This is a genomic window from Niallia sp. MER 6, assembly GCF_023714395.1.
GTDB lineage: Bacteria > Bacillota > Bacilli > Bacillales > Cytobacillaceae > Niallia.
The window spans coordinates 1-57,671 of the sequence record NZ_JAMAUK010000024.1 but is presented as its reverse complement, the minus strand read 5'-3'; the positions used below and the strand labels follow the sequence as shown (position 1 = coordinate 57,671).

At 35.4% G+C, this 57,671-nt stretch carries 63 protein-coding genes and 1 riboswitch (1 of these 64 running past the window's edge); of the genes, 48 read left to right on the top strand and 15 right to left on the bottom strand.

Translation table 11 applies throughout. The annotated features are described in order from the left end of the window. A riboswitch (guanidine-I (ykkC/yxkD leader) is annotated at nucleotides 1–6 on the bottom strand (it extends 98 nt beyond the left edge of the window). 141 nt (nucleotides 7–147) lie between these two features. Then, on the top strand, nucleotides 148–726 hold the full coding sequence (locus M3600_RS21715; protein WP_251647568.1) for a hypothetical protein: 579 nt from the start codon (nucleotides 148–150) through the stop codon (nucleotides 724–726). A gap of 341 nt (nucleotides 727–1,067) precedes the next feature. On the opposite strand, the gene M3600_RS21710 is transcribed toward M3600_RS21715, so the two are convergent. The 3 genes from M3600_RS21710 to M3600_RS21700 form a co-directional block, all read right to left on the bottom strand. Then, nucleotides 1,068–1,814 carry an amino acid ABC transporter ATP-binding protein gene (locus tag M3600_RS21710; protein ID WP_285854831.1) on the bottom strand — a complete coding sequence of 249 codons (747 nt, stop codon included), beginning with the start codon at nucleotides 1,812–1,814 and terminating at the stop codon, nucleotides 1,068–1,070. A 16-nt stretch (nucleotides 1,815–1,830) separates the two neighbouring features. Further along, nucleotides 1,831–2,490: an amino acid ABC transporter permease gene (locus M3600_RS21705; RefSeq protein ID WP_233315054.1), complete on the bottom strand. Its 660-nt coding sequence runs from the start codon at nucleotides 2,488–2,490 to the stop codon at nucleotides 1,831–1,833. A gap of 66 nt (nucleotides 2,491–2,556) precedes the next feature. Continuing rightward, complete coding sequence (locus M3600_RS21700; RefSeq protein ID WP_251647567.1) at nucleotides 2,557–3,330, bottom strand: amino acid ABC transporter substrate-binding protein; 774 nt, start codon at nucleotides 3,328–3,330, stop codon at nucleotides 2,557–2,559. A 557-nt stretch (nucleotides 3,331–3,887) separates the two neighbouring features. On the opposite strand from M3600_RS21700, the gene M3600_RS21695 reads away from it, so the two are divergent. Together M3600_RS21695 and M3600_RS21690 are read left to right on the top strand one after the other, a co-directional pair. Further along, nucleotides 3,888–4,112, top strand: coding sequence for a hypothetical protein (locus tag M3600_RS21695; RefSeq protein WP_233315056.1), 225 nt, complete (start codon nucleotides 3,888–3,890; stop codon nucleotides 4,110–4,112). A gap of 8 nt (nucleotides 4,113–4,120) precedes the next feature. Beyond that, nucleotides 4,121–4,438 (top strand): hypothetical protein, encoded by a 318-nt coding sequence (locus M3600_RS21690; protein WP_237942933.1) that lies wholly within the window; start codon nucleotides 4,121–4,123, stop codon nucleotides 4,436–4,438. 102 nt (nucleotides 4,439–4,540) lie between these two features. Here the strand turns inward: M3600_RS21690 and M3600_RS21685 are convergent, their stop codons facing one another. Both M3600_RS21685 and M3600_RS21680 read right to left on the bottom strand, forming a co-directional pair. Then, the gene (locus M3600_RS21685) at nucleotides 4,541–5,014 is read right to left on the bottom strand and encodes a hypothetical protein (protein WP_251647565.1); all 474 of its coding nucleotides are present in this window, start codon (nucleotides 5,012–5,014) and stop codon (nucleotides 4,541–4,543) included. A 4-nt stretch (nucleotides 5,015–5,018) separates the two neighbouring features. Continuing rightward, nucleotides 5,019–5,210, bottom strand: coding sequence for a helix-turn-helix transcriptional regulator (locus tag M3600_RS21680; protein ID WP_233315059.1), 192 nt, complete (start codon nucleotides 5,208–5,210; stop codon nucleotides 5,019–5,021). Between the two features lie 397 nt (nucleotides 5,211–5,607). Between M3600_RS21680 and M3600_RS21675 the strand changes: the two genes are divergently transcribed. The 19 genes from M3600_RS21675 to M3600_RS21585 all read left to right on the top strand — a co-directional run bounded on the left by M3600_RS21675 (nucleotide 5,608) and on the right by M3600_RS21585 (nucleotide 19,980). After that, a complete protein-coding gene (locus M3600_RS21675; protein WP_483870126.1) occupies nucleotides 5,608–6,282 on the top strand; it encodes a response regulator transcription factor in 675 nt (224 codons plus the stop codon). 5 nt (nucleotides 6,283–6,287) lie between these two features. Next, the gene (locus M3600_RS21670; RefSeq protein WP_251647561.1) at nucleotides 6,288–7,706 is read left to right on the top strand and encodes a HAMP domain-containing sensor histidine kinase; all 1,419 of its coding nucleotides are present in this window, start codon (nucleotides 6,288–6,290) and stop codon (nucleotides 7,704–7,706) included. A gap of 96 nt (nucleotides 7,707–7,802) precedes the next feature. Next, on the top strand, nucleotides 7,803–7,946 hold the full coding sequence (locus tag M3600_RS21665) for a hypothetical protein (protein WP_233315062.1): 144 nt from the start codon (nucleotides 7,803–7,805) through the stop codon (nucleotides 7,944–7,946). A 69-nt stretch (nucleotides 7,947–8,015) separates the two neighbouring features. After that, a complete protein-coding gene (locus tag M3600_RS21660; protein ID WP_233315063.1) occupies nucleotides 8,016–8,498 on the top strand; it encodes a DUF456 domain-containing protein in 483 nt (160 codons plus the stop codon). 185 nt (nucleotides 8,499–8,683) lie between these two features. Beyond that, nucleotides 8,684–9,085 (top strand): hypothetical protein, encoded by a 402-nt coding sequence (locus M3600_RS21655; protein ID WP_251647560.1) that lies wholly within the window; start codon nucleotides 8,684–8,686, stop codon nucleotides 9,083–9,085. Between the two features lie 107 nt (nucleotides 9,086–9,192). Further along, entirely contained in the window at nucleotides 9,193–9,468 is a 276-nt protein-coding gene (locus M3600_RS21650; RefSeq protein WP_233315065.1) for a hypothetical protein, read from the top strand. Between the two features lie 310 nt (nucleotides 9,469–9,778). Further along, nucleotides 9,779–10,453, top strand: coding sequence for a hypothetical protein (locus tag M3600_RS21645; RefSeq protein WP_251647558.1), 675 nt, complete (start codon nucleotides 9,779–9,781; stop codon nucleotides 10,451–10,453). A 342-nt stretch (nucleotides 10,454–10,795) separates the two neighbouring features. Continuing rightward, nucleotides 10,796–11,329, top strand: a complete 534-nt coding sequence (gene pssA, locus M3600_RS21640; protein ID WP_237942919.1) for a CDP-diacylglycerol--serine O-phosphatidyltransferase — start codon at nucleotides 10,796–10,798, stop codon at nucleotides 11,327–11,329. Further along, nucleotides 11,320–11,808: a DedA family protein gene (locus M3600_RS21635; protein WP_251647556.1), complete on the top strand. Its 489-nt coding sequence runs from the start codon at nucleotides 11,320–11,322 to the stop codon at nucleotides 11,806–11,808. Before pssA ends, M3600_RS21635 begins: the two co-directional genes overlap by 10 nt. Nucleotides 11,809–11,978: 170 nt before the next feature. Next, nucleotides 11,979–12,341 carry a DUF2500 domain-containing protein gene (locus M3600_RS21630; RefSeq protein ID WP_311315955.1) on the top strand — a complete coding sequence of 121 codons (363 nt, stop codon included), beginning with the start codon at nucleotides 11,979–11,981 and terminating at the stop codon, nucleotides 12,339–12,341. Between the two features lie 633 nt (nucleotides 12,342–12,974). After that, a complete protein-coding gene (locus M3600_RS21625; RefSeq protein WP_251647554.1) occupies nucleotides 12,975–13,421 on the top strand; it encodes a hypothetical protein in 447 nt (148 codons plus the stop codon). 533 nt (nucleotides 13,422–13,954) lie between these two features. Next, a complete protein-coding gene (locus M3600_RS21620; RefSeq protein WP_251647552.1) occupies nucleotides 13,955–15,052 on the top strand; it encodes a polysaccharide deacetylase family protein in 1,098 nt (365 codons plus the stop codon). 60 nt (nucleotides 15,053–15,112) lie between these two features. Further along, nucleotides 15,113–15,748, top strand: a complete 636-nt coding sequence (locus M3600_RS21615; RefSeq protein ID WP_251647550.1) for a DUF3885 domain-containing protein — start codon at nucleotides 15,113–15,115, stop codon at nucleotides 15,746–15,748. 147 nt (nucleotides 15,749–15,895) lie between these two features. Further along, entirely contained in the window at nucleotides 15,896–16,759 is an 864-nt protein-coding gene (locus M3600_RS21610; RefSeq protein WP_237942907.1) for an aminoglycoside phosphotransferase family protein, read from the top strand. A 170-nt stretch (nucleotides 16,760–16,929) separates the two neighbouring features. Next, nucleotides 16,930–17,319, top strand: a complete 390-nt coding sequence (locus tag M3600_RS21605) for a hypothetical protein (RefSeq protein ID WP_237942905.1) — start codon at nucleotides 16,930–16,932, stop codon at nucleotides 17,317–17,319. 81 nt (nucleotides 17,320–17,400) lie between these two features. Further along, a complete protein-coding gene (locus tag M3600_RS21600) occupies nucleotides 17,401–18,024 on the top strand; it encodes an alpha/beta hydrolase (RefSeq protein WP_251647548.1) in 624 nt (207 codons plus the stop codon). A gap of 61 nt (nucleotides 18,025–18,085) precedes the next feature. Beyond that, complete coding sequence (locus M3600_RS21595; RefSeq protein ID WP_251647546.1) at nucleotides 18,086–18,904, top strand: hypothetical protein; 819 nt, start codon at nucleotides 18,086–18,088, stop codon at nucleotides 18,902–18,904. A gap of 266 nt (nucleotides 18,905–19,170) precedes the next feature. Further along, nucleotides 19,171–19,311, top strand: a complete 141-nt coding sequence (locus tag M3600_RS21590; RefSeq protein ID WP_233315078.1) for a hypothetical protein — start codon at nucleotides 19,171–19,173, stop codon at nucleotides 19,309–19,311. Nucleotides 19,312–19,425: 114 nt separating this feature from the next. Further along, on the top strand, nucleotides 19,426–19,980 hold the full coding sequence (locus tag M3600_RS21585) for a hypothetical protein (RefSeq protein WP_233315079.1): 555 nt from the start codon (nucleotides 19,426–19,428) through the stop codon (nucleotides 19,978–19,980). A gap of 107 nt (nucleotides 19,981–20,087) precedes the next feature. Here the strand turns inward: M3600_RS21585 and M3600_RS21580 are convergent, their stop codons facing one another. Then, nucleotides 20,088–20,267, bottom strand: a complete 180-nt coding sequence (locus M3600_RS21580) for a hypothetical protein (RefSeq protein ID WP_233315080.1) — start codon at nucleotides 20,265–20,267, stop codon at nucleotides 20,088–20,090. Between the two features lie 160 nt (nucleotides 20,268–20,427). Here M3600_RS21580 and M3600_RS21575 point away from each other — a divergent pair. The 3 genes from M3600_RS21575 (at nucleotide 20,428) to M3600_RS21565 (ending at nucleotide 23,096) form a co-directional block, all read left to right on the top strand. Further along, nucleotides 20,428–21,578, top strand: a protein-coding gene (locus tag M3600_RS21575) for an IS3 family transposase (protein WP_396953835.1) whose coding sequence is annotated in 2 segments (ribosomal slippage) — nucleotides 20,428–20,677 and nucleotides 20,677–21,578 — 1,152 coding nt in all. Because the reading frame shifts where the segments join, the coding sequence is not laid out codon by codon here. A 135-nt stretch (nucleotides 21,579–21,713) separates the two neighbouring features. Further along, nucleotides 21,714–22,529, top strand: a complete 816-nt coding sequence (locus M3600_RS21570; RefSeq protein WP_233315081.1) for a lipid II flippase Amj family protein — start codon at nucleotides 21,714–21,716, stop codon at nucleotides 22,527–22,529. Between the two features lie 63 nt (nucleotides 22,530–22,592). Next, the gene (locus M3600_RS21565) at nucleotides 22,593–23,096 is read left to right on the top strand and encodes a DNA topology modulation protein (RefSeq protein WP_237942899.1); all 504 of its coding nucleotides are present in this window, start codon (nucleotides 22,593–22,595) and stop codon (nucleotides 23,094–23,096) included. A gap of 200 nt (nucleotides 23,097–23,296) precedes the next feature. Here M3600_RS21565 and M3600_RS29260 read toward each other — a convergent pair whose 3' ends face one another. Next, complete coding sequence (locus M3600_RS29260; RefSeq protein ID WP_233315083.1) at nucleotides 23,297–23,830, bottom strand: DUF6241 domain-containing protein; 534 nt, start codon at nucleotides 23,828–23,830, stop codon at nucleotides 23,297–23,299. A gap of 194 nt (nucleotides 23,831–24,024) precedes the next feature. Between M3600_RS29260 and M3600_RS21555 the strand changes: the two genes are divergently transcribed. The 3 genes from M3600_RS21555 to M3600_RS21545 all read left to right on the top strand — a co-directional run bounded on the left by M3600_RS21555 (nucleotide 24,025) and on the right by M3600_RS21545 (nucleotide 25,691). Continuing rightward, nucleotides 24,025–24,546 (top strand): ClbS/DfsB family four-helix bundle protein, encoded by a 522-nt coding sequence (locus M3600_RS21555; RefSeq protein ID WP_251647542.1) that lies wholly within the window; start codon nucleotides 24,025–24,027, stop codon nucleotides 24,544–24,546. A gap of 78 nt (nucleotides 24,547–24,624) precedes the next feature. Further along, nucleotides 24,625–25,179, top strand: coding sequence for an SF0329 family protein (locus M3600_RS21550; RefSeq protein ID WP_251647540.1), 555 nt, complete (start codon nucleotides 24,625–24,627; stop codon nucleotides 25,177–25,179). Between the two features lie 77 nt (nucleotides 25,180–25,256). After that, a complete protein-coding gene (locus M3600_RS21545) occupies nucleotides 25,257–25,691 on the top strand; it encodes a hypothetical protein (protein ID WP_251647539.1) in 435 nt (144 codons plus the stop codon). Nucleotides 25,692–25,859: 168 nt separating this feature from the next. Here the strand turns inward: M3600_RS21545 and M3600_RS21540 are convergent, their stop codons facing one another. Continuing rightward, on the bottom strand, nucleotides 25,860–26,567 hold the full coding sequence (locus M3600_RS21540; RefSeq protein WP_251647537.1) for a YceI family protein: 708 nt from the start codon (nucleotides 26,565–26,567) through the stop codon (nucleotides 25,860–25,862). A 300-nt stretch (nucleotides 26,568–26,867) separates the two neighbouring features. Between M3600_RS21540 and M3600_RS21535 the strand changes: the two genes are divergently transcribed. Beyond that, nucleotides 26,868–27,563: a response regulator transcription factor gene (locus tag M3600_RS21535; RefSeq protein WP_233315088.1), complete on the top strand. Its 696-nt coding sequence runs from the start codon at nucleotides 26,868–26,870 to the stop codon at nucleotides 27,561–27,563. After that, entirely contained in the window at nucleotides 27,544–28,791 is a 1,248-nt protein-coding gene (locus M3600_RS21530) for a sensor histidine kinase (RefSeq protein ID WP_237942893.1), read from the top strand. Before M3600_RS21535 ends, M3600_RS21530 begins: the two co-directional genes overlap by 20 nt. A gap of 45 nt (nucleotides 28,792–28,836) precedes the next feature. Here the strand turns inward: M3600_RS21530 and M3600_RS21525 are convergent, their stop codons facing one another. The 3 genes from M3600_RS21525 to M3600_RS21515 all read right to left on the bottom strand — a co-directional run bounded on the left by M3600_RS21525 (nucleotide 28,837) and on the right by M3600_RS21515 (nucleotide 31,848). Continuing rightward, the gene (locus M3600_RS21525; RefSeq protein ID WP_251647535.1) at nucleotides 28,837–29,847 is read right to left on the bottom strand and encodes a FecCD family ABC transporter permease; all 1,011 of its coding nucleotides are present in this window, start codon (nucleotides 29,845–29,847) and stop codon (nucleotides 28,837–28,839) included. A 5-nt stretch (nucleotides 29,848–29,852) separates the two neighbouring features. Then, nucleotides 29,853–30,830: a FecCD family ABC transporter permease gene (locus M3600_RS21520; RefSeq protein ID WP_251647533.1), complete on the bottom strand. Its 978-nt coding sequence runs from the start codon at nucleotides 30,828–30,830 to the stop codon at nucleotides 29,853–29,855. Between the two features lie 64 nt (nucleotides 30,831–30,894). Continuing rightward, nucleotides 30,895–31,848, bottom strand: a complete 954-nt coding sequence (locus M3600_RS21515; RefSeq protein ID WP_251647531.1) for an ABC transporter substrate-binding protein — start codon at nucleotides 31,846–31,848, stop codon at nucleotides 30,895–30,897. Between the two features lie 323 nt (nucleotides 31,849–32,171). Here M3600_RS21515 and M3600_RS21510 point away from each other — a divergent pair, with 323 nt between their 5' ends. From M3600_RS21510 to M3600_RS21475, 8 genes are all read left to right on the top strand, one after another. Further along, complete coding sequence (locus M3600_RS21510) at nucleotides 32,172–35,924, top strand: alpha-L-arabinofuranosidase C-terminal domain-containing protein (protein WP_251647529.1); 3,753 nt, start codon at nucleotides 32,172–32,174, stop codon at nucleotides 35,922–35,924. Nucleotides 35,925–36,073: 149 nt separating this feature from the next. Next, complete coding sequence (locus tag M3600_RS21505; protein ID WP_251647580.1) at nucleotides 36,074–37,084, top strand: serine hydrolase domain-containing protein; 1,011 nt, start codon at nucleotides 36,074–36,076, stop codon at nucleotides 37,082–37,084. A 106-nt stretch (nucleotides 37,085–37,190) separates the two neighbouring features. Next, entirely contained in the window at nucleotides 37,191–37,391 is a 201-nt protein-coding gene (locus M3600_RS21500) for a helix-turn-helix transcriptional regulator (protein WP_233315094.1), read from the top strand. After that, on the top strand, nucleotides 37,388–38,071 hold the full coding sequence (locus M3600_RS21495) for a DUF3169 family protein (protein ID WP_251647527.1): 684 nt from the start codon (nucleotides 37,388–37,390) through the stop codon (nucleotides 38,069–38,071). Before M3600_RS21500 ends, M3600_RS21495 begins: the two co-directional genes overlap by 4 nt. A 56-nt stretch (nucleotides 38,072–38,127) precedes the next feature. Further along, nucleotides 38,128–38,415, top strand: coding sequence for a DNA-binding protein (locus M3600_RS21490; protein ID WP_233315096.1), 288 nt, complete (start codon nucleotides 38,128–38,130; stop codon nucleotides 38,413–38,415). A gap of 159 nt (nucleotides 38,416–38,574) precedes the next feature. Beyond that, a complete protein-coding gene (locus M3600_RS21485) occupies nucleotides 38,575–39,798 on the top strand; it encodes an MFS transporter (RefSeq protein WP_251647525.1) in 1,224 nt (407 codons plus the stop codon). Nucleotides 39,799–39,885: 87 nt separating this feature from the next. Beyond that, on the top strand, nucleotides 39,886–40,188 hold the full coding sequence (locus M3600_RS21480) for a hypothetical protein (protein WP_237942881.1): 303 nt from the start codon (nucleotides 39,886–39,888) through the stop codon (nucleotides 40,186–40,188). A 39-nt stretch (nucleotides 40,189–40,227) separates the two neighbouring features. Then, nucleotides 40,228–41,808: a hypothetical protein gene (locus tag M3600_RS21475; protein ID WP_251647523.1), complete on the top strand. Its 1,581-nt coding sequence runs from the start codon at nucleotides 40,228–40,230 to the stop codon at nucleotides 41,806–41,808. A 38-nt stretch (nucleotides 41,809–41,846) separates the two neighbouring features. Here the strand turns inward: M3600_RS21475 and M3600_RS21470 are convergent, their stop codons facing one another. The 3 genes from M3600_RS21470 to M3600_RS21460 are packed head-to-tail and all read right to left on the bottom strand — an operon-like array spanning nucleotide 41,847 to nucleotide 45,580. Next, the gene (locus M3600_RS21470; protein ID WP_251647522.1) at nucleotides 41,847–43,211 is read right to left on the bottom strand and encodes an MFS transporter; all 1,365 of its coding nucleotides are present in this window, start codon (nucleotides 43,209–43,211) and stop codon (nucleotides 41,847–41,849) included. A gap of 33 nt (nucleotides 43,212–43,244) precedes the next feature. Then, nucleotides 43,245–44,780, bottom strand: a complete 1,536-nt coding sequence (locus tag M3600_RS21465; protein WP_251647520.1) for an FGGY-family carbohydrate kinase — start codon at nucleotides 44,778–44,780, stop codon at nucleotides 43,245–43,247. Nucleotides 44,781–44,803: 23 nt separating this feature from the next. Then, nucleotides 44,804–45,580, bottom strand: a complete 777-nt coding sequence (locus tag M3600_RS21460) for an SDR family oxidoreductase (RefSeq protein WP_233315102.1) — start codon at nucleotides 45,578–45,580, stop codon at nucleotides 44,804–44,806. A gap of 214 nt (nucleotides 45,581–45,794) precedes the next feature. Here M3600_RS21460 and M3600_RS21455 point away from each other — a divergent pair, with 214 nt between their 5' ends. The 10 genes from M3600_RS21455 (at nucleotide 45,795) to M3600_RS21410 (ending at nucleotide 57,520) form a co-directional block, all read left to right on the top strand. Beyond that, complete coding sequence (locus M3600_RS21455; protein WP_233315103.1) at nucleotides 45,795–46,919, top strand: ROK family transcriptional regulator; 1,125 nt, start codon at nucleotides 45,795–45,797, stop codon at nucleotides 46,917–46,919. Between the two features lie 130 nt (nucleotides 46,920–47,049). Next, the gene (locus tag M3600_RS21450; protein WP_233315104.1) at nucleotides 47,050–47,802 is read left to right on the top strand and encodes a GNAT family N-acetyltransferase; all 753 of its coding nucleotides are present in this window, start codon (nucleotides 47,050–47,052) and stop codon (nucleotides 47,800–47,802) included. A 147-nt stretch (nucleotides 47,803–47,949) separates the two neighbouring features. Then, the gene (locus tag M3600_RS21445; RefSeq protein WP_233315105.1) at nucleotides 47,950–48,249 is read left to right on the top strand and encodes a hypothetical protein; all 300 of its coding nucleotides are present in this window, start codon (nucleotides 47,950–47,952) and stop codon (nucleotides 48,247–48,249) included. A 168-nt stretch (nucleotides 48,250–48,417) separates the two neighbouring features. Next, nucleotides 48,418–49,014, top strand: a complete 597-nt coding sequence (locus M3600_RS21440; RefSeq protein WP_237942871.1) for a YdeI/OmpD-associated family protein — start codon at nucleotides 48,418–48,420, stop codon at nucleotides 49,012–49,014. A 124-nt stretch (nucleotides 49,015–49,138) separates the two neighbouring features. Beyond that, a complete protein-coding gene (locus M3600_RS21435; protein ID WP_251647518.1) occupies nucleotides 49,139–50,014 on the top strand; it encodes an AraC family transcriptional regulator in 876 nt (291 codons plus the stop codon). Nucleotides 50,015–50,143: 129 nt separating this feature from the next. Then, entirely contained in the window at nucleotides 50,144–50,851 is a 708-nt protein-coding gene (locus tag M3600_RS21430) for a DNA alkylation repair protein (RefSeq protein ID WP_233315108.1), read from the top strand. Nucleotides 50,852–50,875: 24 nt separating this feature from the next. Next, nucleotides 50,876–54,037, top strand: a complete 3,162-nt coding sequence (locus M3600_RS21425; RefSeq protein WP_251647578.1) for an ATP-binding cassette domain-containing protein — start codon at nucleotides 50,876–50,878, stop codon at nucleotides 54,035–54,037. Between the two features lie 22 nt (nucleotides 54,038–54,059). Next, nucleotides 54,060–54,482 carry a hypothetical protein gene (locus M3600_RS21420; protein WP_251647516.1) on the top strand — a complete coding sequence of 141 codons (423 nt, stop codon included), beginning with the start codon at nucleotides 54,060–54,062 and terminating at the stop codon, nucleotides 54,480–54,482. A gap of 348 nt (nucleotides 54,483–54,830) precedes the next feature. Continuing rightward, the gene (locus M3600_RS21415; RefSeq protein WP_251647514.1) at nucleotides 54,831–56,345 is read left to right on the top strand and encodes a DHA2 family efflux MFS transporter permease subunit; all 1,515 of its coding nucleotides are present in this window, start codon (nucleotides 54,831–54,833) and stop codon (nucleotides 56,343–56,345) included. A gap of 545 nt (nucleotides 56,346–56,890) precedes the next feature. Further along, nucleotides 56,891–57,520, top strand: a complete 630-nt coding sequence (locus M3600_RS21410) for a hypothetical protein (protein WP_233315111.1) — start codon at nucleotides 56,891–56,893, stop codon at nucleotides 57,518–57,520. Nucleotides 57,521–57,582: 62 nt separating this feature from the next. Here the strand turns inward: M3600_RS21410 and M3600_RS21405 are convergent. Continuing rightward, nucleotides 57,583–57,671: IS3 family transposase (locus M3600_RS21405; protein ID WP_164849711.1), on the bottom strand; the 89-nt coding region annotated here is incomplete at its 5' end.

Here is a 57,671-nt window from a genome sequence, read left to right as displayed (position 1 = left end):
ATTTTTGTTTATGCAATTACCTTGAATTATACACAATTTTATAGATGTGTCAAACATGGCTATTCAGATATTAGCTGATTAATAGTAAAAAATTTGTATTTTACCAGAAGAATGGTGATAATAGAGGAGAAAGGGAGGATGTAAATTTTGGAAAATGCATTAATTATGATGACAGATCGTTCGACCTCTTTAAACTTCCTAATATACTTGCAAAATATATATATAAATCAAACAAACAATACCGAAAAGATAAAGTTCCCTTATTTCTCTGCAAAGATTACTTTTAAGGATGACTTTAAATCAAGGTTTCAAAACCTATGGAAGAAAGTCTCTCAAATTGTATTTCTTAATGATGTCAACGATACAAAGCTGTTTTATGAGGAAAAGGAAATTTTTTATCATAGTTTGTTTTGTGAAGATGCTGTAGGTCTAACTAGTTTTCATGAAGTTTATAAAAGCTTTCAAGCTTGGTGGGGAGACTTTACTGGCGGTTTTGTGATAGAAAGGTCTATTGATGAAGCAGGCTATAATTTATATTTGGATTTAGTAGGTTATTATAAGGAAAGCGGAATTAAGGTGCAAAAAGATATTTATATTTCTCTGATATATGATGAATGCCTATTAGCAAATACTCAAACTTTATCTGATTTTGCTGTCATTCCAATTAAAGATTATTTCATAAACTATGATGAATTAGTAAAGAGATTGAAAAATAATTTTCTATAAGTATAAAACAGCGACAAAGATGCAGCTGTTTATTTCTTCAGCTCTATTTTGCCAATAATTGCTTCACTTGAAATGCCACCTGAGTCCCCACGTATTATTTACTGGTCATTATAATAAATAGTATTTACTGGAACTTCTAATGCTTGGTGTTATTATTTATTTTACACAGAAATCCTTTATTTATTGCGCGGTTTACAGTTTAATAAAGGGTTATCTATAAGATTAACTGTTTTACCTGTTATAAGTTATGAAATTAAATCAATAAAAAAGCCAACCAGAATAAATTCTGGTTGGCCATTAAGTTTGCTAGGATGGTAGTTTATTATGAAACTGCCTTTTGCTTATTTTAAACTGCGGTTTAAGAACGCTTTTGTTCGTTCAAACTTAGGATTTGTAAACAAATCTTTTGGAGCACCAGATTCAACAATTTCCCCATTGTCCATAAATACGACTCTGTCAGCAACTTCTCTGGCAAAGCCCATTTCGTGCGTTACGACAATCATGGTCATGTTTTCTTGAGCCAGGTCCTTCATCACTTGCAATACTTCACCAGTTAATTCTGGATCAAGAGCGGAAGTAGGCTCATCAAATAACATAATATCTGGGTTCATCATTAATGCTCTGGCAATTGCCACCCTTTGTTTTTGTCCGCCGGACAGCTTAGCTGGAAACGAGTTCGCCCAGCTGGAGAGCCCGATTTTTTCTAGCAGCTCATTGCTTCTTTTCTGTATGTCAGCAGAGGATTCTTTTTTGACCATTTTTGGAGCAAGCTCTAAATTTTCTCTTACAGTCAGATGAGGGAAGAGGTTGAAGTGCTGGAAGACCATCCCCATTTTACCTGTGATTTGTTTAATGTCTTGCGGTTTAACGTATTGTCCTTCTTTTACTAAATAATCGCCGCTCACACAAATACTGCCGCCATCAATCACCTCTAGATTAACAAGACTGCGAAGCATGGTGCTTTTTCCAGATCCGGAGGGACCAATAACCGCTACTACTTCGTTTTTATTTACATTAAATGTAATTTGCTTTAATACGTCTAAATTGCCGTACGATTTTTTTAAGTTAGAGATTTCAATAATAGCCATATTCACCAACTCCTTCTTATTCAAATTTGAATCGGCGTTCAAGCCATTTAAAGATTAACGTTAATAGAAGCGTCATGATTAAATAAATGACACCTGCCACAACAAATGGCACAATTGTAAAGTCGCGATTAACTGCAGCTTGAGCAAAGTGCAGCAATTCTGGTACAGCTACCGCATAAAGGAGTGCTGTATCTTTAACAAGTGTTACAGATTCGTTCGCCACAGCCGGAAGGGCGATGCGGAACATTTGCGGAAGAATAATCTTTCTTAAAGTCTGCCATTTGTTTAAGCCAAGTACTTGTGATGCCTCATATTGACCTTTATCAATGGCAATAAGACCGCCGCGGAAGATTTCGGCAAAATAAGCAGCATAGTTTAAAATAAAACCTAAACATGCAGCTACAAAACGATCTAATACTAAATATTCACCAACCACAGGAATCATTGGCAGACCGAAACAGATAAACAAAAGCTGCAGCAATAGCGGTGTTCCGCGAAGCACATAAATATAGCCTTGAGCAAACCAGGAAAGAGGCTTAAAGCTGCTTCTTACAGCTAATGTTAATAGAAAGCCTAGCGGTATGGACACTACAATCGCAATGATAAACAAGAGGACAGTCATCTGAGCCCCTTCAAGCAAAGGCATAATTATTGATTTAATGTATTCAAAAGACATAAAAGTTACCTCCGAAAACAAAACGGACTTCCTTATCGGAAATCCTGTTTTGCCAGTAATTAGTTATTATTTCAACACTTTATCTTCGCCAAACCACTTTTCAGAGATTTCTGATGCAGTGCCATCCTCGTTCATCTCATCAAGTGCTTTTTGTAGTTTATTAAGCAGATCCTCATTACCTTTTTTAACGCCTACTCCATATTCTTCAGGAGCAAGAGATTCATCAAGTACTTTGAAAGTGCCTTCCTCTTTAGTCATATAGTAGTTAATAACAATTTCGTCAATTACTACAGCGTCTAAACGACCACTCTTTAAGTCATTCAAAGCAGAAACATTGTCAGCAAACTCTGTTACTGTTTTAATTTTTGATTTAATAGGATCAGCATCTAATGCATCAGATGCAGAAGAAAGTGATTGAAGACCAACGACTTTTCCTTCTAAATCATTAAGTTTAGAAAGAGAAGAATCAGCCAATGTTACGACAACCTGTGCATTTTTCAAGTAAGGCTCTGTAAAGAGAACTTTTTCTTTACGCTCATCTGTAATGGTGTAACCGTTCCAAATAAGATCAATACGGCCGCTGCTTAACTCAGATTCTTTCGTTTTCCAGTCGATAGGTTGAAATTGAGCTTTCATGCCCATTTTTTCAGCTGCTGCTTTCGCATAGTCAATATCAAAACCAACAATCTCATTATTTTCATCACGGAACCCCATAGGAGCAAATTTATCATCAATACCAATTACCAATGTATTGTCATCTTTTTCGGCAGATTTAGAGCAACCTGCTACAATGGTGAAAATCGCTGCTACTGCTAAAATCATTGTTACTAAACGTTTCATATATTATAGAGACCACCTTTTATTAAGTATTTTGCTTTAGTACGCTACCATATTATCGAACTATAGTATTGTAACACTATCATCCAATAAATACAATTAGGTTTTTCGTATAAAAGTAGATTAATATCAGTAAATTACAAATTAGTAACTAAAATAGTAGAAACCTTAAAAAAAAGAGCCCTTCATTAATAATGGAACTAATAAATCGCGATTAAATGAAACCAAAGAAGAGCTATAAACGTATTGAAGTTATTACAATTAATCTATGAGAAGGATAAATAAATGCAAAAGAAAAGGATTGTCATAAATCTAATTGGTTGGCTCTATATAGGTGTTCTAACAATAGTGTACTAGCGATACCCGTTTATCACTACTGGTTTTAGCGGATTTATTATTTTTATGGTTGGAGTTTGTATGTGTTTATACAGTCCTAAAGTAGACGAGGTTTTAAAAAAATGGTTTGGAAAAAATAATGGAAGTAGTAAGAGTAGTTAGTGTCTTTGCTAAATAAGATTACGTACGAGGAGAATTACAGGTGAAAATACCTTTTGGAGGTAATGATGAAGATAGAAGAAAAAGATGATTTGGTTATTATAGATGGTATCGAAATAGACGGTTCAATTGATATGGAACAGCACTGTAAAAAATGTCAACATAACTTGGTTTACTATGAAGATTATGATGCTTATTTCTGTCCTTCCTGCAATGAATGGACTGAGGTGAAATGTGAAGACCCTAATTGTTCTTATTGTCCAAAACGACCAGAAAAACCATTACCTTAGATGGAGTAATGATTCTAGAAAGGAAGCACTATATGCATGAAATCATTCCATTATTTTTAAATACGGAAATCTCTGAACAAGAATATTATGATGGCATCATTTATTTTATTTATTCTAGCAATATTAGAAGTGGAGAATATGAGTGTAATCAATTTGTAGTTAAAAAAATGGATCATTTAAATTATATAATTTTTGAAGAATATGTCATTAATAACAAAAGAGAAATTCATCACTCCGTGTCCATTTCGAAAAGTGAATTGGTAAAGGTAATCAATACGTTTGCGGAAAATCAAGGATTTGTCGTTAGAAGTTATGATAGGACTTGAGTGTAGATGTTTACTTTTAATGAGGCATGAAGAAACACCCCTTAAAATTCACTTCATTAAGTGTATTTTAAAGGGTGTTTTATTTGAAAAACATGTTAATGATTAATCCAATAAATCAATGTTTTTATGATAGGATTTTTTGAGTGAAGTATAGCTTATTATAAAATTAATGAAGGATATAAAAATCGCTGGTAAAAACAACTGAACTGAACTTGTCATGTTAGACGGGATTCCTTGTATTACTACTAACATAACGGCAATAAGAACCATCATGATTAAACTGCGGTTTATGATTGCTTGTTTTTCTTTTTTAAATCGTCTTTCAATTATAATATCAGGATATTCTATGCCTGACATTATATATCTTATTAGTACATAGGCAACTAGGAAACATAAAGAAAGCAAGGTGACAGTTCCAGAAGCAGACCCTCCGTAAAGAGAAAAATTATTAATCAATGCATAAATAAATAACAATATGGCAAGCAGCACAGCAGATTCAGCTATATAGTAAAGCATTTTCTTTTCTTTGTATTCATCCTTAGGTAATACCTTAGACAGCCATGATTTTTGTTCCATAAAATTACTCCTCCCAAAATAAGTCATCGAGTGTTTTTTCTAAAGCCTTAGCAATGGAAATACAAAGCTGCAAGGTAGGGTTGTAGTTCCCTTTTTCAATAAGACCAATTGTTTGTCTTGTAACATTAACCTTTCTGGCTAACTCTGCTTGAGTCATGGATTTCTCAGCTCTGGCTATTTTAATACGATTTTTCATAATTTCACCGACCGAACTAAATTACACAATGTAATGTTTAAGTTGCATTATGTAATATATATATTACATTGATTTCCTTAAAAAGGCAATAAAAAGCAAAAAAATTCTATTTATTATTTTCATAATCTTCTCCTAACATATTTAAGATTAAAAAATTTTCATTAAAATTTTAGAAAGCATCATGATACATTTTACCGTTATTTCATTACGGTTTTGTATGATTATAGAAAGGATTAATCTTATTAAGAAAGGAGAATAGTATTAAATGCATATAAATCCCATAAGCAGGTCACTTTCATTTTAAAAAATCCTCACTTAATACAAATTAATGCATTAGTATCCAATATAATTTAGATAAGATATAATTCTGACAAGATAATATATGGAGGTAAAACAGTTGAATATTTTAGTTATTGAAGATGAAGAAGCGTTATCAGAATTTATTCTTTTGGAGCTAATGCACGAAGGATATAATGTTACGCCTGTTTATGATGGAAGGAAAGGGTTAGAGCTTGCATTAGAAAAGAATTGGGATGTTATCCTGCTTGATTTAATGCTGCCAAAATTAAATGGTATTGAAGTTTGTAGACGGTTAAAGGCAGTAAAGGATATTCCAATCATTATGATTACTGCCAGAGATAGTATTATGGACAGGGTCTTAGGATTAGATATCGGTGCTGATGATTATATTCCAAAACCCTTTGCCATTGAGGAATTGTTAGCAAGAATTAGAGTTATTATTAGAAGACAAGAGAAACTGAAAAATTTACCGGAGATGACTTTGTCCTTTAAAGATCTTGAGCTTAATATTGAGTCAAGATTGTTAAAAAAAGGGGAGCACCTAATAGAACTGACTAAAAAAGAGTACGACTTGTTATTTCTGTTTATGAAAAACATTAACCGAGTTTTAACTAGAGAGATTATTCTAGAAAATATTTGGGATTATCATGCAGACATAGAAACAAATGTCGTAGATGTTTATGTGATGCATCTTCGCGGGAAATTGGAAGCTAATGATAAAGAAGGCTATATACAAACGATTAGAGGAATGGGATATGTTATGAGGGAATGAAAAGTGTGAAAGCATTATTACCTAAAAGTATCAAGATAAAATGGAAATTAACATTTTGGGCCGCATTACTAATCCTCTTCTTATTTTTATCCTATACCTTCGTTCAGTATGTTGTCATTATGAAGTGGGTTAATAATCATGAAAGACAAACAATTCAAAAAAATATGGAAGAAATTTATGCCTATTTATTAGAAGCAGATTCAGAACAAGAGATTTTAGAAAGTAAAGCGTATATAGATATCTTGAATGAACATCACCAATTAATAAGGATTGTTAGTGAAAATAATTCCGTATTATTTACAATAACAAATAAAGTGCCAAAAAATTGGGTCTCATCACAATCAGCTTTAAAAGAAGAATTAGTGGAAATGTCCCCTAAGGGAGATCGACTGCTTGTATACCGAAAGCCTTTTGAAGTAACCGGTTTTAAAGGTACGATAGAAATTGTCCGAAACTTAGAGAACTTCGAAAGTTTGATAAATCAAATAACGACATTAGTAATAATTACAGGATTAGTGGCTATCATTTTAAGTTTTGTAGGGGGAAGGATTCTGTCCTTTCAGTTATTAAAACCAATAAATTCTATGATTAGGACAATGAAAAGTATAAAAAAAAATGGTTTGAATAAACGGGTGAATATCGATAAACAGCATGATGAAATGACAGAGTTAGGAATTATGTTTAATGAATTAATGGATAATCTCGAGACATCTTTCCAGCAACAGCAACAATTTGTGGAAGACGCTTCTCATGAATTAAAAACACCATTAACAATCATTCACGGTCATCTATCCCTTATAAATCGCTGGGGAAAAGATAATCCGCAAACATTAGAAAGGTCACTTAACTTGAGTTTGAATGAAACCAATAGATTAATCCGTATGGTTTCAGAATTGCTAACCTTATCAAGAGGAGATTTCTCCACAAGTACTGCTGTATTAGAGGATATAAAAATAAAAGGTGTAGTAGAGGATGTTGTTGAAAATTTCTTAACTTTGAATCCAGACTATAATATTTCCTCTTCAATAGATATTAGTAATGATTTCACCTTAAAAATATTCAAAAATCATCTTGAGCAAATAATAATTATCCTGTTAGATAATGCCATAAAATATTCAAAAAACAAGAAGGAAATCGAGCTTAAAGTAAAACATAGCGAAAACAGCTTAGCTATTGAAATAAAGGATTACGGTGTTGGAATTCCAGAAGAAGACCTACCATTGGTGATTAATCGATTTTACCGTGTTGATAAAGCAAGAAGCAGAAAAAATGGCGGAAATGGGTTAGGATTAGCAATCGCCAAAAGGTTATTGGAATATTATAAAGGGTCGATTGAAATTCAAAGTGTTTATGGTGAATGGACAAAGGTAATTATTAATATCCCTTTGAGAAAAGATTCTGATGTACTGTTCCGAAAAAAATAAAATGAATTAAAGAGGTGGAAAGAATGTTTAAAAAAATTATGAAAACGATTAAGCAATTTTCTCACAGCAGTCATAGATCTAGAAGCTATAGCAGAAGTGATAGAAAAAGGTATAAAAAATACAGCAGCAGTGATAGAAGAGGATATAAAAAAAGCAGCAGCAGTGATAGAAGCAGAAGGTATAATCCGTATGGCGGCAGTCACCGCTATAAAAGTCGCAAGCATAGCAGCAGCTAAATAACGAAAGGAAATCTTGTTCTGAAAGAGCAAGATTTCTAAATGTTAGAATTTTAAAAAGGCAGGTTTTTTGATGGAATTCGTATGGTGGGCAATAACCATAATATTATTTATATTAAGTTTTGTGGGGATAGTTTATCCGATTATTCCCTCTGTAGTAGCAATATGGGGAGGATTTTTGGTTTATCAGTTTTTGATTAATCCTAGTGAGCTGTCTATATGGTTCTGGATAAGTATGGGATTGTTAAGTGCTGTATTAATAGCAGCCGATATCATCGCAAATAGTTATTTTGTGAAAAAATACGGCGGGTCAAAGATTTCTGAAACAATAGCTGCAATCGCAACAATAGTCGGGTCCTTTATTCTCCCTCCATTTGGAATTATCCTCGTACCATTTGTAGCGGTTTTAATTACGGAATATATCTTGCATAAAGATATGAAGAAGGCGGCAAAGGTTGGATTCGCTACGGTAATAGGCTTCTTAGGAGGCAGTGTAGCAAAAATATTAATACAGGTTATTATGATTATTTGGTTTTTTACTGCAGTAGTTGTATAGGTTGATTTATCAATCTCTATTGAGAGGAATTCTAATGAATTCCTCTTTGTTTTTTAGATAATGTAAAGTAAAAATGATTAATTAATATGGGTTAAAGGACTAAAGGGGGTAAGTGAAAGCATAACTATAATATGAGTCCCACTTATAATAAAAAATTAGAGGAATAATAAAAGCGAGGTAGATATATGAAAGAAAAACTTAGAAAAATCAATCTACGTACTGCTTTAATAATGGCTATTTGTTTTTACTCTTTAACAATGGCACTGCATATCCTTGTTATCAGCAGTGTTATTCCGTTCTCTTGGGTTAACGGAGGGCGATCTGATTCGTTTGAATCTCAGCTGCCAATATCTGTTGTTGGTATGGTTGTTTGCATTATAGGCGGTGCTTTTACCATTTTTGCTGGCCAAAAAAAGCGGTATTTACATAAAAGAGGAAGATCTATTATATGCTGGTGTTTCGTGGCACTTTGGACCTTTGGCTTTTTTCAACAACTACTTGGAACCTCTTTTGAAAAACTGGTATGTTCGTTTCTATTGCTTCTTGGAGTGGTATCACACTTGCGTATGGCTATTGAAACAAGATAATGAATAAGGAATTAGTAGTTAAATTGTTTTGATTTCTAATTTTAATTTACGGGTAATAATATTGGTAAAGATAAGTATATTTTAGTTTAATGTATTGGAGGGGTTTTATGGACATGGTGATAATTGTTATTATCACACTTGCATTACTTTTCATCCCTGTTATGTTTTATTATAAAAATACAAAAAAATTATTATTATCATTGTTAGCTTATTTTATATGTGCTGCTCCAATGCTGTATGTGGTTATTGATGATGTAATAAATAATTATGAAGATGCTAATATTGGCTTAGGATTAGGGATTTTTCTTACTTGGGGTCTTACTGCTTGTTTATATTTAATTTTAGGAATCTCAATTTTTGTTAGATTAATACGAAAAGGGTAGTGTATATTGATTTATCTCCGCTGCTAAAGCAGCTTTTTTATTTTTTGAGATATGCTTGATTATATGAAGAAATTCGCTAGAAACAGATGCAAATCCGATATAGCAAATAAGATGCAGCCGTGAAAAGTCAGACAGTGGTATAAATGTCTGACTTTTTTTGTATTAATGGAAGTTTGTTGCAAATTAAACAGAGTTTCTATGTTCCCGAAAGAAATTTTAAAAGAAATGTGTTTGGGAATAAATACCTTTGGGAAAAGAGAACTTATAAGTTAAATATTGTAAAACGAAATAGTGATGGAGGATTCTGGAGATGACAGAAAAAAAGCAAAGATTATTAGGTAACATTTTTTTAGCATTACTACTGGTTATAGTGATAAGCGGTTGTGGTCAAAAAGACGAAGCTCAGGAAACAGAGGGGAAAGCTGAAAATACAGCAGCAGCTACAGAAGCAAATACAGAAGCAAATACAGAAGCAACAGCAGATGCTAGTGAACCGAAAAAAGTGTCGGCAGCAGAAACGGATGGAAAAACAGTTTTTGATAGGAACTGGGATAGCTTGAAAAATGAATGGAATAAAAGTATGACTTCCGTTAATCCTGACTTGGCTACTCTTAATGATTTAGAAGAAAAGGATAGTGCTTATGGATTACTTCGTACTGGCACTATCAATGAGAATCAAACAATTGTAGTATCTGCAGCAACGGATAACGATACTGGCAACCTTCGGACAGCAGCAATTTTTGGAATTATGGATGATAACGGAGACGTTACTTCTGCAGCAGTTAACTTAGTTAATATAGCAGATTCAACCATTTCGGCGGAAAAGAAACAAGAAATTAATACAGCATTAGGTTTAGTCGACGGTAGAATTATTGATAGTGGGCAAAGTACATATGAGGAGAACGGGCTGATGTATACGGCCATTTATGATGCTCCAGAGAATTTGGAGCCTACATTAGGATTGTCCATACAAGAGGTTGAATAGAATTTATTGAATTTGTTTTAGTTTTCTTTAGAAAAGAACACAAAGCAGTCTGCCTATAGGTGACTGCTTTTTTGGTGTATATTTGTTTTCTTTAGACGGAAATCTAGCTATTAAATAAAAAAAAAACAAAATAAAACAAAAAATAGTTTGTTTTTTTATCTAATTAAAAGGTTTTTTTTATGAAAAACACATAGAATCCACATTGGAATTTTATAATTTGAAAGAATAATAAGATTGCTCGTACTTTTTGAGATAAAGAAAAATTCACATAGAGTAAGGGTGAACCATAATTATACTAGGAAGATGAATAAATAAACAATCGTTTTGGAGGCTGGTTATATTTTGATTTATTTAGCTAATATCATTACCATATGCAACTTTATCTGCGGGGTGTTATCTATCTATTCCTTGCTATTAAATAATACATTTTCAGCGATGATGTTTATCTGCTTTGGCATGTTTTTTGACCTGTTTGATGGCAGGGTTGCGCGAAAGTTTAATACCGTATCTGAGTTCGGGAAAGAGCTTGATTCTCTTTCTGATTTAGTAACATTTAGTATTGCACCCGCCATGCTGGCATATAGTATTTCTTTAAGTCAGCTTTCCCTCGTTGGTTTGGTTTGTGCACTTGCATTCAGCATTTGCGGACTGCTGAGATTAGCCCGTTTTAACGTAGAACAAAGCAATTTGGCAGTATTTATTGGATTGCCAGCACCGGCTGCTGCTATGTGCTTGTTAGTACTTATGACATTACATAGCCCAGTTATTTTGTGCATCGGCATATGCATCCTGGCATTTCTAATGGTCAGTCATATTAAAATTCCAAATTTCAAGAAACAAGACAATGAAAAAATGGAAATTCACGGATGGAAGTAGCTAACGAGTTAATCGGTCAATATGGTTATTTTGCTGTTTTCCTATTGCTCAGTTTGGGAATAGTGGGGTTGCCAATTCCTGATGAAGCACTGATGACGTTAATAGGATACTTTACGCATATAGGCACTCTTAATTATCAGCTTGCTATTTTAATCAGCTTTAGCGGGACTTTTCTAGGCATGATGATTAGTTATATGATTGGTAAAAAAGCTGGAAGACCTCTGATAGATAGGTTTGGAAAATGGATTGGGCTAAAGGAGAAAAGATTTTTAAAAGTTGAATCATGGATAAAGAAGTTTGGACCGTATTCCCTGTTGATCGCTTCTTTTATTCCAGGAGTACGCCATCTCACATTTTACTGTTGCGGGATTGCACATATGAGGCTAAGAATATATTTGATGTATGGCGGAATTGGGGCCTTAATGTGGTGTTTTGTTTTTATTACAATTGGAAAATTGTTAAATATAATGGGAGTTTGAGAGGAATGCAGAATCATACAGAGGGCATAATTCAGCTCTCTATTGTTGTTTCATAAATTGGGAAAAATAGTTGAATTATGAAACTTATTATATACATAGTCGTAAGTATTATAAGCTGTTAAAGAAGGAGGCTTTATATGGGCGGGGATTTGTTTTTTTAAGTAGATTTAATCTTTCAAATCGGTCCTATTATTATTGCAATAATTTTTATTATTGTAATCAGTGGCTTCTTTTATTCCATTTTTAAAGGAATTGGTCAGTGGCGCAAAAATGGGCAATCACAACAGCTTAGTGTGACAGCTGTTGTGAAATCAAAACGAACAGATGTTAGCGGAATTTCAAATGCTAATTATCAAGAAGAAAGCAACTTTTCATCAAGCACTTATACATTTTATTATATTACCTTCGAATTTGTAAGCGGTGATTGTTCAGAGTTTCATGTTTCTGGTAAAGAGTATGGTCTGCTTTCTGAAAATGATATTGGAGTATTGAGCTTTCAAGGCAGGATTTCAAAGGCAGAAGGGAATTACTAATTATTAAGATTTTATCCTTTGTGAAGATGTTACCTATTAAATACTCAGCAAATATTAATATTTTTACTATAATTCATAATAAAAAGATGAAAAAAATCTGCTTGGATAGTGAAACTTTATGCTAAGAGATTTCGTTTATATTAATACAAACAGTATGTTTATTTAAGAGCTTTTAAAAATGTTAAAGTTTGGTACAAAAGGGGCTTTTAATGTAAGATTATGTAATTAGATTGGTGTTTGGAACCATTACAATGGGAGTTTCAACAGGATGTCTTTTACTATTTAACAAACAATGGTTACAAGAGCCCAATTTAGAAAGAAATCTGTTTTTATTACTAATAGGTTTTGTTGGCGGTTGGGGTGGCTGGTATGTATTAAAAATCATTTAATATAAAAGAATTTAGTAGCTGAAATTTGTTAAATACTCTCATAAACTTCAGATAATATACTTCCGTTACCTCTCCTAATTGTATATACATTAAGTGAATTTTTCAGCTATGCTAAGTCATGCTACTGCTATTCTCCTCTCTTTTTTATATTCTTTTATGAAAATATTCTTCCTTTAATAAGTTTGAGTGAAATTAATAGCAGTTTGCTAAAAAAATTAGATTCAACATTGCTAGGAGTGTTCAAATGAAGAAATTCTTATTGATCACAGGCGTAATGGTATTAGCTGGGTTATTAGCATTCATTATCTATAATGTTAATTTTAAGGATAAAAATTTCACTGCAATAACTAACATTGAAAATGCGGAGATAACTTCATTAGAAGTCAAAAAAATGAGCCGGAATAGTGATGAAGAACTGTTAGTGACCGTAACTAATCATGAAGAAATTAAAAAAATAATGGCTGATTTTAGAAATTCTAAATGGGTTAGAGAACCACAGAGTTTTACCGCAGAAGAATACTATAGTGTTGCTATGAAGAAGGATAAAAGTTCCTTAGGTGAAATACTGATAATTGGGAATGAATCATTTCTAGCATCTACACATAAAAATCCTAGCTATAGTAATTCAAAATATTTCATTTTTAAAAATGAAAATTTAGAGATTGATAATTTATTTAGAGAAAATAGTTAACATAACGCTACTCTAGAGAGCAGCCCTAGAAAAAATTCGTAAAGGTCTTAAATACTAAGGACTTTATAAAGGATACTCCTAAAAAAGAAGCATATTATAGGAAATTTAGTATGGAGTTGGTATTGCCTAAATATGGATGTATAGGGACTATAGTTCTATCATTCCAAATAGTGTAAGTTAATTAATCTTTTAATACAGTTTTTATGTTAAATTAAGAGATGTTTGTTAAGGAAAAAAATGTGAAATAAAAAAGCGTTAAAATGAAACGTTAAGGAATAGATGGGAGGAATGTAATTAATTTGTTTGGATGAAGCTTTCAAAAGAATATAAACCAAAAATACAATACTGTATGAACCAGCATGGTGTTTATAATAAAGAATTAGGTGTTTGTTTTTACTTCTATCTTTTAATATAAAAAGAAGGTCAAACAATTGCTTTATTAGAGTTGTTTGGCCTTTTTGTGCTTATTCGTACAAAAAACTCTCAATATATTAATTTACATAATGTTAAAGTAGAAAGTGAAGGACAGGAAGATGAAAAGAATAGGGATTATCGTTTTTTGTATGTTGTCAATATTAATTTTGTTAGTTGTTACGGAAAAAAATAGAACTTTATCAAGTGACTCTACGCCCCAACAAATGGCTGAAGACAATGAAATAGATAAACACGAAGAAGTACAAACAGATGAAAACAAAGACAGTGAAAAACCAGCTGAAACGCAAGACGTTGAGAAAGAAACGGAAACGAAAGAAGCTGAAAAAACAATCGAAGAAAAACCTGATGAAAAACCAGTAGAAACGAAAGACGCTGAAAAAGCAACAGAAGAAAAGGCTGATGAAAAATCAGTGGAAACAAAAGACGCTGAAAAAGCAACAGAAGAAAAGGCTGAAGAAAAACCAGAAGAAACAAAAGACGCTGAAAAAACAACAGAAACAAAAGACACCGAAAAACCAGAGGAAACAAAAGATACTGAAAAAGCAACAGAAGTTAAGGCGAATGAAAAAGTAGTTTATTTAACCTTCGATGATGGTCCGACTTCTTCTACTTTTGAGATTTTAGATACCCTTGACAAGTATAATGTAAAAGCAACATTCTTTATGTTAGAACCTGCTATGAAGACTTATCCGAAAGCGGTTAGTCGAACGGTTAAGGACGGACATGGAGTTGGTTTACATGGCGTTACCCATGATGTAAATAAATTTTATCAATCAGCAGAGTCAGCTTTAAATGAAATGCAAGTAGCTCAAAAAACATTACAGGACATCTCAGGTGTTAAAACAAACTTAATCCGCACGCCGTATGGAAGCATTCCTTATTTAACAAATTCTTTTAGAGACGTTTTAAAGGAGAATAAATTTGTCATCTGGGATTGGAATGTGGACAGCAGTGATTGGAGCGTTTCCAATAAAAAATATGTACAAAATATAATTGAACAACTAAAACAATTAGATCCGTCTAAGCATTCACCAATAATATTAATGCATGACAGAAGTGGCACAGCTTCTGAACTTCCTACTCTATTAAACTATTTAAAGGATAATAACTATCAAGCAGAAATCATAGATGAAAAACTTGAACCGTATAGTTTTGAATGCCATGACCGTTGTTATCCAATCACTCAAGCTCAATAAGAATAACTAGTAAACTTTCTGTAAGAGATTGAGAAGTAAGAATAAGAAAAGCGGTGTAGCATGCTATTAAATAATTATATGAATACAAACTTCCCGGCTTTAGAACTGAGACCGCCCTTGTTTTATAGCTGGGATATCGGCATTCGTTTTGAACTTGGGGTTAATTGGGAAAGGGAATATGACTATCCAGATAACCCGTATATACTTGGGTGCTATCATAGGGCGATTTCCTTGTTTGAAGCATTACATTCCCCTGAGGAAGATATTTATGTAGTGATGGATATAAGTGATTTTCATAAGGGGAGAAATATTAGACGAAATCTAGGGAACTTTTCGTCCTATGTTGAAAAATCCTTATTGTACAGGCTGAGCCATGAAATCAAAGCTTATGTTTTTCCTGAAGATGACGAAGCAGGAATATACAAAACACATAGATTTACTCTAAAATGTAAAGCAGCAGATCTCAACTATATTCCGCTGTTAAAAGCAATTTGTAATCAAGATTTGGCACTAAAACCAAGTATTTATCATAGAGTCTATTTTATTAATATTGATAGAAAAACAATCTTTCATGTTTACGATGATAGAGGCTGTGATTTATTAGCTGAATCACCAGAGAATATAAGAAGTATTTATAAAAATTTTAATGATTGGATATTAGATTACGATCGGAATATGATTGACAAGGTTTTTTAAATAAATTGTAAGGGCGGTTCAATACTGTTGAATCGCCCTTATTTTTTAATTTTTCTAGCGTGGCAGGATAATCAGATGGAGTGGTATAATTTGGAATAAAAGGAACGGTTAGCTACAATTGAAGCATAGAATAAGGAGGTAATACTAATGATAAATAGAATCATTCAACATTTTAGACTAGATGTATTATCAATAAGTGAGGTTGAAGATTCATACAGTTCCACAGTCTATATATGTAATTTGCAAAATGGTGAAAATGTATATGTGAAAATTCCTTATTCAAAATTAAAGTATCACCGAGAATTGGAAGCATATAACCTTTTAAAGGGGAATGTCTCCATTCCTGAAATGTTGGACTATTGGTCAGGCGATGAGGAGTGCTGCGGTGCTTTTTTATTATCAGCATTGAAGGGGAGACCGCTAACAACTGCTGCTTCACATTCAGTGGCATTCCAAGTTGGAGAAGTTCATGCAACCATGCATACAATCAAAGCAAACTCTGGCGAAAAGTTGAATACGATCCAAAATGCGTTTCCCAACTGGTCTGTATTCATAGAAGACCAGTTTTATAGCTTTGCAGAAGATGTAAAAGACATCTTACCAACCACCTTATATAAACAAGCACTCGAAAAGTTTGCGGAAATGAAACTTCAACTCCCCACACCTGATGGACCTAGCTTTATCCACATGGATTTTCGTCCAGCAAATATATTAGTTGATGATGATAAAGTTGCTGGAGTGATAGATTTTGAAAGTGTTCGGTTTGGTTCCACAGAAATTGATTTCACTAAATTGTACCGTGATTTCCTGAGTATTGATTCTGCTTTGTATAAGGCTTATCGAGAAGGCTATGAGAGTATCAGACCCTTAATTGATTTAGACAGTGTATTGCCTTTTTATCAATTTACTGATGCGTTTAATAGTATTGGCTGGTGTAAACGTCGTGGAGTGGAAGAGAATGCTGTGTTTATGGAGGAAAATTTGGGGAGATTACAAGCCTTTTTGAGATAAAAAAACAGCTGGAATTTATGGAAGGAGGGGATTTTTAAATCAATTTCTTCTCTGGATTAATAAAAGATTGGAACTATTCTTATACTTAATATAAATTAAAGACTATAAAGTTGGCTGATCCCTTTTTATGGTGAAAGTAAATTAAGAAACACATACATAAGGAGTTTAATGTGAAGAAAATAGTGTTATTATTAGCGATTACTATAATAGTAATTTTTGCGGGGAGTTTAGTATATATACAATTGACAGATGAAACTTATAAAGGTATGTCAATTATCCCTGAACAACATGAAGATATACCTTTATTTAAGGGTTTAGAACCTACAAGAGTAAATTATGTTAGGAATGGGGACCACTTGAATGAAGTCTATGAGTATTATGTTAATAAACTGCCTGAACTAGGGTGGAAGAGTGAGTATATTAAATCAGAATTTGATGATGAAAATCCAGGCTTTTATTCAAGATGGACAAAGCAAGGTTTTGAAGGTGAATTAACGATTCTAGGATCATATAATACATTTGAGAAGCAAACGGAAGTAAGTTTTGATCAACAGAAATAACGTGCGTACTGAAGAAGGAAACTAATTAATAGTTTAAGAAAAAAATTAGAGAACCGTAAAACTATTGGGAGTGATAAAACAGTGACTAATAAAGAAATTTTTGATTCTTACAGTATTCCATTCAGATTAATAGAACAGCAAGAAACAGCGGATAATTTAGTTATTATCTTACCAGGGGCGGGCTACACTACACAGGCTCCGTTGTTACACTTTACAACAAGCTTGTTTTACACTAAAGGGTTTGATGTATTACATATTAATTATTCATTCAGTAAGCAAGAGTTATCTTACTTAAGTGAAAAGGATTTTACAATAGAAATACAACGTACAATCGACAAAGCCATTGAGAACAAGAAATACAAAAATATTTTTGTAGTGGCAAAATCAATAGGAACGATAGCTCTGAGTTATTTGCTTCATAATAAAATGTTGAAAGATGCAAAAACTATATGGTTAACTCCATTATTGCAAAGAGATGATGTATTTAAAGCAATGGTCACTAGTGAAAATAAAGGACTGTGTATTATTGGTGATAAAGACAGTTGTTTCATTGCGGAACGATTTGGAAAATTGAAAAACAATCGACAACTGACTTTCCATCTGGTAGAAGGAGGAAATCACAGTTTAGAGCTGGATGGACTTCCTATAGAATCTGTTGAAATTTTGAAAGGTGTACTTATGGAAATAAGTAATTTTGAAATATAGAATATTAAGCTGATTTGCACCTAAAAACGGATTGCCCATAAACTAAAATGAGGTGATTCAAATGTCATTAAGAAACCAGAATCAATTGGACCAAGAAGCACATCAACAACAATATTTCCGGCCTTCCTGCTTACCAGCATTAAATTTAAGATTTAATTTTGAGTTCTTTGACCAATTTGGGGAGAACTACTATAACCAGATACAATTACCCGCAGAGTTGACTAAAACTCCTGAAGATACTGTTGTTAATTATTTCAGCATTTTGCGTGAGGCAGAAAATCTATATGTCAGAAGCTGTGGATCAGTTGGAAATGCAAAGACGCCATATCCAATTGCCTACAATTTGTTTAGTAATGCATTACGAGATAAAGTTCATTATGAGGATTTCATTAACTCATTTGCAGGGATAGGACATATTAGTCTTATTAAGCTTTGCAGGCTACCAGGTGAAGAAGAATTACGTTTTTTTTATGAACTAGAAACAATCCATGGTTTTAAAGAAACAGCTGCTGAATTTTTTGGTTACTCATATGGATTTATGGAGCTTAGTTTTGAAGGAAATGGCTACCGTATAAACGATATTCAGCAGTTCAGTGAAGATTTTTTATGTGCTCCATATCATCTTTGGCAACATAATGCCGAATCCGTTGTAGATGTAAAGTATGGTGATTGGTGTAAATTAATTAAGAAAAGATATCCAACAGTAAAGCAGGGATATGTTAAAAATATTTATGTTCTTGGTACTGACGGGGCTTATTATTGTTTTCTATTTTTTACTTTAACTAATGGTACAGACGTAGAAATCGCGCAATTTCGGAAAATGAACGATGGTAAATGGAAACTTCTGAAGATGAATCCGGACGAATGTATTACAGAATAAAGTCTAAATTAGCAATAGGTCAGTATAACACAGAGCTTTCCTTAAATGGGAAAGCTATTTTATTGGAGGAGTAGTCCTAAAGAATGTAGAGCGTCCTTATAATGTCAAACAGTCTATCAATATACCTCTAAGTGAAACCAAACAGTTAAAGAAACGTATATAAATATAACAAGATAGTATATGTCAACATCACAGGATTTTTAATATTAACAACAGCTTTAGAATAATCTGTTTTAGAGCAGTGATATAGAGGGAGTATTAATATTATGGGGATTTATAACGCTATATTAAAGAAGGTTAATGAACAGAGTGAATTTATTAAAGTTAGTATTTATGTAATGATAGGATTCTCAATCATTTTAGTTGGATATGGAGTAGGCCGGATGATTGGTATGGTAGCTTTTTAGGCTGGATTTAGCACATTTAATCGATTTTTCCTTACTATACATAATTACATTTGGTTTTTCAATATAGGGCTAGTATTTTGTTTGATGAGGTTAGTACCATCTGGAGGATATTTAATGAAGCAAAAAGTAATATTTATACCTTTTTTATTTTTATTTCTATTAGTTGGTTTTCTTTATTTCTATATTAATAATGATTACGTTATTGATGCTAATAGCCAATCAATAGAGTCCAGTTTAACAGAATGGGAGAATAGAGGGGAGGAAGAAAAAGTTAAGATTAAAGTCTTAGATGTAGTCACATTGGGAAATTCAAATACTTCTGTTGTGCTTTTTGAACTAGATAATAAATATACTGGTTACGCACAATTAAATAAAGGATGGAATGGAAAATATAAAATAAAAATGTCAGGGTATGGTACCAGTAAAGTATCATATGTAGATATAAAAACAAATAGCGGAGTTTATGGCATAATTTATGGGGAAAATCCTAATAAAAAAATTGCTCAAATTACTGCAGCTTTATTGAATGAAAATTATAGTTTAACTTTTACTGTTTCAGAGGAGGAAACTTTTTTGAAGTATGACAAAATTCCAGATGATTTAACTCAGACCTTTCCTGCAGAAACAACTTGTTTTGATGCAAATCATCATGTTATTAGGGGAATTTAAATGTTTTTTTGCTGTAGATAGAATTTTAACTAACGAAAACGAGCTTAACTTAATTTTTTTAAAAACAAAAAAAGTACCTGTAGAAAAAGGTACAATGAATAACAAATTTAAGTTAACTTGCTGGGATTCACAATCTTTATAGAAATAACTTCTCCACAGTTTAAACAGTATGTATAGATTTTCTCAGAACCAATTGCCATCTTTTTGTTTAATGGTCTAAGGTTAATATAGTCACTTCCTTGAGAAAAAGAAGTTCCCCCACACTCTGAGCATTTTTTACCTTCCATATTAAAACTCACCTCCGTTTAATTGTTAGTATTTAATACGTTTTCAATAATATAAAGTTTCATGATTTTATTTAATAAGTTTAATATTATGGAGTTAGTATAGTTTCATGGACACAATTTAATTAAGTCCTTACAATTATTTTGAGAGGATGTGTCCGAATTGGAACGTAAACCTGCAGGCAAAAAATATAACGATGATTTTAAGAAAACGATTGTGGATTTGTATCATTCCGGCAGCCTGGTTAAAGAATTAAGCAGCGAATATGGCGTATCAGAAGTAACAATTTATAAATGGGTGAAAGACTTTACCCCTATTGGTTCAGAAAAAGAGGCGCTGACACCAAAAGAGTTAGCCGAGATTCAGAAAGAAAACCTTCGGTTAAAACAGGAGGTAGAAATCCTAAAAAAGGCTATGGCTATATTCGCGAAAAAGTAACCGAATCAGAGCTCATCGATTTTATCGAGGAACACAAGGATCAATATCCCGTCCAGAAAATGTGCGAAGTACTGGCCGTGCCAAGAAGCAGCTACTATGGCTCCCTTGAAAAAACGACGTCAAAACGTGAACTGGAAAACCAGGAACTCACGCAGAAAATCCAACGGATTCACCTGGAAAGTAAGGCGCGTTATGGCGCGCCGAAAATCCATAAGACCTTATTAAACAATGGGGTTTGTTTAAGCCTGAAGCGTGTCCAGCGCTTAATGAGAAAGGCAGGCATCCGTTCGATTACCAGGAAAAAATACCGTCCTTTCCCCTCAAAAGAAAAGGTTGTGCAGCTGGGTAATCTTTTAAAAAGAGACTTCTCTACCTGCACGATCAATGAGAAATGGGTAGCGGATATTACGTATATTCCTACGGTAAAAGACGGCTGGTGCTATCTGGCCTCTGTATTGGATTTGCATTCGAAAAAAATTGTTGGCTATTCTTTTTCTCGTTTTATGACTTCGCAATTAGTGATCGAAGCACTTCAAAACGCCTGTTTTTCTCAAAAGCCCCGAAAGGGCTTAATTCTTCATACCGATCTTGGCTCACAATATACCAGCAGTGAGTTTACTCAGCATGTCCAAAAATACGGAATCAGGCAGTCTTTCAGTCAGAAAGGCTGTCCTTATGACAATGCCTGTATAGAGTCATTTCACGCTATATTAAAGAAAGAAGAAGTCTATCATACCCAGTACTTAGACTACCGGGCAGCGAAGCTGGCCATGTTTCAGTTTATAGAGGGCTGGTACAACAGAAACAGAATTCACAGCAGCATAGGCTATCAAACACCTCAAGCTGTGGAGGATCAGATTAGAAGAACCGCTTAATACTTAACTTTTTTGTGTCCAAATTATTGACTCAAATCCAATAATTTTCCTAAGATTGGAGTCTTTATATTATCAATTTTTGTATAATGGTCTATAATAATCTAAGATATTTAAGTTAACTAATGAGGAGTTATTATGGATCTAGTTACAGGTAAAGTCTTATTAATATCATTATTTTTATTGTTAGTAACAATGATTGAAACATTAGCATATTCTACTAGAATTTCAGGTGCAAGGGTAAAGTTAATCGCAACAGCTTTATCTTTATTTAGTACATTGCTTATTGTTTCTAGGTTTTCTACGATGTTTCAACAACCTTTAACAGCAAAGCTTATTGCAGAAGCACCAAGTATTAATCCAATGCATTACATTGAAGAGCAATATAGAGTTTTGATAGGAGTTACATCTTTTGGTGTATTGTTAGGAATATTTTTATTTCCTACATTCATTAATATTTTCTCGAGAGCCATCATTCAACTTTCTCAACAAAGTGGTTCTGTTGTAGCTTTATTTATAAAAAATTTTAATAAAAATGGTTTTAAAAAGGTGGTAATGTGTTTTCGTCTTCCGAGGTTTACATATTTAAAAGGGATTACTCTTAAGACTATTCCTAAACGACTTTTTATCATTAATGTAGTTATTTCTGCAGTGTTTACGATTGGTGTTTTGTCGTCTATTTATGCTTCAATGCTCGTACCTGAAACGTATGCTCCGGCTGCTTTAATGTCATCTGGCATCATAAATGGAATAGCGACCATATTGCTAACTTTATTTATAGACCCAAAAGCATCTGTTCTAGCAGATAAAGTCATGAAGAAACAGGTTGATTACATTTATCTAAAAAGCTACTCTCTCACAATGATAGGTTCCAAGTTTGTTGGTACGATTGTTGCACAACTAATATTTATACCAGCTGCATATTATGTAGCATGGTTTGTTAAGTTAATTTGATTTAACTAATACGAAGGCTGCCATATGGCGGCTTTTTGTCATTATAGGGGAGGTGTAATATGAATGAAGAAGATTGTATTGATTGGTTCTGGTGGATCTGGTAAATCAACTATGGCCAGGCAATTAGGGGAAAAGTTAAATTTGAGGGTATATCATCTTGATGTATTATTCTGGAAGCCTAATTGGGTTGGCGTCCCGAAAAATGAACAAATAAATATTCAAGTTGAATTAGTGAAAGAAGAAAGCTGGATTATCGATGGGAACTATGGCGGTACAATGGATATAAGGCTGAATGCAGCAGATACAATCATTTTTCTTGATATTTCTAGATGGACTTGTATGTTTAGAATGATTAAAAGGATACTAAAATATCATCATAAAACTAGGCCAGATATGGGAGAAGGCTGTGAAGAAAGATTTTCTTTTGCATTTTTTAAGTGGATTTGGAAGTATCCTCATACGAAAAGACCTGTTATATTGAAAAGTCTAGAGGTTTTATCTAAACATAAGAAAGTGGTTATACTTAATACTCCAAAACAGGTTCGTTTATTTTTAGAAAGACTTTGATACTAAGTAATTCCATTTGCATTAGAGGTTATTCTAGTTAAGAAAATAAGATGCAATAAAAGCATGTATTGAAAAATTAAACATGCTTTTATAGTCCATCCAATCATAATAAATATGTTTAGGCACAGAACGGAATAATTAGCATAAGTAGCTGACAAACAGTTTAAATAAGGTATCATTGTTCAAAAGTCATAATGTCATTAATCCACATCAAAATGCTCTTCAATAAACGCTTTTTCTTCCTCTGTTGATAATACACCTGTCGCTTCACCGACTGAACCGCCTTGCAGCCTCCAAATAGCGTTATGATCTTTATCTGCTTGTGAAAAGTCTCCATTTGACCAGCGGTTAAGTATTTCTAAATACAGAGATTTGTGTTCATAATTACCGCTGTTAACAACTTTAATCAGTCTCTTGATTCGCTCTTGAGTCAGCGGCAAAAATCCCCACTTTTCATCTGCTTCAATTTTTTGATGTGACATTTTATGTATTGCTATTTGCACTTCGCCTTCACCAATATTTAGCGGGAACTCTTCCTCAACTGGTTTAGCATTAGTTTCCTCAATTTCAATAAATGTTTTTGTGTTTGAATCCGATTCAGCTGTGGCTGTTACTTCATTAACTTTGACATCAGCTTTAGAAAATTGTAAATACGCAGAGTATCCTGCTGTTCCAGCAATAAGGATAGAACAAATTATAATTAATGTATTTTTTCTCCAAAATTTTTTCTTCACAAACATACTCCCTTCTTTATTAAGAACGTATCAATATATATTATAAATTAACAATTAAAAAAATTCTGTAAAAAGTAATATATATCTATTTATTCTTATACATAATTTTAGAGATTTTTCCAGTTTTTTAGAAAGTACAATAAAAGACCGTATGTTCTTATGTTAATATATAGTAAAAGTGAGGGGATACGCCTATGAAAAATGAAAAAGAAAAATTATTAATAAACTGCGATATAAATTTGAAAACATTGTTAGAAATAATTGAGTCATTGCCTAGCAGAAAAAGGACTCAATCTATTGAAACTCAAGAAAGAGATAAGAATTTTCGTGATGTATTAATGCATCTTTATGAGTGGCAAGCAATGCTTGAAAGATGGCACAGAGAAGGTATGGATGGGGACATTCCTTGTATGCCGGCACCAGGATTTAAATGGAGTAATCTGAAAGAGTTAAATATGCAAATTTGGGCTAACTATCAAGATGTAACATTAAATCAAGCGATAAAAAAATTAAAGCTAAGCCATGGAAGGGTCACGAATCTTATTAAATTACATACTAATGAAGAAATCATGACAAAAAAATACTATAAGTGGACAAAAACAACAAACTTATACAGCTATTTCACAGCAAACACTGCTAGTCATTATAGCTGGGCTATAAAAAAATGTGAGGTTATCGCTAATTCTATTACGAATGATCGTAGAGTTATAGATTAAGTATTATAAACAAAATGCAGATTAGTTCTCCAAGAGCGTTTAGATATATAGACAGATTAAAAAGTGAAGGTGAATGTTTTGCAATGGAGTAAGTTGAAAACTACATTGGAAAGTTTTCTAAGTGATAAGCTAAAAGGAAGAATTCAAATACATGCAGCGGTTTATCGGAAATATCATGATAGTCCAAGTAGGGTATGGATTACTTTGGACAAACATGAAATATTAACAGCATCTGATGTTACATATGCAGTTAAACATGAGAAGCTATATCAACAGATTAAGGATGAAAAAGTACTAAAGGAAATCCCCTATAACCAAGATTGGAATGTAATGCTTAACTCCCTCGAACGAAGAGAATTATTAATAGCTTCAGATGCTGCTGAAGAGATTATGATAACGCAAAGCATTTTTCAAAGTTACCATCTTTATGCAGCACTAATCAATTACAATTCTCTAACTATTGAGCAAGCTATAAACTCAGAAAATATTATTATTCAGGCTTTTTCTATGTTAGATAGAAGGTTAGGTAAAAGAAGGTTAAAAAAATTAAATCTATCTCGGGATACTCATCCCATAATTACCAAGTTCTATTCTATTAGGTGTGGTGTGGAAGGGATAAAAATCTCGAAGTGAGTTTTTTGAAATGGTAGGATTCTGGAAGAGCGATGCTATAATATAAGCAACAGAAGAATAATGATAGGGAGAGAAAAATGTTTTTATACTACTTGATGCTTAGCCTAGGAGTGCTGTTTGTAATAGCAGCAGTTATTTCCTTTATTGTAATTTATCGTGGTAAGGATTATTCATTATTAAAAATAATAAAAAATGGTGGAGTTTTATTGATAGGTGTTTTAATGCTAGTGATTACTCTTCCAAGCGTGAAATATGTTGTACTAAAGGAATATGATGTTGTCACTGGAAAATGTGTTATTGAAATAGATACAGCTGGTCGCTCTTCATCAGCAGAATTTAACATGATCAACAAAGATGAATGGTTTTCCTTTAGGAATATTCCTGAACTAGATGCTTATGGAAAATCAATCCCTTACTATTGTGAAGTGACAGTTACAAAAGATCATATGGTTGAAATTAGTTACAAAATTTATGATGAAAAAACTAGAAAGTTAATAATATCAGGCAGTTAAATTTTAATCATTACTAACAAAGGGTCCTTATTTACTTAATAGAAAAACTAAAAATCTAGATGCTTTGTAAACATGGTAAAGGGAAGCGTTGCAGATTAGAATGGAATGATTATTAACCCCGAGAAAAAAGACAAAAACGCCAACATCCATTGGCGTCTTTATCAGTTATTATGCCTTATCTAATACAAGCTCCAACTGTACAGTAAGGTCATTCTCTGTGTCTAAGGCTACTGAATGTGGGTTTTCCATTCCGAAATCAGCGAATGTCACAACAGTAGTTCCTGATAACAGAAGCTGCCCGTTTTGGTACATTGCTTCTGATTCAAATTGCACATCCTTTTCGATGCCTTTAATAGTGATTGTTCCATCTATCGTTACGGGTACAACAGTTCCTTCTGTCCAACTTGTTGGTAATTCTGAAAAGGTGCTTGTCGCAAATGTTGCTTCTGGAAATTCGGTAACATTTAAATACTCAGCGCCTTCTTTGACATGATCATCTCTTTGGGAATTCCCTGAATCCAATGCATTCATATCGACAATTCCTTCACCAGACATTGCTGTTGGGTCATTTATATCCACTGTCCAATTGCCTGTTACCTCTTCATTGACAAAGTTAACTGTTTCTTGTGATGTTGTAACAGACCAATATACACTTGAAGCGTCAGCAATTTGCCAATCACCGTTTAAATCTTCTGCAGAAACAGGTGTTGCATCAGAATCTGCACTTGCTTCAGATGTACTAGATTCCTCATTTTGATCTAACACAGAGTTTATCTCCACATTATTTCCCATAAAGCTGTTAAGTAATGTGTAGCCTCCGATTCCTAGTATAAGAACAGCAACTGCTGCTATTGAAATAATATATTTTTTCTTCATTTATATTCTCCTTTTATTATAGATATTTAAATTTAGATGGACATATTAATTACTCCCAAAAGACTTCGCATTACATATTTAATCAATTAATGATCCTTTGTCCGTACTGGAAGTAAAAGTAACAGCAGCTCCTCCTTTTCTTTCTGTTCTGTGCTAAGACTATCTTATAAACCGAACCTTAAATGAATCTTAAATGGAAGAATCAATGAATTAATTTTAAATTTGACTTTGAAAAGTGTTATGATTATCCTCATGAAATATGGTTTTAGACTTTTATTAAACTAGGTAAGGGGAAGTATAATGAGAATCTTAATCGTCGAGGATGAAGTGGGTCTTGCTGAAGCATTAGCGCAAATTCTGAGTAAAAACAATTATTATGTGGACATGGTGCATGATGGAGAAACAGGGCTGGATTTTATCCTCACCGGCATTTATGATTTAATACTGCTTGATATTATGCTGCCTGAACTAGACGGAATAACAGTTTTGAGAACAATTCGAGATAGGGGAATCGCAACTCCTGTTGTAATGCTGTCTGCAAAAGGAGAAGTTCCAGATAAAGTTTCAGGACTTGATAATGGTGCAGATGATTACATCGCAAAACCGTTTGCTACTGATGAACTGCTGGCAAGAATAAGAGCGGCACTAAGACGCAATAATGAAGTAGTTCCAGAAGATTCCTTGAAATTTGGTGATCTGGAGTTAAATATGTCTACCCTTATGTTAATGTGTAAAAGCAAAGATTTGAAATTAATTTTAAAAGAGGGCAAGTTATTAGAGCTGCTTTTAATTAGAAAAAATACGGTCACATCGAAAGAGCAAATCATTGAAAAATTATGGGGGCTTGATTCAGATGTTGAACATAATAATGTGGAAGTATATATTTCTTTTTTACGAAAAAAACTAGCTTTTTTAAATTCAATCGTCCAAATAAAAACAATAAGAGGGGTCGGGTATATTTTGGAGGTGGCATCAGATGTTCACAAAATTACGTAATCGCTTCTTAATTGCCAACATGGCTACCATCATCATTATTATGCTAGCAGCATTTATCTCTATCTACATTATTACTTGTCAAAAAGTAAATAGTGATATAAACATTAATCTAGAAATGGTATCTGATTATTATCACAAAAAAAGCAAAATCAGCAAGGATGACAAATCACCACCTTCTCAAGGTGAACAAACTGGCTTTTCAAAGGATGAACTTTTACCATGCTTTGAGCTGAGGACAGATGACAAGTGGAATATACTATCTTCACAATCTAAATTAGACCTAGATAATGCATTCTATGAAAGAGTTATAGAGGAGATATCAACAAGTGACTCTTCTAAAGGACGCTTAAAGCTAAATGATACTAATTGGGCATATATGGTGGAAGAAAATCAGTCAGGCTATTATGTTTATGCGCTTGATGTTACGGCCGAGTTAAAAGTCGTCGATAATTTAATTTATACCTTTATTCTTGTAGGTATTATTATGCTAATTATCGTGTTTATAGTTAATAGGTTTTTGGCTAACCGTTATATCGCGCCAGTCAAGGAAGCGTTTAATAAGCAGAAGCAATTTATTTCTGATGCTTCTCATGAATTAAAAACACCGCTATCTGTCATTCATACCAATACAGATGTACTATTGAGCAACCAGGAAGATTTAATTGCGAATCAATTAAAATGGATTCATCACATTAAAACAGAAACAGAAAGAATGAAGTTGCTTACCAATGACCTGCTTTACCTGGCAGAAATGGATGACAAACGCTCTGACTTAGTTTTTGCTCCTTTCAATATAAGCAAAGTAGTCGAAAGTGTCATTCTGACAATGGAAGGTGTTATCTATGAAAAGGAAGTCAATCTTGAGTATCATATCGAACCTGAGTTAAACACTTTTGGTAATGTGGAGCAAATGAAGCAACTAGTGATGATTTTAATAGATAATGCTATTAAGTACACAAATCTTCAAGGCTTAATTACAGTAGATCTAAGAAAGCGTCATAATGAAATATTACTAGAGGTAACAAATACGGGAGAGGGGATTACATCAGAGCATTTAGAAAAAATATTCGACAGATTCTATCGTAATGACCCTTCCCGTTCGCGGAAAAATGGTGGAAACGGCCTTGGTTTAGCTATTGCTAAATCGATTGTAGAGAAACATAAAGGGAAGATAACAGTGAAAAGTACTCCAGGTGGTATTACTACTTTTACGGTGCGATTGAGTTAAAAAAGGAGGAGCAAAAATAATTGCTCCTCCTTTTCCATTTGAATTTCACCGAGTCAACAATCCCTTCTTCGACGATTGCTTCCACAGCAAAAATAGAAAATATGGTCCCCCAATTAAGGCAGTGACAATCCCTGCTGGAATTTCAATTGGAGGGATTATTCCTCTCCCGATACAATCAGCAAAAAGCAGCATTATTGCTCCAATTAATGTGGTTGTTGGAATAAGATAATGATGAACTGTGCCAACTAGCTTTCTGGCAATATGGGGACTGATTAGTCCGACAAAGCCAATCATTCCTGCTGCAGCAACACTTGCACCAGTCAATAAGACGGATAATCCCATTAAAATTGCAGTGGCCGTTTCTGTTTTGATACCTAGACCGATTGCCGATTCTTTTCCTAGGATGAAAATATCGAGAGTTTTTGCTAGAAAAAGAGTAACAGTTATTAAGATAACTGCCCATGGCAGGAGGTCAATTACCGATTTCCATGTACGTCCAAATAAGCTGCCGTTCAGCCAAAGCAAGGATGTCTGCAGGTTTGTATTCATCTTTAAAATAAAGAGCTCTACACATGAACCGCAAAATGCACTAACAGAAACACCGACTAACGCCAATCGGGCAGGTTCGGTACCGGTGCGTTGATAGGTTAGTAAATAAACAGCTGCCGCAGCAATAGTGCCGCCGATAAAAGCGGCGATACCTGTCAGGGAGGGAGACGCTGCCGGAAACAGCAGGGAAAACCCGATTGCTCCAATGCTTGCTCCGCCTGTTATACCTAATGTATCTGGTGCAGCCAATGGATTTCGTATTATTGATTGAGCTATTACACCAGCAACAGCTAAGCATCCGCCAACGAGTAAGGCTAAGACAATTCGGGGCAGTCTGTAAAAAACTATAATGTATGTTTCGTTGTATTCTCCTAATCCGATCAAGGAAGAGATGACTCGAAGTGGTGGAATGGGCACTGCTCCCAGACCAATATTAATAACAGCCAGGGTTAGGAGGACTACACACAACCCCATCATAATAAAAAGCGGATGTCGTTTATAGTTCACATAACTCAACTCTTCTCTTTCATTTTTTTAGTGCGTGACAGGTAGACAAAATAGACGGAACCTAATAAGGCGGTTAAAATTCCTACCGGTGTCTCAGCAGGGAACATGATAAACCGGGAAAGGATGTCTGCAACAACTAATAAACAGCCGCCATATAAAGCACTTAATGGAAGCACCCATTTATAATCTTGTCCGGCCAAGTAGCGGACAATATGGGGGATGATTAAGCCGACAAAGCCAATCGGTCCGACAATGGATACGGTTGCGCCGGCGAGCAGTATGACTAGTATGCTTACATAAAGCTTGATCGCCACAAGTCTTTGCCCTAAATTAATGGCGACTTCTTCTCCTAACAGCAATATGGACAAGGAGCGATGGGAGCAAAAGGCAAAAAAATAAACCAGCAAACTAAGCGGCAGCAGAAGATAGACATCGTCCCAAGTGGAACCTGCTGTCATACCAGCCAGCCAAATAAGAATTGTTTTGATAGATTCTTCATTAAATATTAAGATTGATTGAGTTGCAGACGAAAAAAACGCTTGAATAGCAATGCCAACGAGTGAAATGCTAACAGCGATATTTCCTCCTCGAAATACCACACTCATGATAAAAATAAGCAATGCGGCGACAGTAGCACCGATAAATCCTGTAATGATGAGCCAATAGCCGGTAATCGCCGGAAAGAATACTAAGCAAGATACTACCGTTAAAGAGGCCCCAGCATTAATGCCAAGTACACTCGGTGAAGCAAGAGGATTGCGCATTAACGCTTGAATCAATGCCCCAGCAACAGCTAGATTTGCTCCAGTAATCATAGTAATAAGTAATCTTGGCATTCTAACATCCTGGAGAATGATTGCAGACTCTGATTCTGAGTTTGAAAACAAATCGGTTATTATTTGGGTGGATGAAAAGGAAAATGCAACAATCTTTAAAGAAAAAAAGCTGGATATTAGCAGAATTACTAGTCCTGCTGCAAACACGAATGATAGATTAAACCGGGAAGCTATGGAATTTCACCTCCAAAAAAAGAGAACGACTATAAAGTCATTCTGCATTTTCTGTTTTCATATTTTGTAAGATTTCTGTAAGTTTCTCTTTATTATCCTCAATAGCTAACAATGTTCTCCGGCGGGACCAGTCATTATGACCAACCTCGTAAACTTGCTTGCTGCTGACAGCAGTCAGCTTATTCTCCTCTTTTAATGTTTCCAAAACAGAAGGAGCATCTTCCGTAATGGTCACAATTAATGTATCCGGATTGATTTTAAGAAGCTGTTCAATCGTTAGCTCTTGAGTTGTTGCAGTATCATCTTGCAGTGCATAATTAACACCTAGCGTTGTTAAGAAACCAGGTGTAAAAGCAGAGGAAGTCGATACACTAAATACATTTCCTTCACTGTATCCTGCTTGTAATACTGTCTTATCCGTTACTTCCATCTTTGATTTTAGTTCCTCACTTAATTGATTATGCTGTGTAATCAGTTTTTCTGCTTCAGACTCTTTATTTAATGCTTCACCTAGCTTTGTTGTAGTTTCTACTACCGTTTCATAATTTGCGGCATCGTCTTTTAAAGCAACGGTTGGCGCAATTTTTTGTAGTTCCTCGTAAATGCTCTCATGACGGTCAACATCAGCAATAATCAGATCAGGATTAAGACTTCTAATTACTTCTAAATTTGGCTGGGCACGTGTGCCGACTGATGTGTATCCATCGATTAATTTCATTGTATCTTCAGCAATTCTTTCTGGCTTATCATCATCTGCAACACCGATTGGTATCACGCCAAGAGCAGCAGCCGTTTCTGTTAAGCCAAGCTCTAATGTAACAACTCGCTCCGCTTTATCAGGAACCTCTGCTGTTCCAAGCTCATGTGTAACAGAGTGTGTAGCTACATTTTCGCTATTTGTATTTTCTTGACCTGCTGAACATCCAGCTAGGAATAAAGAAAACAGTGCAGCAACTAGGACAGGTTTTGTTTTAAAAGATGTTATGTACATTTTTCCCCTCTTTTTTCTATATTTTAGTTATATTGAGAATGATAATCATTGTAGATTGGTTTGTCAATTTAATATTTTAATATTCTTTTAATTAAAACTACTAGTCTAATTAAAATGAACCATAAAGAGGGGAGTTATAGGTATAAAAATTATTAACTAGATAATTTTATTCGAATATTAAGATTAGATTTGTAAATTATATTGGAAAATTTCATTGTTCAATATTATAATAGTTGTAAGTATAAGTTTGGTTTTAATGGTATTTGGTACATACAAGTAGGGGTTTTAAGTAAGCGCTTAAATAATTTTAAAGGAGATACTAAATGAAGCGAAACGATGAAAGTAACTCATTGGCTGAATCAATTGTTGCTCAATATCAATTTAATGATGCAGATAATATAGGAAGAGACAGTTCCATATATGAAAATCATGCAACTGCTGAAGGGAAGATTAAACCAGTGGCAGAAACTGTTGGCGGGAGAAGTGCTGTTACGTTATCAGGCGGAGCGAGCGGGACATCCTATTTAAAGCTTCCAGCTGGGTTGCTTGAAGGAGTTACCGATCAGACTGGATTGACCGTCAGCACTTGGCTTTCCTTAGGGAAAGGGTCCAATGTTTGGGAAAGAATCTTTGATTTCGGAAAAGGGGAAACTGGACCGTACCTATTTTTAACGAGAAATTTACGGGGCAATTGTTTTGCTGGTTCGGATTTAATTGCTGATGCTAATAGAACATACTCTTCTGGAGAATGGCTACATGTGGCGATGACAGTCAGAGGCACAGAAGGTGGAACGTTAAGCAGTGCAGGTCCAGTTATTTATGTGAATGGTGAAATTGTTGCAGACGGAACAATCAGCCAGACTTCGAGCGGTACATATGCAAAGCTGCGCGAATGGTTTGAGACTTTTACTGATCAAGATAACTACAGCAATAATTTTATTGGAAAATCGCAATTTGAGGCAGATGCTGACTTTTGCGGCTCGTTGTCCGATTTCCGTGTATATAAGACTTGTTTAACACAAGATGAAGTAATTGAAGTGATGTGTGAAACACTTTCTGATACGGAGATTGTCGAGCTTGCCAGAGATAAATATTTATCATTTCCAATTACGGTCGTTTCAAAGGATGTTACACTTCCTGAAAGTCTTATGGGAGCGAAGGTGGCAGTCACATGGAAATCAAGTAATCCAAGCTTACTGTCAGATGAAGGGAAATTAGGCGAAATTAGCGAGCCGGAAGGAGTTACTTTGACAGCTGTGTTGCGTAAAGGAACGGAAACAGCGGAAAAGGAATTCTCATTGTCTGTCCTGCCTGAAGGAGTTCCATCTCATTTATTAACAATCGACGGAAATCAAGAAATCTTAGATATAAGCAAGACATTATATGGCTTGTTTTATGAAGATATTAATAACGCCGCAGACGGGGGAATATATGCCGAACTTGTCCAAAATCGTTCCTTTGAATCTTTTTTATTCGATACATATTCGCATACATCCGGTGTGTGCGGCTGTTCAACAGGAAGAAATCATCAGCCGCTTCATGCCTGGTATGGCGATATCGAGTCTGTTACCATCCACAATACAGGCGGGTTAAATGAACTTTTCGACATAATGGATAAAGGCGTTAATACACATTATCTTACTGTTCCAAATGGCAGCACACTTATCAATAAAGGCTTCACTGATTCTAATCATCATTGTGCTATGTCTATTAAAGAAGGAGATAAATACAATTTTACTATTTGGGCAAAAGCAGAAAATCAAGGAAGCATTCATCTGCAGCTTCAGGATAAAGATGGTGCAGCAATCAGCGACACAGTAACGATTCATGTTGACAACAACAACACATGGAAAAAATACGGGGTAGATGAAAGTGTTGTTCTTACAGGTTCGCAGTCCATGCTTGGACAGCTGGCCTTAACATTTAGCGGTGACATTTCAATTGATATGGTATCCTTAATGCCACAGGATGTTTGGGGAGCTAGTGAGGAAGGAAGATCAGCAACTGCACATGAAAATTATCAAGGAAATCCGAACTATCGACTGCGGAAAGACTTAGTGAATGCATTAGCAGATCTGCATCCAACCTTCCTTCGTTTTCCAGGCGGCTGTATTTCAGAGGGCTCTTATATATGGGAGAATGTGTATGAATGGAAAGACTCTGTCGGTCCTATCGAACTGCGTAAGGAAAACTTTAATGTTTGGGGCTATATGATGACCATGGGTCTAGGCTATATGGAGTACTTCCAATTGGCTGAGGACTTGCACGCAATTCCGTTACCGGTTATGGCTTGCGGTGTGCTTTGTCAAGCGCGTTCTGATTATGTCCATCCTGCAGGCGGGGATTTAAGAGATTACTTTGTTAAGAGCTTTACAGATTTAATTGATTTTGCGATCAATACAGATTTTGAAAGTAATGAATGGGCAGCATTGCGTAAACAAATGGGCCATGAAGCACCATTTGAACTTCCTTATTTAGGGGTTGGCAATGAAAACTGGGGTACAGAGTTTTTTGCGAACTTTGAATATTTTAAAGCAGCAATTGATGCGTATATGGTGAAGCATTACCCAGACCATAACCTGCAAATAATCTCAACAGTTGGTGCGCAAGCGGATGATGATGCCTATCAGGAAGGCTGGAAATTCTTAAGCGGTAACTTAACAGAAGCAGCAAACGTCAGCTTTACAGACGGCAAAACAGTTACCGAAGAAACAGTAACATGGTATGAAACACAGCCTAATTATATGGATACAATCGCAGATGAGCATTACTATCGTTCCAATGATTATCTGTTGAATAACGCAGATAGATACAATTATTACTATAGAGCTTATCAAGCTGATGGCAGCATAAATGAGGCAGAAATTTCAAAAGTGTTTGTCGGCGAGTTTGCGTCTACTGACAAGAATACATTAGCAGGTGCAGTTGCTGAAGCAGCCATTATGACTGGGTTTGAAAGAAATTCAGATGTTGTCCGTCTGGCTGCCTATGCACCACTGTTCAACAAAGTACTTACAGATGGAACTTACCGTTGGACACCAGATTTGATTTGGTTTGATGACGAAACAGTCTGGTATACGCCAAATTATTATGTACAACAGCTGTTCGGAAAATATCTTGGTACGAAATTGCTTGGAACATCCTTTTCTTCTTACCAAAATGGGAGCTTGACTGAGCTTACAGCAAGAGGCGGCATTGAAATAGCTTCCGGAAATGCAGAGGTTGAAGTGAAGTCTGTTAAGGTGATTGGAAACAAAAGCGGAGAAGTATTGTTCCAACAAGATTTCAGAGAAGAATTGCATGCTGCATGGCAGATGATTCCAGGTGCAGCAGGGTATACGCTTGATAAAGAAAGAGGCCTAGTATTAAAGCCGCAAAACAGTGGTCTAAACGGCTTGTATATCCAAAATGCAGCATGGACGAATTATAAAGTAGAAGTTGTAGCATCGAAGGTCTCTGGCAATGATGGTATATTTGTAGGTGTCGGATTAACCGATATTTCGCCAGAGAAAAAGGATGTACTGGAGTATGCGATCGGCTATAATGGCAACGCAACAGGAGTGAAGGTTTATAAGCAAGGCGTTGAAGGTTATAGACTAGGCGATTACTCATCCAGCACCGCAGCAGGAAATCTCCGCTCCAGCAGCTATGAAGAGCTTGCTGTTAATACGCCTTATTTAATTACGGTTAATTACGGCGGAGAAACAGGCAATCGACTCATCTGTTCATACACAGACGGAACCTTCAAAAGCAAAGTGCTAGATTATAAACTCGAAGCTTATAATCGGGATATCTACCACTCTGTCACAAAAGATGATAACCATGTATATGTGAAGCTCGTAAATGCAGATCCATTTGAAAAAACAACGAAGCTAGAACTAAAAGACATAGTTGTCAATCAGACCGGCAAGATGATAACAGTTACGGGAGATGCTTCGCTAATTTCTACTCCGAATGTAAACAAGAAAAATGCAGAGCTGATTGTACCAGCAGAAACAGAAATAAGCCTTGAGGGTAATGGTATAGTGGTTACTTTAGCTGCAAATTCGGTGAATGTGCTTGTGTTAAAGCGATAATGATCATTTAAATGAATGCATCTGATTAAAATCAGGTGCATTTTTTTAAATAGTGGCGTAGTCTATTTCACTATATCATTTCATCTGGTATCATTTGGTTAAAAATAGGGAGTGGTGGTACAGTGCAAAACATAAATATCCCTGAGCGCATGAAGCATTATAATGTACCAGGTTTAAGTGTTTCTGTTATTAAAGATTGTCAGATTTCCCAAATTGATAATTATGGTGTTCTTGAAGCAGGTACGAGTAAAATAGTGAACAATCATTCCCTTTTCAGTGCTTGTTCCATCAGCAAGTTTTTAACAGCTGTCTTGGTAATGGTGCTATCAGAACAAGGGATTCTTGATTTAGATGAGGATGTAAATAACAGGCTGACATCATGGAAAATCCCCAACAATTATTTAACTAAAAAAAAGGGTGTAACATTACGGAATTTGTTATGTCATCAATCTGGGATACAAGATCCTAAAGATAGTTTTATAGAACGAAAAGACACGGTTCTTCCCACTATGGAAGAAATATTAACTGGTGAAACGCCATATTGCCAGTCTCCGATTGAAGTGCAGTATGAACCAGAAAGTGACTTTCAATATACGGATGCTGGATATTGTATTATCCAGCTGCTCATAGAGGATGTAACTGGAAAACAAATAGAAGAAATTATAGAGGAGTTCATCTTTCAGCCATTAAAAATGGCGAACAGCCGTTATCCAAGCCGTATAAGTGACATATCCCATAATTATTGCTGTGGCCATGACAAGGATGGAAATGTCATGCAAGAAAAGTATCCATTATATCCATATCCCGCAGCGGCAGGACTTTGGACAACTGCAGCTGACTTGTCACTATTAGTAATAGAAGTTATGAATGCGCTAGGTAATCAAAGTAAAATCGGCATTTCTCCAACTGCAGCAAGAGAACTAATTACCACACAAGGCTGCAGAAGCTGGACAGGACTTGGCGTGTTTCTCGAAGGCGGAGAGATTTCATCACTAGGTTGGGGAAGTGGATTTCAATGCATGATGGTAGCGTACCCTAAGTTAAAAAGAGGGTTAATTATCATGACTAATGGTAATACAGGTGTTCACCAATTTAAAGGAATTATCGGAGAAATATATGATTCTTATATTAGAACAAAAAAGACATCTTACAAAGAGTAAGATGTCTTTTTTGTTTTTAATTTGACCAATATAATTATCATTTTGACAAATATACTTGTCAAAACAAAATGCATAATTTACAATAAATGTATGAGGTGAGAAAATTATGAAAAGTCGTTTAAAGGAGCTGCGGGCACGGGACGGTTTAAATCAAACTCAACTCGCCAAGCTTGCCAAGATAAGCAGGCAAACAGTCAGTTTAATTGAACGGGAGGAGTTTATTCCTTCGCTATTAATTGCAGTGCGGCTTGCCCGGATATTTAATGAGCCTGTCGAAAATGTATTTTTTATAGAGGAGGATGAATGATGAGAACATCGATTAAAATCATTGTTAGTGCAATTCTCGGGTTTTTTAGCTCGATTCTGATCTTGAAAGGCTTTGAAATAAATTTTGATCCATATGTAGATGAGTTTGTAATTGCAATATTTATTATTATTGTGATTGTAATGGGGGTAAGCTTTGGATTATACAAGCAGATTATTAGTTTAAATAATAAAGATGTCGATGGAGAGGAAGAAGATGCAGTAGACATCCAAATTTATAAAAAGCTTTCAGATTATGCGTTATTGACTTTTTCTAATTTCATTTTTTCTTTGCTAGCGTTATGTATTACGCTCATTACCAATAAAGAAATTGTAATTATTATACTCTCCTTAATTACCGTTTTAATTTGCTGCATTTTAATGTCAATTATGATGAATCTGTATAGATTGGTGCCACCACATCGCCCAATCATTCCAAGGTCTTCGCATAAAGATTATGGAAATGCTCTATTAAACGTCGCTGATGATGGAGAAAAACATGTGATGTTAATAGGTTTTTATAAATCATATCATCTTTTTTGCACAGCTTTACTAATAGCAATTATGTTCGCCACATTCTATTCCATCTCATCAGGTAATTCACAAATTTTCTCCATAATAGCTATGAGCATTGTTCTAGTGCTGGCAAATGGCAAATATTATTTATCCATTCGCAACAAATAGGTAACTTTTTGCAGTTGATACTCGTATTAATGATAAAAAAAGAGAGGGTTGAAGACGTGGAAATTGATTTTTTCTGGATAGGTGCAGGGTTGGCATTGTTGGGTTATTTCATCGGAAATGGTTTGAAAAATTTTAAAAATCCTAAAGGCAGTCCATCAGGAACTCCTTTATTAATTAAAGAACGAGATTTATTTGTTTATTTAAGATTACGCCCTGAAGAGGTTAGAGAACTGTTGGAAAAATATCCTGATGCACCTAAATTGGTATTAAAAGGAACTACCTATTATCCATACGAACAATTGGTTCAATGGTTGTCGTCGGAGGATTTGTATAAAAAACAATGATATTTGCCTGCTGCCTTTAGGCGGCTTTTTTTCTAACAAATAATGGTACAAATAAACAGATTTATGGTATTCTTGATTTAGAATATTTTGACAGGAGGCTATCCAATGTAGAATTCCCCGCTTTCTTAAAACTTAATAAATTAAGAAGTGAGGGTACCTATGTCAAAATTTAAAAATGAGATGTCATTTAGGTTTCTTTGGCTTGGTCAAATGTTAGCTAATCTAGGTGATGTCATCTATACAGTTAGTTTAACAACAATTGTTTATAAAGCAACTAACTCTGTAACATTAATGTCGCTAGTGCCATTTGTTATCACCATTACGGCATTATGCAGCGGTTTTTTTGCGCCGATTATTCTTGATCAATATAAACTGAAATGGATTTTATTTTATTCGCAAAGTGGTAAGACGCTGCTGCTTTTCTTGCTTTGTATATTAATACCGACGATTCAGTTAGATAACTTGATTCTATTGTATATACTGATTGCCTTCATATCCTTTTTAGATGGATGTGCTACGCCAGCCAGAAATGCACTAGTCCCAGTTCTCGTACAAAAAGAGAAACTCGTCAAGACAAATAGTTTTTTAGCTGTTCTTGACCAAATAACGCAGTTAATCGCCTGGCCGATTGGGAGCATACTGTTAGTTATTTGGGGAGGGAATCATCTTCTTTGGCTGACTTTCTGCTTATTCATTATTTCTTCATTGTTTATGTTTTATATTAAACAAGATCAGCAACCAAAAAACGAAGTGATTATTTCTAAGTGGTCCTCCATTAAAGAAGGCTGGATAATTATTTGGGAGAATAGACAACTCCGATCTATTAGTTTAATGAATATTTTTGAAACCTTTGCTAATGGCGTTTGGATTGCTGCGATTTTATATGTATATGTAGAAGAAGTTCTTCATAAGCAAGAGTTTTGGTGGGGGATAATAAATGCATCCTTCTTTGCAGGCATGTTTATTGGTGGTTTAATTGTCTATCGAATTGCAGATAAGCTGGAGAAAAAGCTGGGGTATTACATTATCTGGTCCACCTTCTTACTAGTGATCCTTACATTAGCCTTCGCGCTAATCTCGAATGCTTGGATTGCCTTAATCATTTCGTTGTTATTTGGATTTCCTCAGATGGTTAAAGACGTAGCTGAGGTATCCATTTTCCAGAAAGCAGTTAGGCAAGAGGCGCTTGCTAAAGTGTTTTCTGCAAGAGGGACTTTAATGTATGCGGCATTCGGTATTTCGTCTGTTTTTTTAGGATGGCTTACTGAAGAGTTTGGGGTGGTATGTACTTTCCTAACAGCCACAGCTTGCTTTTTGCTTTCTTTTATTACCGGGATACAGAACCGTATGTATTTAGCAGCGAAACAAGAAACTTTAAGATAACTGCCAAGTTGGCAGCTATCTTTTTTTATCAAGATAGCCATATTATTGTAGAAAGGAATAATAGATTTGTTCAAGAAAAAGAGGTATGTGGCAGCGAGTATTATTATAGTTTTATTTGTTTTTATGTGGTTTACTACCCCTTCAAATACAGAATTTGATCAATGGTTAATTGCAACAAATGGACTTGACTGCAATTCAAATCAAATATGCTCATTAGACAATATCATGATAAGCAGCAGTACTTCTAATCTATCTAATTTCGGCGTTTATGCAACTTATGAAAAGGAATTTGATTTCGAAAATGGAGAAAAACTAACTGTAAGAACGTTAGGAGTTTTCAATAAGATGCTTACGATAGAAGATGAAAGAGTTTGGGAGATAATTGATTAATTGCTAAAGCCTTAGGTTTCCGATGGGAGGAGATATCCATTGAAATGGCCGTTTTCTAAACGTAAAAAAGACAATCCTGCAGACAGATTTTCAGATGGCTATATAGAAGAACTGCTTAAAGATACAGACAATATCGAGCTAACAAGAATTCCCGCTATTTTTCCCTTATTGTTAACACGTTCTGATGTGTTGAAAAGAAGAACAGCTAGTATGCTTACTAAACATGTTGCGTGCTTAACCATCCTTGAATTGGCAAAACTTGATGCCTTGTTTCGAGAACGAACTTCATTAGACTGGTCCATGGATTGGAGTAAGGAAAACCCGGAGAATTTATTATTGCCAAATATGCCGGAAGAACAGAGAGTGATTATTTTAGGGTTGTGCAGCTTTCACCCAAATGGCTATTTCCGTGAAAAAGCTTTAATTCTATTAAATCAATACACTTCAGGTAAAGAGTGGCCATTTTTACTTTTGAGATGTAAGGATTGGGTTGCAGCAGTGAAGGGAGCAGCTGATAAATATGTGGAGCGTCGCTTAAATGATAAGTATATGGCTGAAATTGTCTCAAGTATTCCTCTTGTTTTTAAGTGGCAACTTAAGAAAGAGCATCTTTTTCAACAAGTTGCTCAAGTTTTATCACAGCCAGAATCATTGCCTTTTCTGAAAGAGGGGACAAGCGCAAAGGATAGGAACGTCCGGTATTTTTGTTATCAAATGATCATGCACGCAAATCTATATGATAAGGAATTACTAGTAAACCTATATAAAAAGGAAAAGGACCCTCTTGTGCGGCAAAGTTTGTTTAATGAATTAGTAAGTAGTCTCAAAGCTCATGAATTTAAAGAGCATTACTCCATTTTTAAAAGAGATAAGTTTCCTTCGATTCGTTTAAAGGGATTGGAGGTATTTCACTCCTACTTTCCAGAAATAAGTGGCAGGGAATTGGAAGCGGCACTTTTAGACAAAAGCAGTACTATTCGCTATTTTGCTAGATTTTTATTAAAGAAGCAAAAAACATCCATAGATTTCAGCAGCTTTTATATGGGTATGTTGAATGCTAACCAGTATATTCGTGAAAGCTTATTAGGAATAGGGGAGACAGGCAGTAAAGAACAAGCACAGCTAATACAGCCGTACTTGTATCACAGCCGTATTTCCATCACAAAAGCTGCTATCCATGCTATATCGAAGTTAGATGGAGCAAAGTATAAGCAAGAATTTATTCAGCTTCTGCAATCGGAAATGATAGGCATATCCAAGGCTGCACGAAAGGCAATAGCACAGCATTATTACGAAGATATAAAGGATTACTTATATGATATTTATAAGGAAGCAAGCTATGAACATACTAAATATAATATAGCCATTTTATTATGTTCTTTATCCAAATGGGAAGCAATTTTTTATAGTATAAGTTTTTATGTTCAATGTGAAAACAGAGAAGTTTCCAGATTAGGTAAGTCTGCTCTTTTGAAGTGGATTAATCATTTTAATCGCAGCTTTGTGACACCATCATCAGAGCAAATGAATGCATTAAAAACTTTATTATCAAGCAATCGTGAAAGACTTCAAAACGAAGAAGTAACAGCAATTGAGTTTTATATGAAAGGCTTTCATTGAAGATAAGAGGATAGCGGTATCCGCTATCCTCTTAACACTTAATGTGCTTCGTTTAAAGCATCCTGCTCGGTATTTTTGTTAATCTTTGCACGTCTTCGTTCGAGTTCAATATCCATTTCGGCCCGTTTGTCATCTAACTTATAGAAAACAATCGTTATGCCAATCAGCACACAAATAATAAGCGGAACCCAGATAAAGCTGATTTCAATATATTTTAAAGCGCTTTCAGTTTGTGTTGCATTAGGTACATATCCACCGATTTTAAGGAAAACTCCTACAAGGGCGCTGCCAAGACCTAAGCTGACTTTTACAAAAAAACCTTGGAATGCGGCAATCATTCCAGAAATACTGCGATTATTTTTGTACTCGGAATAATCAATAACGTCCGGCTGTATCGCAAATGTTGTCCCAAAGATGCCGTAAATGCCAAGACCAGTTATCGTTAAGCCGGCAATCAGCATGGCAGGGAATGTTTTTCCAAAGTAAAGGACTAAATCTCCAACAATATAAATTAAGGTGCTTAAAAGCAAAACATTTTTCTTTGCCATCTTTTTTTGGAGCCAAGGCAATAATAGCAGGATTGGCAATCCGGAAAGAATTCCGAATATCCCTACAAATGTGAGCCAATCGGTTCTGCCAAGATTATAGGTGAAATAGTAGATAACAGTCGTATTTCGGATAACATATAGACTAAAGTAGAGAAAGTTTAATATAAAAAATATAGCAGCAGGGGCTGTTAATCCTTTGAAATCCTCTTTAAAGGAGGACTTGCCAGGCTGGACGGTCGGCGGCACAACTTCCTTTGTATTCATAAAGGTGAACACAAAGACAAGCACAGCGACAATGCCATATATAGTCATTGTAACTAAATAACCTTTTTGGTCATCTCCTTGACCGAAGAAATTTACCATCGGTGTGGTGATGGTCATTACTAATGCAGTCCCAAGCAATGCGCAGATCATTCTAGTTGATACTAACCAGTTGCGCTCATGATTATCGGAAGTTAACCGAGGTACAATCGTGTTTAATGGAATATTTACGACGGTATAAGCAATGTTCAACAAGCAATAAGTGATATACGCCCAAAGAATTTTGCCTGACATGCTGAAATCAGGAACGATGAAGGTCATAATAGTAAACACAGCAAAAGGAAGTGCCCCAATAATGAAGTAAGGTCTCCCTTGACCCCATCTGGTTTTCGTTCTGTCCACCAATAATCCCATGCCAGTATCAGCAAAAGCATCGATGATTTTCGTTACTAACATTAAAGTACCTGCAACCGCTGCCGAAATTCCGAAAACATCTGTATAAAAGAAAAGGAGGTAGGATGCCATTGTACTAAATACGAGGTTGCAGGCAAAATCGCCCGCCCCGTATCCAATTCTTTTTCTCCATTTATCCATATTTATCACAACTCCTTTTTACTGCTGCTAAATTCATACTGTAGCTGCTGATAATTTTGTCAACGTTTTCATATCTGTTTTTAAGTTTTGGTAAATAGATTTATAAACTTTGTAATAGTCATTATATTTCTTGTGATTGTCTTCAATTGGCATAATCTTCTCATCAAGAACCTGCCATTTTTTCACATCTTCAAAGGAAAGCAAACCAGTACCAATTCCAGCCAGCATTACATCCCCCATATTTGCTTCGACATCGTGAATAGGACATACAACTGGATAGCCTGTCACATCAGCAAAAATTTGTCTCCATAATTTTGATTTAGTAACACCCCCTGCAAGCAAGATTGATTCACCTACATTTTCGCCTGTTGCTTCAATGGCATCTCTTAAACTGTAGGCAACCGCTTCCAAAAAGGCGCGATATATATGTGCTTTCGTATGTGCTAAAGATAAACCGACAATGGTGCCTTTCGCATCTGAATCCCAGACAGGACTTCTTTCGCCCATAAAGTAGGGAAGAACAACTAATCCTTCACTGCCAGCAGGTATATTGGCAGCCTGTTCATTTAATACATCATAAGCATTTTTCCCGCCTGCTTTTTCTGCTTCTAATTCAAATTGACATAGCGTTTGTCTAAACCACTTTACGATTGCTCCTGCAGTAGCTCCACCAGCAAAATAGTATGATAGTCTTTTAGCATCGAATAAATACGGCCAAACAATTAAGTCTTTTCCTTTCACTGGCTGATCAGAAATCAATGCGGCGCACATGGACGTGCCAATAGCTGCTGCATATTTGCCAGATTCAAACACACCAAGGCCAATATTAGCTGCACCACAGTCAATCCCGCTGGCGATAACAGGCATTCCTTCTGCAAGTCCTAACTCTGCAGCTGCTTCTTTTGTTAACCCGCCGATGATGTCTGTTGATTCAACAATTTTTTCTGGCATCATGGAATAGGGGATTCCCATTGCATCGAGCAATTCCTTTGACCAAGTGCGGTTATTCATATCAAAAATCCCGCCAATATTACCAGCTGAAGAATAATCAATCGCCACTTCTCCGGTCAGTTTATAAATAACATAATCATTCGGAGGCAAGAACAGCTTCGTTTTTTTCCAGTTTTCCGGTTCGTGATTTTTCATCCATAATATTTTCGTGTAGCCGTAGTAAGGATCTGCGCCATTATGGGTAATTTCCAGCAGCTTTTCTTCCCCGATAGTATTTAACACCCATTGCGTTTCGACAGAAGCTCTGCGGTCCATCCAAATTATACAAGGTCTTACAGGCTCCATATGCTCATCTAGTGGAATGCCTGATCCGCCGTACAGTCCGCTAATAGCAAGTCCGCGAATGTCTTCAGGATGAATACCTGCTTTTTCAACCGTGTTGCTGATAGAAGCTTTTGCAGCATCAAGCCAAACATCAGGCCACTGTTCAGCCCATAAAGGCTTTGGTGTTAACACATCATATTCTTGGAGATCTTGAGCAAGCAAGTTTCCTTCTGTGTCCATTAAAATGGTTTTCGTACCAGATGTTCCGATGTCTGTACCGAGTAAGTAGTTCATTATGATGACCTCCTATGAATCTATTAAATAGCAGTGAATGCACCATCGATGACAAAGTCAGATCCTGTTGTAAAGCTGCTCGTATCGCCAGCAAGATAAACACAGATAGATTGTAATTCATCCGGTCTTCCCATCCGTTTAAGCGGTGCCATTTCATTCCATTGAGCAATTAATGGCTGTAAGCTTGGCGAATTCAAGGTAAGCTCTGTGCCGATATATCCTGGGCTGATGGAATTAACGCGCACATTTCTTGTTGCCCATTCTACTGCCAATGATTTAGTTAATTGAATAACTCCTGCCTTTGAAGCATTGTAAGAGCATTGCGGTTGTGGAACATTAACAATATGACCTGACATGGAAGCTGTATTAATAATAGACCCGCCGCCTTGTTTTAACATGACTTTTCCAGCAGCTTGGGCGGTTAGAAATACACCAGTAAGATTAATGTCGACTACTTTTTTCCACTGTTCAAAGGTCATATCTTCAGCAGGGATATTCATGCAGATGCCGGCATTGCAAAAGGCAACATCTAAACGGCCAAAATGTTCAAGCACAGTATCAATCATAGCGTTTACATCTTGTGGGTTAGTAACATCTGCTTTGATAGCGATAGACTTAATCCCATTGTTAGCTTCTAATTCTTTTGCAGTCTTGACAGCTTCTTCAATATCTAAATCTACAATAGCGATATCTGCGCCAGCTTCAGCGAAAGCGGTTGCGACACTCTTTCCAATACCTCTAGCACCGCCTGTAACGAAAATCTTTTTTCCATCCAGTCTCATTTTTTCAATAATGCCCATATTTATCATTCCTTTTCGTTAAGTTATTTTGTAAAATAGTTTTATAAAATACATTTACATAATAAAACGTCTTTTGATAATAGTCAATCTATTTAAAAGTAAAAATTGTCAGACGCTTTTTGACAAAGCTGTAATTGGATATGCTCGTATGTTATATTTAAAGGAGTTAAGATAAGTATTTTTATAAAATTGGTTTATCAAATGAGGTATTTTCATGGAAAATAACATCACATTTAAAGATATAAAAAAAAGCAATTATTCGGCTATCTATCATCTCATCTATCAAAATGGGAAGCTTTCCAAACAAGAAATTGCTAACCAGCTGCATTTAAGCTTGCCGACAGTAACGCAAAATTTAGTCCGTTTGGAGCAAGAAGGGTTAATTGAGAAGAGTGGGCAGTTTGAATCTTCAGTGGGAAGACGAGCAGCTGCTTATGCTATCTGCCCACAGGCCCGAATCAGCATTGGAGTGGAGATCCAAAAATCTACTGTACAATTACTGGCAGTTGATTTGCTTGGAAAAGCATTTCAGCAAAAACGGTTATCCTTGGGATATGCTAATGAGCATCACTATTACAAATGGTTAAGTCAAGAAGTTCTAGCCTTTATTGATGCCTTACAAGTGAAAGAAGAGCAGGTTCTCGGAATTGGCTTTGCTGTACAAGGGTTAACATCGAATGACGGCAAAAAAATAACCTATGGAAAAATATTAATTTCTACAGGCTTGGATATTGAGGTGTTTTCACAGCATCTGCCATATCGCTGCATGTTTTTACATGATGCCAAATGTGCAGCAACAACAGAGCTTTGGGTAAGAAATGATATGGATGATGCTGTCTACCTCTCGATTGGTCCCCATCTTGGCGGAGCGATTATAATCGACAGGCAGATTTACATGGGGAAAGAAGGGCATAGCGGAACGGTTGAACATATGACAGTAAATCCAAACGGGCCCCCGTGCTATTGCGGTAAGAAAGGCTGCATGGAAACATACAGTTCTGTCCATGCACTTCTAACAGAAGACGAATCATTAGAGTCATTTTTTGAACAACTGCGAAACAATTCTCCAGTTTATGTTGCGAGATGGAATGAATTCCTTAATTATTTAGCCATTTCCATTAATAATATCCACCTTGTATTGAATAGAGAATTCATTTTGGGTGGCCATATTACTTCATACTTAAGAGAAGAGGATATTAATATTCTTCATGAAAAAGTAAATGAAAAGACAGCATTTCCAAGCAATGATCCTTTTATTTATATAAGCCGTTCTCCAGAAAATGGCGTGCTTTTAGGTGCAGGTATACCATTTATTCAATCGTTTTTAAATACTATTTAGAAGCATGAAGAAGTTTTCATGCTTCTTTTTGCTATGAAAAAAATATCATGTTAGGGAAGAAGGAATTTGTGTAATTTTGTATAATTATTAGTTAATAAGTATTTTTATTCAGTTAAACAGGAGGGGTAAAATGTCGAGAACAAACTGGATTCAAATTATAGAGGAACTGTCCATGAACGCCTTACCTGCTTTACAAACAAATATGTATGATGGATGGGTATTGCGTTTTGCTGATGGCTATACCAACAGAGCAAATTCCGTCAATCCGATATATTCTTCCTATCAAGAGGTTGCTAATAAAATTAGTACTATCGAACAAACCTATCGTAACAGAAATTTAAAGCCAATTTTTAAAATGACGAAGCAAGCTTTACCGGAAAACTTGGATGAGAATTTAGCGAAAAATGGCTATATTCAAGCTGGGTTAACCGCTGTTCAAGTATTGCCTTTAGAAGATGTAAATATTGCAGTAGTACATAAGGCTGAATTTTATCAAACTTTCGAAGAACATTGGTTTAATTACTATTGCCACCTCAATCATATTAGTGGGAGTAATCAAGTAACATTAGCGAAAATGCTAAAAAACATTGTGGCGAAAACTGCCTATTTTCTGCTGAAGAACGATAGTGGTGAAATACTTGCATGTGGGATGTGTGTATTAGAAAGAGGATATATCGGATTATTTGATATCGTCACAGCCAGCAACTGTCGTAATAAAGGGTATGGGACAGTGCTAATTCAAAATATCCTGGACTGGGGCAAGGATAATGGAGCGCAATATGCTTATCTGCAAGTAATGTTAAATAATGAACCTGCTTTAAAGCTTTATTCCAAAATCGGCTTTAAAGAAGTGTACCAATACTGGTACAGAAGCAAAGACTAATCGGAGCAGGCAAAATGTTTACTCTTATAATTTACTGGGAACTGTTTTTTTAAAGATGTAAATTTTACAAGTCATGATACAGTCCATTTTTTGAAAACATATTAATAAAAGTTTGTTTATGATTAGAACAAAGAAATGAGGGTCGAAATGGACAAACAAATTCAACAACTGCAGGATCAATTAAAAATGGAGCATAAGAATGTAGCAAAATACACGCAGCATGTGTTTGAAGCACTTGATAAATTAATTGATGAACATCGGAGAATCGTATCATCAAACGCCTTAGCAGGAATTAAGCATGAGGGCTGTGAAGAGTATGCCTTTTATAAAACGATGCATGACGTAAAGTATACACTTATGAATGAGTTGCGCAAAACGGTTGATGATTTCACTCATTTAGGAGATAAATATCATGCGAAGAATTATCCTGATGGTGTAAAAAAATAATGACTGTATTGTAAAAAATCCAGCACTATTTTAGTTGCTGGATTTTTTACGTCGCAGTCTCAGGCTGTTTAACACAAATAGCACATATTAAAACATATAATAATCGATTATAATAGAACCACATACATAATTGTCAGGTAAACGAAACGCGAAAAGGAGTATTTTTTCATGTCAAATTATAAAACTAATCCTAAGGTCGATGAATTTTTGAATAAAGCAAAAACATGGCAAGAGGAGTATAGAATATTACGTAATATCATTCTTGACTGTGAGCTTACAGAGGATTTTAAGTGGATGCATCCTTGTTATACACTTAATGATAAGAACGTCGTATTAATCCATGGTTTCAAAGAGTATGTTGCTCTTCTGTTTCATAAAGGCGCATTAATAAAAGACCCACAAGGTATTCTTGTTCAGCAAACAGAGAATGTACAAGCAGCCCGGCAAATCCGGTTTACTAATGTTCAGCAAATAATAGACATGGAATCAGTCTTAAAAGCCTATATTAAAGAAGCTATTGCAGTAGAAGAGGCCGGCTTAGAGGTTGAATTAAAGAAGAATGAAGAATACTCCATGCCTGAAGAGCTGCAGATAAAATTTGCAGAAATCCCAGCATTAAAGTCTGCATTCGAAGGATTGACACCTGGAAGACAAAGAGCATATTTATTACATTTTTCACAAGCAAAACAAGCAAAAACTCGAGCCGCTAGAGTAGACAAATATGTACAGCATATTCTTGACGGCAAAGGCTTAAACGACAAGTAAATTAAAAATGAAACCTTCCACTTATATTTCGATTGGAAGGTTTTTTTAACCCTGCATAATCGTGCACAAAATGTCGGGTTGCTGGCAATCATTTCAGCTATTATTTGGTTGAGGAGGTCGTAAAATGGATTCGCTAAAAAACATGAATAATGCAATGAAATATATTGAGGAGAATTTAACGAACGAAATAGACTTTAAAGTGGTAGCAAGGTTAGCACATTGTTCAGAGTATCATTTTAAAAGGATGTTTTCCTTTTTGGCTGGGATTTCTCTTTCAGAATATATCCGCCGCAGACGTCTTAGTTTAGCAGCACTTGAACTAACTAATAGCAGCATAAAAATAATTGATGCAGCTCTAAAATATGGGTACAATTCGCCTGATGCATTTACTAGAGCTTTTCAACAGCTGCATGGTGTTACCCCATCAGAAGTAAAACGCAAAAGTATTCAGTTAAAAGCGTATCCGCACATGACCTTCGAATTATCTATTAGAGGAGGTAATGAAATGAATTACCGTATAGAACAGAAAGACCCCTTTCAAATAGTTGGTATTATGAAAAGAGTTCCAATAATATTTGAAGGAGAGAATCCAGAAATAACAGCGATGTGGCAGTCATTAACGATGGAGAAAATAGCACAATTGCAGCAGCTGTCCAATTTAGAGCCTAAAGGAATGATACAAGCATCTCTTAACTTTTCAGAAGGGCGGATGGAGGAAAAAGGGGAGCTTGATCAATATATTGGTGTAGCTACAACGGAAAGCTGTCCGGAACACTTTTCTAAACTTGAAGTGCCAGCTTTGACTTGGGCGGTTTTTGAATCTATCGGCCCATTCCCAAGTACACTGCAAGCAACATGGGGAAGAATATACTCAGAATGGTTTCCGTCTTCTAACTATGAAGCAGCAGAAGGTCCTGAGATTCTGTCCATTAAAAATAAAGATTTAACTTCACCAGCTGTTAAAACGGAGATTTGGATTCCTGTTGTAGCAAAATACTAGTAGATGATTCAGAGCTGTTTCGGACAGCTCTGTTTTATTTCATCTATATCAAAAGTAGGAGAATACAGGCAAAAAAATAATGGTAAAATGGAAGATATGAAAGAGCTTAACTAGGAGAGGAAGAAGACAATGGATTTTCAAACGGTAATGAGTGAGCTTGAAGCACTTGGCAAGGAACGCACAAAAAAGATTTACATGTCCAATGGTGCTCATGAGCCTTTATTTGGTGTGGCTACAGGTGCTATGAAACCAATCGCTAAAAAAATTAAAATTAATCAATCATTGGCAGAAGAGCTATATGCAACTGGGAACTATGATGCAATGTATTTCGCAGGCATTATTGCAGACCCAAAAGGCATGACAGAATCGGATTACGATCGGTGGATAGATGGTGCTTACTTTTATATGCTGTCCGATTATGTGGTAGCGGTAACATTATCTGAGTCTGATATTGCCCAAGAGGTTGCTGATAAGTGGATTGCAAGCGGAGACGAATTGAAGATGTCTGCAGGCTGGAGCTGTTATTGCTGGATGCTAGGAAATCGCAAAGACACCGAGTTTTCCGAGAGCAAGATTTCAAGCATGCTAGAAAATATTAAAGAAACAATTGCAGAATCGCCTGAACGAACAAAATCTGCTATGAATAATTTTATATATACTGTTGGTGTTTCTTATTTGCCGCTACATGAAAAGGCAGTTGAAACAGCACAACAAATAGGTATTGTCGAAATGAAACGAGCTAATAAAAAAAGCAGCTTCTTACATGCTTATGAAAATATTCAAAAAGAAGTGGATAGAGGAAAACTGGGATTTAAACGTAAATATGTCAGATGCTAATTAGAATGTAAGGAGAGAATAACGATTAAAATCAATCAGTTAATTGCCAACAATATTAACCGTTTAGATGCAGACTTGCCAGAGGATCGGTCGCTCGGAATTGCAGGCTTATCCGGATCTGGAAAAACTACCTTTTGTCAAACAATAGGAGAGGAATCAAAAAAACGGCTTGTTTCTCTATTGCCTAAAGCGGAATACCAATATTTATTTGCAGATATTATGGAAACCAATTTTAGCGCTATTAATATGGAGAATATGCCGTTAGTGCTTTTTCTTGGAAAATCCTCGATTTCTTCCAATCCACGCTCTACTATTGGCACACATACTGGTGTTTTTAAAGAGATACGAAATAAGTTTGGAGAAATATTTCATCTGTCACCAGAGGTATTTTCTTTTAATAATGCGTTAGGATGGTGCCCTGCATGCAAAGGGCGGGGAACGACAAAAAATGTTGCATGTAAAAAGTGCGATGGCAAGCGTTATAGTGAAGATGTAGAGCAACATCTGCTAAAGCTTAGAAATCATCCTCACAGCATTTCTGATGTGAATAATTTAAGTGTTGAAACGATCTATTCCTTGGCGAAGGAATTAAATATTAGTGAAGAAAGACAGCTTGTTCTTCGCAATATTATCAATATGAATATAGGTTACTTAACATTAAACCGGATAATGGGCACCTTATCGGGCGGAGAACTAACCCGTCTATATTTGGCAGAATTTATGTCTGCCAGCAGCAATACGGTGATTATTATTGATGAAATATCGGTTGGTCTTGATCATGACACGCTATTAAAAATATTAGAACAGGTTCAACAATTAGGCTGTAAAAACCAAATTTGGCTGATAGATCATTCAGATAGTGTATTAAATGCAGCAGATAAGCAATTGTTCTTTGGGCCAGGCAGCGGTAAATACGGAGGAAAGCTAGTGAAAGAATCTCCGCGTCCGCAAGCCATACTTTGGGAACGGAATGAGGAAGCTCCAACTGAATTCTATCCATTTTACGATTTGTATTGCCGCAATATTCAAATGGCGGAAATCGAGATTCCAAAAAATAGACTTGTAACCTTTACAGGTGAATCTGGCTGCGGTAAATCAACTTTAGTAAATGAGTGTATTGCAAGGGATTTTCTGAAGCGATACCCAAAAGACAAACTCGTAATGGTAGGTCAGGACCGGAATCAGTCCATCACGAGCAGGTCAACCATTGCGACATTTCTTGATATAAAAAGGAAGCTATCAAAATATAGCAGCGAAATAGAAGATGTTTTTCAGCGCTCAATTGAAGATATTGTTGAAGAGCTTCCAAAAGAAGACATTGTCCATAAACGGCTAAGTTTATTGATTAAGCTTGGGCTCGGATATTTAACATTGGAACGAAAAACACAGACACTGTCAACAGGTGAATTTCAATGTGTTCACTTAGTTTCAGAGCTGTTTGCCAACACCAGAAATCCGCATACACTATTTATATTTGATGAGCCTTCTAAAGGGTTATCACAAAATATCTTAAATCAATTCATTGATAGTGTAAGAATTATTTTGGAAGATCAAACAGTCTCCATCATAATGATTGAACATAATGCTTATATGCTTGAAAGCTCTGATTTTATTGTAGATTTTGGAAAAAGACAGTCCGAACCTGTGCAGCATCTTGATGTGGTCAGTCATGGTGAATATTTCAGCCAAAAAAATACTGAGAAGAATGATGAATCGATACATATATCATCCCAATTAGATTCAGTAAAGGGAATAAATTATTTAACGGAAAATCATATCAGTTATTTTAAACAAGCTGAAAACGTCTATAAAGGCGGCATTCTAAAGAGTCTTTCTTCTATGGCACGATTGATTTACGGCGAATATGAATCTGATAAAATTGCACCAGTCATCGCTATTGATTTAGAGAGGCACTTATATAGCCAATACAGTTTTCTTTTTGAAATAGGCGGAATAATTAATCATATCGTATCTGCTCATCCAGCTAATAAAGATACAAAAAGCTTTGATTTTTATAGTCAAGCTAATCACTGTCCAAGCTGTTCCGGGCGCAGAGAAATGGAAAAATTTGATTTTGAGTTAGTGATTCAAGATAAAACAGTTCCATTTTGGGACGGCTTATTACATCCTGATGTGATGGAAGTGCTGAAATATTATCAACATGCAAAAATACAATTTCTTTTCGAGGAAATAAAAAATGAATTAGGTCATGATTTGAGTAAGAGCTATAACGAGTTAACAGAAGCAGAAAAACATACCTTCTTATATGGCTATTGGGACAAGTCATTTTATGATAAAGCGACAAAGTCTTCAAAGAAATGGGAAGGCTTCAACTTTATACTTGGCCGTTATATGGTTGTGTCAAAATCCATCATTAAAGAACAGATGAAGCAATCAAAAGAAATGATACCTTGCCCAATTTGTAATGGCACTATTTTAAATCACGAGAAAAAGCTGTTGTTTAGTGACATCGATATCCGGGAGTTAATTCAACTTCCTATTACAAAGATTATTAATATCGTCGGGTCATTACCAGTTTTAGAGAAACTTAAAGCAATCGTCGGCAAAGACATGCCACTGACGCAGGATGTTTCCTTGCTGCCTCGAAAAACACAAGCAGCCCTTAAAATGCTGGAACTTGAACTAGCAAGCTTTGTCGGCTATGAAATTGTTTTGCAAAATGTGTTGCCGTTCTGGGGCAGTATTAAAGGCAATATCGAAAACTTAAGCAGTAAAAACAAGCTGACAATCTGTGATTTTACTGGTATTGATGAAACGAGAGAAAGTATTATTGATAAATATTTCACGAATGGGAAATACAAAAAGCTGACCTATGTATATGAAGCATTCGGATATAAAAAAATTGTAACCCAAATTAATAAAATAAAAGCAAGTCATCCATGTCCTTTCTGCAAAGGCAAAAAGGTTATCTCGGAAGATAATCTTCATGATGGTGTCATGAAATTATCGGTGCCGTGTGTCAGCTGTCATGCGAGCGGGATCAATGAAGAGGGATTAGAGGAACTAGTTGAAGGTGTAAAAGTACAAACATGGCTGACTGGTACGGTAAGCGATGTGGTTACAGAAGGCGCTGCAGAGGAAGTCAAAGAAATTCCAATATTCAACCGCATTCGAGAATTAAATAAGCGAGATATGATGGCTGTATATCACAGCTTGGCAAAATAACAGAAATGGAGCAACGGATATTATGAAACAAAGTCTAGGAAATGCTGTTCAAGACTTTTGCGGAACATGGAAGTTGTTAAGGGAAGAATCTAATTATTCATTAGGCAGTCCGCCTGCTTCAGGCACGTATAATATCAAGCTAGTTGGCGAGAAAGTGCTATTTCACGTCAGCTGGGAGGAACAAAATGAACAAACATATCAAGTGGAATTTTCCGGGATTCCTGACGGGGAAAAGCATCCTTTTAAAGGTCAAGGAGTCAATTTTGTTATGTATGAAATAACTGCAGATGGAAAATTCATCTCTGCTGCATATAAAGATAGAAACATCCTTAACGAGGCAACGAGATCATTATCAGCAGATAAAACACAAATGTTCGTTACACAGCGAATACTTGGACAAGATGGACAGCTGCATGCTAATTATTCCGTTTATAGTAAAGAATAAACAGCCTGCCGCAAAAAAAAAAATAGAAGTGCGTTCAATGAACGCACTTCTAATAAAAAATTACATAAAAAAATATGTAATTCACCATTGAAAAGAGTTACTAGATATGGTAAATTTACATAGGTATGCATTTTATATTTAGTTATTATCGTATATTATCCCTATCTTAATTATACGATGTATACCATGCTTTCGTCAATCCTTTTTTGAAAAAAATTTAAAAGGAGTGTTTTTGTTGTAAATTCAATTATTTAAAACAGAAACAAAGGAATTATTGAAACGGAGGGGAAGAGGGGAGCTTTACAGATTTGAAGGATAAATTAAATAAGAAAGAAGGACTGATTCCACATGACAAAGGAAACTAATTCACCTCCATATGGCATGATTGCGATTTTATTTATCGGCGCCTTTGTAGCGATATTAAATGAAACCTTGCTTAACGTTGCTCTTCCAGCAATTATGGAGGAATTCGACGTCAATGCGACTGCAGTACAATGGCTGTCTACAGGTTATATGCTCATTAATGGGATATTAATACCAGCTAGTGCGTTCTTCATTCAGCGTTTTTCTGATAAAAAATTATTCTTAACAGCCATGTTATTATTTACTTTAGGAACGCTCTTAGCAAGCGTTGCTCCAGCATTCAGTGTGTTACTAGGAGCGCGCATGATTCAGGCAGCAGGATCAGCGATCATGATGCCGTTATTAATGAATGTGATGCTTACAGCATTTCCAGTTGAAAAAAGAGGGGCAGCAATGGGGATGTTTGGTCTGGTGATGATTACAGCTCCAGCAATTGGGCCAACGCTCTCAGGCTGGCTGATTGAGCATTACAGCTGGAGAATGTTATTTGATATTGTTCTGCCAATTGCAATTTTAACTTTAGTTTTTGCCTTTATTAAATTAAAAGATGTAACGGCCCAACGAGATATTAAGCTTGATATATTCTCATTAGTTTTATCGAGCATTGGCTTCGGTGGGTTGCTGTATGGCTTTAGTTCTGCAGGAGAGAAGGGCTGGGATAGCCCATACGTATATGGAACGATTATTATTGGTACAGTTGCATTGCTTACTTTTATCCTGCGCCAGCTGCGCATGGATGAGCCGATGCTTGAGTTTCGCATCTATAAGTATCCTATGTTTGCATTGTCGTCAGTTATTTCCATTGTTATTTCAGTCGCAATGTTTTCATCTATGATCCTGCTGCCAATCTATGTGCAGACCATCCGCGGCATTTCTCCAATGGATTCAGGCTTGTTAATGCTTCCTGGAGCGATTGTAATGGGAATAATGTCGCCGATAACCGGGAAACTCTTTGATAAGTACGGAGCAAGAATACTAGCCGTAATTGGCTTAACAATTACAGTTATAACGTCTTATTACTTCAGCAAGATTGGCATGAATACTGCATATTCCACACTTGTCTTATTGTACACCTTGCGTATGTTCGGAATGTCCATGGTTATGATGCCAGTAATGACAAACGGATTAAATCAATTGCCACCGATTAACAATCCACACGGAACAGCATTGAACAACACTTTACAACAAGTATCAGGTGCAATTGGGTCAGCGTTATTAATTACCGTTATGCAAAATAGAACGAAAGCAGAAGCAGAGGAATTAGCTGCCAATGCAATGGCAAATATGGATGCAAGTACAGCACAGTCGGCAACGGAAATTCAACAACAAATCATGAATGAAGCAATGATACATGGAATTAACTTTACCTTTATTGTTTCTACATGGATTGCAGTGCTTGCACTAATACTCGCATTGTTTATTAAACGAGTAAGACCGCATTATGGAAATCAGGCGGCTAAAGAGGAAGTTAGTACGAAGCTTGATAGTATAAAAGAGTAAGAATAAGACACAGAAAAACGGGTTGCCTAAGCACTAGGCACCCGTTTTTATTAATTATAGACTGTAATAAACATCTCAATCTGAATACATAGTAACCCAATATAATTATTATTTTAATATAAGGAAATAACAGGGATTAGTGAAGGTGTTAAATGAGTTACTCAAGTTTATTAAAAGCGAATAATTGGGGCAGAATTTATAAGGAAAAGATTTTTTTATTATAACTAGGATTGTAATTTTTTGTAAATTATTTCGTCTAATCTCCAAATAAAACTAGGAGAGAGAGCCGTGAAACTATCATCTTTTTTTCAGACAAGAAAAGGAAGAATTACGAGCTTCAAATAGCACAGGAGGGGGCGATGACAATTAACGAAAAGAATGGGGCTGAAATGTCATTATTATCCTTTGATAATTACATATATGTCGGTAAGGAATAGAGTTTAGAATAATTCGATTATTAGAGATTGCTAGAAATGACCTCCTATTATATGGTATTGTACTAAGGTACGTAAATACAATATATAGTACAGTAGGGGGATTCTTACATGAAAAAATTTGGGTTTTTGTTATTTTTAGCCATTACGGTACTTGCACTTGCTGCTTGTGGAGCTGACAAAGAAGCAAGCAAGACTTCAAGTGACAAGAAGGAATCAGAAGAAACAGAGGATTTTGCTGTAGACAAAGGTCTGCTAAATGTGGAAATTACAATGCCAGCATCTTTTGTTGAAGGCGAGGACATTGATAATACCATTAAAGAAGCGGAAGCAGAAGGTATTGAGGTAACAAAAAACGAGGATGGTTCTTTAACGTATAAAATGTCTAAATCAGAGCATAAAAAAATGATGAAAGACATTAAAACAAATGCCGAAAAATCATTAGATGAAATAAAAACAGACGGCACTTTCCCATCTGTGAAAGATATTACTTACAATAACTCTTTCTCTAAGTTCACTTTAACGGTTGATAAAGCAGCCTATGAGAACAGCATGGATTCATGGTCCATTATCGGTATTGGTATTACGGGTATGATGTATAACCTCTTTAACGGAGAAGACATGGATAAAATGAAGGTAAATATCGATGTTAAAGACGAAGCAACAGGAGAAGTATTTGATACGACAGTTTATCCTGATGATTTAGAAGAAGCAGAAGAGGAATTAGCTACAGAAGAATAAAATAATGAAAAGCCCGAATTCTTATTAAAGTGTACCCTTTGTAAAGGACATTTAAAAAAAGCCTAGGCAGTTTTAAGAAGATGATCTCTGTATTGAACAGGGGTCATCTTTTTTAAGTTCCACTGATATCTATAGTAATTGTAATAAATCA

Excerpts from the sequence above, each read along its gene's own strand:
- M3600_RS21680 (WP_233315059.1), bottom strand. The coding sequence starts at position 5,210 with ATGAAAAATCGTATTAAAATAGCCAGAGCTGAGAAATCCATGACTCAA.
- M3600_RS21620 (WP_251647552.1), top strand. The coding sequence starts at position 13,955 with ATGAAAAGAATAGGGATTATCGTTTTTTGTATGTTGTCAATATTAATT.
- M3600_RS21415 (WP_251647514.1), top strand. The coding sequence starts at position 54,831 with ATGACAAAGGAAACTAATTCACCTCCATATGGCATGATTGCGATTTTA.
- M3600_RS21695 (WP_233315056.1), top strand. The coding sequence starts at position 3,888 with ATGATGAAGATAGAAGAAAAAGATGATTTGGTTATTATAGATGGTATC.
- M3600_RS21430 (WP_233315108.1), top strand. The coding sequence starts at position 50,144 with ATGGATTTTCAAACGGTAATGAGTGAGCTTGAAGCACTTGGCAAGGAA.
- M3600_RS21660 (WP_233315063.1), top strand. The coding sequence starts at position 8,016 with ATGGAATTCGTATGGTGGGCAATAACCATAATATTATTTATATTAAGT.
- M3600_RS21455 (WP_233315103.1), top strand. The coding sequence starts at position 45,795 with ATGGAAAATAACATCACATTTAAAGATATAAAAAAAAGCAATTATTCG.
- M3600_RS21700 (WP_251647567.1), bottom strand. The coding sequence starts at position 3,330 with ATGAAACGTTTAGTAACAATGATTTTAGCAGTAGCAGCGATTTTCACC.
- M3600_RS21555 (WP_251647542.1), top strand. The coding sequence starts at position 24,025 with ATGAAAAATGAAAAAGAAAAATTATTAATAAACTGCGATATAAATTTG.
- M3600_RS21410 (WP_233315111.1), top strand. The coding sequence starts at position 56,891 with ATGAAAAAATTTGGGTTTTTGTTATTTTTAGCCATTACGGTACTTGCA.
- M3600_RS21580 (WP_233315080.1), bottom strand. The coding sequence starts at position 20,267 with ATGGAAGGTAAAAAATGCTCAGAGTGTGGGGGAACTTCTTTTTCTCAA.
- M3600_RS21440 (WP_237942871.1), top strand. The coding sequence starts at position 48,418 with ATGTCAAATTATAAAACTAATCCTAAGGTCGATGAATTTTTGAATAAA.
- M3600_RS21530 (WP_237942893.1), top strand. The coding sequence starts at position 27,544 with ATGTTCACAAAATTACGTAATCGCTTCTTAATTGCCAACATGGCTACC.
- M3600_RS21435 (WP_251647518.1), top strand. The coding sequence starts at position 49,139 with ATGGATTCGCTAAAAAACATGAATAATGCAATGAAATATATTGAGGAG.
- M3600_RS21690 (WP_237942933.1), top strand. The coding sequence starts at position 4,121 with ATGATTCTAGAAAGGAAGCACTATATGCATGAAATCATTCCATTATTT.
- M3600_RS21545 (WP_251647539.1), top strand. The coding sequence starts at position 25,257 with ATGTTTTTATACTACTTGATGCTTAGCCTAGGAGTGCTGTTTGTAATA.
- M3600_RS21590 (WP_233315078.1), top strand. The coding sequence starts at position 19,171 with ATGGGGATTTATAACGCTATATTAAAGAAGGTTAATGAACAGAGTGAA.
- M3600_RS21635 (WP_251647556.1), top strand. The coding sequence starts at position 11,320 with ATGGAAGTAGCTAACGAGTTAATCGGTCAATATGGTTATTTTGCTGTT.
- M3600_RS21510 (WP_251647529.1), top strand. The coding sequence starts at position 32,172 with ATGAAGCGAAACGATGAAAGTAACTCATTGGCTGAATCAATTGTTGCT.
- M3600_RS21615 (WP_251647550.1), top strand. The coding sequence starts at position 15,113 with ATGCTATTAAATAATTATATGAATACAAACTTCCCGGCTTTAGAACTG.
- M3600_RS21705 (WP_233315054.1), bottom strand. The coding sequence starts at position 2,490 with ATGTCTTTTGAATACATTAAATCAATAATTATGCCTTTGCTTGAAGGG.
- M3600_RS21610 (WP_237942907.1), top strand. The coding sequence starts at position 15,896 with ATGATAAATAGAATCATTCAACATTTTAGACTAGATGTATTATCAATA.
- M3600_RS21685 (WP_251647565.1), bottom strand. The coding sequence starts at position 5,014 with ATGGAACAAAAATCATGGCTGTCTAAGGTATTACCTAAGGATGAATAC.
- M3600_RS21485 (WP_251647525.1), top strand. The coding sequence starts at position 38,575 with ATGTCAAAATTTAAAAATGAGATGTCATTTAGGTTTCTTTGGCTTGGT.
- M3600_RS21500 (WP_233315094.1), top strand. The coding sequence starts at position 37,191 with ATGAAAAGTCGTTTAAAGGAGCTGCGGGCACGGGACGGTTTAAATCAA.
- M3600_RS21565 (WP_237942899.1), top strand. The coding sequence starts at position 22,593 with ATGAAGAAGATTGTATTGATTGGTTCTGGTGGATCTGGTAAATCAACT.
- M3600_RS21585 (WP_233315079.1), top strand. The coding sequence starts at position 19,426 with ATGAAGCAAAAAGTAATATTTATACCTTTTTTATTTTTATTTCTATTA.
- M3600_RS21710 (WP_285854831.1), bottom strand. The coding sequence starts at position 1,814 with ATGGCTATTATTGAAATCTCTAACTTAAAAAAATCGTACGGCAATTTA.
- M3600_RS21420 (WP_251647516.1), top strand. The coding sequence starts at position 54,060 with ATGAAACAAAGTCTAGGAAATGCTGTTCAAGACTTTTGCGGAACATGG.
- M3600_RS21535 (WP_233315088.1), top strand. The coding sequence starts at position 26,868 with ATGAGAATCTTAATCGTCGAGGATGAAGTGGGTCTTGCTGAAGCATTA.
- M3600_RS21465 (WP_251647520.1), bottom strand. The coding sequence starts at position 44,780 with ATGAACTACTTACTCGGTACAGACATCGGAACATCTGGTACGAAAACC.
- M3600_RS21540 (WP_251647537.1), bottom strand. The coding sequence starts at position 26,567 with ATGAAGAAAAAATATATTATTTCAATAGCAGCAGTTGCTGTTCTTATA.
- M3600_RS21655 (WP_251647560.1), top strand. The coding sequence starts at position 8,684 with ATGAAAGAAAAACTTAGAAAAATCAATCTACGTACTGCTTTAATAATG.
- M3600_RS21595 (WP_251647546.1), top strand. The coding sequence starts at position 18,086 with ATGTCATTAAGAAACCAGAATCAATTGGACCAAGAAGCACATCAACAA.
- M3600_RS21460 (WP_233315102.1), bottom strand. The coding sequence starts at position 45,580 with ATGGGCATTATTGAAAAAATGAGACTGGATGGAAAAAAGATTTTCGTT.
- M3600_RS21570 (WP_233315081.1), top strand. The coding sequence starts at position 21,714 with ATGGATCTAGTTACAGGTAAAGTCTTATTAATATCATTATTTTTATTG.
- M3600_RS21470 (WP_251647522.1), bottom strand. The coding sequence starts at position 43,211 with ATGGATAAATGGAGAAAAAGAATTGGATACGGGGCGGGCGATTTTGCC.
- M3600_RS21505 (WP_251647580.1), top strand. The coding sequence starts at position 36,074 with ATGAAGCATTATAATGTACCAGGTTTAAGTGTTTCTGTTATTAAAGAT.
- M3600_RS21450 (WP_233315104.1), top strand. The coding sequence starts at position 47,050 with ATGTCGAGAACAAACTGGATTCAAATTATAGAGGAACTGTCCATGAAC.
- M3600_RS21645 (WP_251647558.1), top strand. The coding sequence starts at position 9,779 with ATGACAGAAAAAAAGCAAAGATTATTAGGTAACATTTTTTTAGCATTA.
- M3600_RS21445 (WP_233315105.1), top strand. The coding sequence starts at position 47,950 with ATGGACAAACAAATTCAACAACTGCAGGATCAATTAAAAATGGAGCAT.
- M3600_RS21625 (WP_251647554.1), top strand. The coding sequence starts at position 12,975 with ATGAAGAAATTCTTATTGATCACAGGCGTAATGGTATTAGCTGGGTTA.
- M3600_RS21515 (WP_251647531.1), bottom strand. The coding sequence starts at position 31,848 with ATGTACATAACATCTTTTAAAACAAAACCTGTCCTAGTTGCTGCACTG.
- M3600_RS21650 (WP_233315065.1), top strand. The coding sequence starts at position 9,193 with ATGGACATGGTGATAATTGTTATTATCACACTTGCATTACTTTTCATC.
- M3600_RS21495 (WP_251647527.1), top strand. The coding sequence starts at position 37,388 with ATGATGAGAACATCGATTAAAATCATTGTTAGTGCAATTCTCGGGTTT.